The organism is Allobosea sp., assembly GCF_017308015.1.
GTDB lineage: Bacteria > Pseudomonadota > Alphaproteobacteria > Rhizobiales > Beijerinckiaceae > Allobosea.
Genome location: NZ_JAFKFW010000024.1, coordinates 1 through 56,464, shown reverse-complemented (window position 1 = coordinate 56,464; position 56,464 = coordinate 1). Strand labels below are relative to the sequence as shown.

Sequence of the window (56,464 nt, the reverse complement as noted above, 5' to 3'; positions counted from 1 at the left end):
CTTGAGACGCCGGGCGGCCTGCGGATCGAGACCATCCACGCCTTCTGCACCCGCGTTTTGCAGGCGGCGCCCTTCGAGGCGAACGTGCCGCCCCGCTTCGAGGTCGCCGACGATCTCGCGCAAGCCGAGATGCTGCGTGCGGCGCGGCGTGAATTGCTGGCCCTCGTCGCGGCGGAACCGAACGGGCCGGAAGCGCGCGCGCTCGATCTACTTGCCCGGCTTGCGGCGCAGGACTCGTTCGAGACCATGTTCCAGGAGGCATTGCGCCAGCGCGCGCTGTTCAGCGATGAGAACGGCCGCGCCCGTGACGCCAGCGCTGTGAAGGCTGGCATCGCCGCCTTCCTCGGCATCGCGCCCGACCTCTCGGCCGATGCGATCAGGACACGCTTCCGTGCCGATCTGGCAGCGCTGCCGGGCCTTCATGCTCTGATCGAGGCGCTTCAGGCCGGCAGCGCCACCCGGCAGAATTTCGCGACGAACCTGCGCACGCTGCTCGCCGGGCAGGATGATGGCGACCCCGTCGCTTTTTGCCGCCGAGGTTTCATCACTGAAGCCGGCACGATTAACGCCAATATCCGCGGCAAGGGTAAGTCCGAGTTCGATGGCGCCCTGCTAGCGTCGCTGGAGGAGCTCGCCGCCTGCCTGCTCGGTGCGGCCGAGCAACTGAACGCGGTGGCCATCCGCGACCGCAGCGCAGCGCTCGCCTTGCTGGTGACGCGCATGCTCGCTTCCTACCAGCGCCAGAAAAGCCTGCGCTCGCTGCTCGACTATGACGACCTGATCGCGCGCACGCGCTCGCTGCTGGAGCGGGTCGAGGCCGCCTGGGTGCTCTACAAGCTCGATGCCGGCATCGACCACATCCTGCTCGACGAGGCGCAGGACACCGGCGAGGCGCAATGGGCGATCCTGCGCAAGCTGGCGGAAGAGTTCACCAGCGGTGGCGATCTCCGCGCGAAGCCGCGGACCATCTTCGTCGTCGGCGACGAGAAGCAGTCGATCTATGGCTTTCAGGGAGCGGCGCCCTCCGCCTTTGGCGAGGAGCGCCGTGCGCTCGGCAATCGCATCCGGGCGGCGGAACGGGATTTCGAGGCGATCAGCCTCAACACCTCCTTTCGCTCGGCGCCGGACATCATGCAGGCGGTCGATGCCGTCTTCGCCCTGCCGGAGCATGCGCGCGGCCTCGTCTTCGACGGCGCTGCGCGGCCGGAAATCCACGACACCGTCCGCCGCAATGCGCCGGGCACCGTCGATATCTGGCCGCTCGCCGCCAATGACACAGGCGAGCCGCCCGACGCCTGGACGACGCCGGTCGACGCGCCGGAGCGGCGCAGCGGCACGGTGAAGCTCGCCGAGCGCATCGCCCGCACCTTGCAGCGCTGGCACCGCGACCGCCGCGACGATCTCGGCCATCCCTTCGCGGCGGGGGACGTGATGATCCTGCTGCGCCAGCGCGGCGCGCTGTTCGAGGCGATCGTCAAGGCGCTGAAGGATGCCGAGGTTCCCGTCGCCGGCCGGGATCGACTGACGCTCGCCGAGCACCCGGCGGTGGAGGACCTCGTCGTGCTCGGCCGCGCCCTACTATTGCCGGAAGACGACCTGACGCTCGCCACTGCGCTCAAGACGCCGCTGATCGATCTCGACGACAACGATCTCCTGCGCCTCGCGCCGAACCGCACGGGCTCGCTGCGCGCCGCTTTGCAGGAGGCTGCGGCCGACGAGCCGCGCTATGCCGAGGCCGAAGCGAAGCTTGTCCGTTGGACGCAGCAGGCCGGGCGGCAGGGGCCGTTCCGCTTTTTCGCCGATCTGCTCGGCCCGGGTGGCGGACGCAATCTCGCGCTGGCCCGGCTCGGTGCCGAGGCGGGTGATGCGCTCGATGCCTTCCTCAATGCGGCGCTCGATCACGAGCGCCGTTACGGGCCGTCGCTCGTAGCCTTCCTCCAGCATGTCGCCGGCAGTGCCGCCGACGTGAAGCGCGATCTCTCGGCCAGTGCCGGCGAGGTCCGCGTCATGACCGTGCACGGCTCGAAGGGCCTCGAAGCGAAGATCGTCATTCTCGCCGATCTCGGCGTCGAGCCGGGCGCGAGGCGCCTGCCGACGATTCTGGCCGTGCCGGCGCCATCGGGCGATCTCGTGCCGCTCTGGCCGCCGGCTTCCGCCGAGGATGTCCAGGCCACGACGGCCGCCAAGGCCGCGGTGGTCGCGCAGATGATCGAGGAGCATCATCGCCTGCTCTATGTCGCGATGACCCGCGCCGAGGATCGCCTGATCATCTGTGCCGCTCAAGCCAAGGGCGAGGCCCCGCCCGGAAGCTGGTATGCGATGATCGAGCAGGGGTTGATGCAGTCGGAGGCCGGTCTGAACCCGATCGGCGAGGGCGACGAGGCGATCCTGCGCTTCAGGGTCTCGGCGCCGTCGACGGCGGAAGAGGGTAACGATCGCGCGAAGGAAGACGCGGCTTCGGTTTCCGTCCCGCTTTGGCTGAGCCGGCGCGTCACGCGGGAGGCAGAGCCCCTGCCGCCGCTGAAGCCATCGAGCGCGCTGGCAGCCGCCGATGGCGAGGAGCGGCCGGGCGACGGGCCTTTCCTGGCCGAGGCGGCTGCAGCCGGTCGGTTGGCGCATCTTCTCCTTCAAGTTCTGCCCGGTGTGCCGGAAGCGCGCCGCCCTGCCACGGCAGAGACGCTGGCCGAAGCACGTGGCGGAGCCCTGAGGCCCGAAAGGCGCGCCAGCATCGTGGCTGACGCCCTGCAATTGCTGGCAGCCCCCGCCCTGGCCGGGCTCTTTGCCGCGGATGCCCTAGCGGAGGTGCCTGTGGCGGGTTCGATCCGCCTGTCGGATGGCGAATCGCGCGCCGTCTCCGGGCGGATCGACCGGCTGGCGGTGACGGCGGACAGCGTCGTCGTCGCTGATTTCAAGACCGCGGCCCGGCCACCACGGACGGTCGATGCCATTCCCGTCATGACCGTCGCGCAGCTCGCCGCCTATGTCGCTCTGATGCGGGATATCTACCCGGGCCGACAGGTGCGAGCCCTGGCGATCTATACTGCGAGCCTGACCTGTTTCGAACTGGATGCCGGCCGGCTCGATGCCGCACTTGCCGCTCTAGCCAATAGTGACAGCACCGGCTCTGGCGAGGGAGCGCTCGGACCATGAGATTCGTACCGCACTCCCTGTCCCTGCGTCCGCGCCTGCTGATCGCGCTGGCAGCGGGGGGCCTTCTGGCCCTCCTTCTGCCGGACGACTGGCGCTGGGCGACGCGGTTGCTGGTCGCCTGGGATGCCGGCGCGGCCCTCTATCTCGGCCTGCTGGCGACGACGATGTTCACCGAGACGGTCGATGAGATTCGGGCGCGGGCGGAGCAGCAGGACGAGGGTGCCGTCGCCATCCTGGTCATTTCCTGCCTCGCCGCCAGCGCGAGCCTCGCCGCCATCGCTGTCCAGCTCGCCGGTATCGGAACCATTCCCGCGGGCCAGCGCGGCATCCATCTCGCGCTCGGCGGCGTCACGATCCTGTGTTCCTGGACGCTGCTGCACGCCTTCTTCACGCTGCACTATGCCGGCATCTACTATCGCGGCGGCAAAGCCGAGCCCTGTCTCGTTTTTCCCGGCAAGGGTAAGCCCGATTATATCGATTTCCTGTATTTCTCCTACACGATCGGCTGCACCTCGCAGACCTCCGATGTGGGCGTGAGCACGCGGCAGGCGCGCGGGATCGTACTGGTACACTCGGTTCTGACCTTCATCTTCAACACCTCGATCCTGGCGATGGCGATCAATGTCGGTGCCAGCCTGGTCTCGGGCGGGTCGTGACGCGCTCGCTTCACTGCCGCTTTGCGGTGCACGCGCCTTGACCCCGGGGGCCGGCATTCATAGCTTCGCTGGCGAAGGGCATGATGCTGCCCATGGAATCGAAAGGCGGCCAGTCATGGCAACGAGCAAGGTAACCGACGCGAGCTTCGAGGCCGACGTCCTGAAGTCGTCCGAGCCCGTCGTGGTGGATTTCTGGGCTGAATGGTGCGGTCCCTGCCGCATGATCGGCCCGGCGCTCGAGGAGATCGCGACCGAGCTCAACGGCAAGGTCAAGATCGTCAAGATGAACGTCGACGAGAATCAGCAGATTCCGGCCCAGTTCGGCATCCGCTCGATCCCGACGCTGATGCTGTTCAAGGACGGCAAGCTCGCCTCGCAGAAGGTCGGCGCCGCTCCCAAGAGCGATCTTTCGCGCTGGATCTCCGCAGCGGTCTGATTCGCTGAATTCAGGCATGAAAAAGGCCCGCTTCCGGTGAGGAGGCGGGCCTTTCCCGTTTCTGTGCGGCCTGAGCCTCAGCCCTTGCGGGATTCGACGGCGAAGGCGCCGGGGCCGGCGGTGGCGATGTAGAGGAAGATGAAGCAGAACAGCATCGCCGCCTCGCCGCCGTTAAGCAGCGGGTAGAATCCCTTAGAGCCGTGGGCCATCCAGTAGGCGACGGCCATCAGGCCCGACAGGACGAAGGCGGCCGGGCGGGTCAGGAAGCCGACGAGGACCAGGGCGCCGCCGACGACCTCAAGCACGCCGGCGATCCAGGGCAGCGATAATGCGGCCGGCATGCCCCAGGACGGCGGAACCGGAAAGCCGAACAGCTTCTGCGTGCCGTGCGAGATGAACGTCAGCGCGGTGAAGATGCGCAGCAGGCCGAGCGTATACGGCGCGTAACGGGACAGAGACTGCATGCAGGGGTCCTTGCTTCGGATATCGTGAGGATTGATGGTGTCGTCGCGGGTTCTAGGCGAGCCGTCCGAGTTTGCGCAATATCCCGGTCGATGACGATTTCGTTTGCGTGTTTGCAAATCGCATCACGTTTGCGCGACGGGTCGAAGTCCCCCGCCGCATTGCACGCTTTACGAACCCTTAAAAGCGCCATGTTTGAATCCTGTGTGACCTGACCGCATTGCGAGGCGGCTTGGCGGCCGAAAACGGGGCAGGATGAACGACCGGATTGCACGAGGTGAGCGGCGCGAGCCCTCCTTTGGTTATGAGCGTGGCGAAAGCCATGTGGACGGTGACATGCGCCTTTCTCCCGACGATCGCCCGACCCGCTTCCGCAACGCCCCGGCGCCGCCCGAGCCCAGCCGGCAGCTCCGCAATCCGCCGAAGCGCGACAAGCGCGGCGGTGGTGGGGGAGGCGGCGGCAAGCGCCGCGGCCGTCGCAGCCGGCGCACGTTCCTGGGCGGCCTGTTCTACTGGACTATGGTGCTCGGCCTCTGGTGCGCTATCGGCGTGGGCGGGCTCGTCGCCTATCACGCCTCGCAATTGCCGCCGATCGACCAGCTCACGGTGCCGAAGCGGCCGCCGAATATCGCGATTCTCGCCGCCGACGGCTCGCTGCTCGCCAATCGGGGCGAGACCGGCGGGCGCACCATCACGATCGGCGAGGTGCCGCCCTATCTGCCGCGCGCCTTCGTGGCGATCGAGGACAGGCGGTTCTACGAGCATTTCGGCATCGACCCGATCGGCATCACCCGTGCGCTCGTCACCAACCTGCGCGGGCGCGGCGTGGCGCAGGGCGGCTCGACGCTGACCCAGCAGCTCGCCAAGAACCTGTTCCTGACGCAGGAGCGCACGGCGGCTCGTAAGATCCAGGAGGCGATCCTGGCGCTCTGGCTGGAGCGCACATACACCAAGGACCAGATCCTCGAACTCTATCTCAACCGTGTCTATTTCGGCTCCGGCGCCTATGGCGTCGAGGCGGCCGCGCAGCGCTATTTCAACAAATCGGCGCGTTCGGTCACGATCGCCGAGGCGGCGATGCTGGCAGGCCTCGTCCAGGCCCCGTCGCGGCTCGCGCCGAACCGCAATCCCGACGCGGCCGAGAAGCGTGCCCAGCTCGTCATTGCCGCGATGGCCGATCAGGGCTTCATCACGCAGGCCGCGGCCAAGAGCGCGCTCACGGCACCCGCCGAGGTGCCTGAGCGCGTCGGCGCGGGCTCCGTGAACTACGCCGCCGACTACGTCATGGACGTGCTCGACGACTTTATCGGCGCGGTCGAGGGCGACGTCACGGTTCTCACCACGATCGACACCAAGCTCCAGGGCTCCGCAGAGACGACCCTGGTCGAGGCTCTCTCGACGCAAGGCGCCAAGCTCAACGCCTCGCAGGGTGCCGTGGTTTCGCTCGCGCCGGACGGGGCGATCCGCGCCCTGATCGGCGGACGCGATTACACGAAGAGCCAGTTCAACCGCGCGACCGCCGCGCATCGCCAGCCAGGCTCGTCCTTCAAGCCCTTCGTCTATCTCACCGCGATCGAGAAGGGCATGACGCCGGACACGATCCGCGACGACTCGCCTGTTTCGATCAAGGGTTGGGAGCCGGAGAACTATTCACGCAATTTCCGCGGCCCGGTGACGCTCCAGACCGCCTTTGCCCATTCGCTGAACACGGTCGTCGCCCGGCTGATCCAGGAGGTGACGCCGCGCGAGGTGGTGCGTACGGCACAGCGCCTCGGCATTACCTCGTCTCTGCAGGCCAATCCGTCGCTGTCGCTCGGCACCTCCGAGGTGACGCCGCTCGAGATGACCGCTGCCTATGCCAGCTTCGCCAATGGTGGCCAGTCGGTGCTGCCCTATGTCATCCGTGAGGTCCGCTCGACCAATGGCAAGGTCGTCTACGCCCGCAAGGCCAATAATTTCGGCCCGGTGATCCAGCCGCAGACGCTGGCGATGATGAATACCATGTTCCATGCGGTGATGACCGGCGGCACCGGCTCCAAGGTTAATCTTCCTGGCTGGGAGGTCGGCGGCAAGTCGGGCACGACCCAGGACTACCGCGATGCCTGGTTCGTCGGTTTCACCGCGCGCCTCGTGACGGCGGTTTGGGTCGGCAATGACGACAACACGACGATGAAGCGCGTCACCGGGGCCGGCCTGCCGGCCGAGATCTGGGGCAAGTACATGAAGGCGGCCCATGCCGGCGCCCAGCCCATCCCGTTGCCGGGCGGATTCTGGCAGGGCGCGCCGAAGACGATCGGCGATGGTGCGCCGGTGGCAGACGCTCGGGTTCCTGCGCCGGTCCAGCCTCAGGGCGACAGCGGCTGGGTCCGTCCGGCGCCGCAGGAGCGCAATTTCTTCGAGCGGCTCTTCGGAGGCTGAGCCTACGCCTTCGCCGCCCGGATACCGCGCGTTGCGCGGAACAGGACGAGCGCGGTCACGCCCAGCGCCGACATCACCAGCGGCAAGGGCAGCGCTGCGTTCTGGAGCAGGTGGCCGACCAGCAGCCCGACGCAGGCCGAGAGCAGCATCTGGCAGAGCCCGTTGAAGGACGATGCGGCGCCCGCCCGATCTGGGAAGGGCATCATCGCCGAAGCCTGAGCCTGCGGCATGGTCAGCCCGACGCCGCAGGCATAGAGCGCCATCGGCACAACGACGCCCGCCGCCCCGCCGAAGCCGGTCAGCACCCCCACCAGCATCGCGAGGCCGCCGCCGGCGAGGCAGGCGACGCCGATGGCGATGACCCCGTCCATGCCGCGTCGCCCGACCAGGCGCTGTGCGATGATCGTGCCGGTGATATAGCCGAGCACGCCGAAACCGAAGGAGAAGCCGTATTCGATCGGGGTCAGACCGTAGACGCCGATCAGCACGAAGGACGAGCCTGAGATGAAGGCGAAGAGCCCGGCATAGGCCAGCGCCGTCAGCGCGACATAAACGCGGAAGGCGCGGTTGTGCAGCAGCGTGCCGAAACCCCTGAAGATGCCGATGAGGGAGAGCGGCTGCGGCGAGCGCGCCCGCAGCGTCTCCGGCATCACGGTGACGATCACGACGGCCAGTACCAGCCCGAAGGCGAGCGAGGCGAGGAAGGTCGAGCGCCAGCCGAAGGCGACCTGCAGCACGCCGCCGATCACCGGCGCCACTGCCGGCACCAGCCCCATGATCATGCCCATGCGGGCGAGTTCGCGCCCGGCACGCGGCCCGTCATAGAGATCGCGCACCATGGCGCGGCCGAGCACGATCGGCCCGGATGCTCCGAGGGCCTGGAAGGCCCGCGCCGCCGTCAGCGCGCCGATCGAGGGCGCAAGCGCACAGGCCAGCGTCGCCAGTCCGAACAGGCCGAGGCCGGCGAGAAGGACGGGCCGGCGCCCCAGCCGGTCCGAGAGCGGGCCCCAGAGGATCTGCCCGGCAGCGAAACCGAACAGGAAGGAGGAGAGCGTCGCTTGTGCACCGGCAACGTCCGTTTCCATCACCCGCGCGATCTCCGGAAGGGAGGGCAGGTAGAAATCGGTCGAGAGCGGGCCGAGCGCCGTCAGCATGGCGAGGACGGCGGTCATCGCCAGCGTATCGGGACGAAGCTTCATGCACGGCCTCCGGAGCGGCCCGGAAGGACCGTGATGCCCTGCTACGACGTCAGCCGGTCATCCGGCAATGGCTTGAGCGCGCAGCACCACCCGCGAGATCACGCGACCTCTTCCGGCTTGAGACCGACGAGCTCGGTATACCGTGCCGGGTCCGTCGCTCCCTCGGTGTTGACGAGAAAGACGCGGGAATGGCCGTCGAGCTTCAGCGCCGCGCGCGCCTGTGGATCGCGCAAGGCCGCCAGCAGGCCGGCGAGCCCGGCCGAACCGCTTTCCCCGGCGACGATGGCGGGGTCGCCGGCGGTCGGCCGGGCGAGGCGGTTCATCGCCTCGACGGCGTCGGAATCCTCCGCCGTCATGAACGCGTCCGCCGCGCGGTAGAGCACGCGTAGCGCGAGCGGCGAGGGATCATAGCATTCGAGCATCGCCATCACGGTCGGCGCGCCATGCGCGATCTTTCCCGGCTGGCCGCACTTCGCCGCCTCGAAGAGGCAGGCGGCGCGCGACGGCTCGACCACCGTGAAGAACGGCCGCCCTGCGCCGAAGCTGGTTTGCATCTGCGCTGCGAGCGCAGCCGCGATGCCGCCGACGCCGGCCTGCACGAAGACATGGCTCGGCCGCTGCGGCATCTGCGCCAGTACCTCGCGGGCGATGGCTGTATAACCTTGCATGACCAGCCCGGGGATGCGCTCGTAACCTTCCCATGAGGTGTCGGAGACGATGGTCCAGCCGCGCTCTGTCGCGACGCGAGCGGCTTCGACCACGGAATCGTCATAGGTGCCATCGACCCGCACCATCTCAGCACCGAAGCGGGCGATGGCCGCGACGCGCTCGTCGCTGACGCCGCCGTGGACGAAGATCACAGCCTTTGCGCCAAGCAATTGCGCGCCTTGCGCCACCGAGCGGCCATGGTTGCCGTCGGTGGCGCAGGCGAAGGTCATGCCGGCGGCAGCCTCGCGGACGGCGGGATCGTTCATGTCGGCATCGCTCAAGCGGCGCCCGAGCTTCTCGGAAGCCGCCTCCAGTGCGAGCCGGATGACTGCATAGGCGCCGCCGAGCGCCTTGAAACTGCCGAGCCCGAGGCGCTGACCCTCGTCCTTGATGAAGAGCGCGCCGATACCGAGCGCTGTGGCGAGGCCCGGCAGGCTGTGCAGCGGCGTCGGCACATGGTTCGGCCGCTCGGCCAGATGCGCTGTGATCGCGTCCGCTCCGGCCGGCCCCAGCGTCTCGACATCCTCGGGATGCAGGGCGGAGCGATAGTCCGGGTGATGATTGAGCAGGAACATGGCGGCCTCGTCTGGCTGGATTTCCTGAATGGATATTGCATCCCAGGTGAAAAAGGCGCTGGATTTACCCGCTACCCTTGCAAGTTTCTTTCTCAGGATGAGGCATGGCCGAGCCGACCGCTCATGATCTCGACGCTTTCGACCGGGCGATCCTCGCGATCCTCCAGCAGGACAATGCCACGCCGCAGCGGGTGATCGGCGAGCGCGTCAACCTGTCGGCTCCGGCTGTGCAGCGCCGCATCCGTCGCATGGAGGCAACCGGTGTCATCCGCGCCAATGTCGCGGTTGTCGATCCCGCCGCGCTCGGCCATCCGATCACGCTCTTCGTCGAGATCGAACTGGTCAGCGAGACCGCGCCCGATATCGACGCGGCCAAGAGCGCCTTCCTCGCCGCGCCGGAGGTGCAGCAATGCTACTACGTCACCGGCGAGGTCGATTTCATGCTGGTGGTGCTGGTGCCGAGCATGGCGGCCTACGAGGCGCTGACGCGACGCCTCTTCTTCGCCAATCCGAACATCCGCAAGTTCCGTTCCTTCGTCGCCATGGATCGGGTCAAGACGGGCCTTGCGGTTCCGATCGGGTAGCCGTCCCGCGACAGGGGCGGGGCCACGATTGCAACCCTGTCTTGTTCCCGCCGCTTCGATATGCGACCGCGGGCTGACGTGACGAATAAGCCTGACGGGCCTTGCCGTGATCACCGTGAAAGCCACCGAAACGCCGGCCGCGACAGGTAATGCACCGCAGGGCTGGCGCACGCTCGTCCGCTCCAGCGAGATCGGCATCGTCATGCTGGCCAGCGTGGTGGGCGTCCTTGCGGGGCTCGTCGTGCTGGCGATGTCCTTCACCACCCAACTCCTGCATGAGATGATCTTCGAGCTGGGGCAGGGCCAGAGGCTCTCGATCACGACCACGATCCCACCTTGGCGAGCGATGGCCGGGCCGGTCTTCGGCGGTCTCGCCATCGGCTGTGCTTCCTGGCTGTTCTTCCGTCGGCGCAAGCAGCCGATCGACCCGATCGAGGCGAATGCGCTGCATGGCGGGCGCATGTCCTTGCGCGACAGCGTCTTCGTCGCGCTCCAGACCATGGGCTCCAGCGGCGCCGGTGCCTCGGTCGGGCTCGAAGCCGGCTATACGCAGGCGGCGAGCGGGCTGGCCTCGCATATCGGCCGCCGTCTGCGCCTGCGCCGGGCGGATATGCGCCTGATGGTCGGTTGCGCGGCCGGCGGCGCCATCGGAGCCGCCTTCGATGCGCCCCTGACCGGCGCCTTCTATGCCTTCGAGCTGATCCTCGGCAGCTATTCGATCGCAGCCTTCGTGCCGGTGATGGCCGCGACCTTCATGGCGACCGTGACCCATAGCCTGCTCGCGCCGGCACTGCTCGCCGTCGAGGTGCCGCCGATCGGGGCGATCACCATGGCGAACCTGCCTCTGGTCGTTCTGCTCGGCGCGGCCTGCGGGCTCGTCGGCATCGTCGTGATGCGCGCCGCCGCCTTCGTCGAGGCAGGTTTCAGGCGCTCGCGGATACCGACCTGGCTCCGGCCTGCCTTCGGAGGCCTCGTCGTCGGCGCGCTGGCGGTCTGGAACCCTTCCGTTTTTTCGGCGGGCCATGGCGCGATCAATCTTTATCTCGGCATCGAATCCAGCTTGCTGCTCTTCGCGCTGGTGCTCGTTGCGAAGGCGCTGGCTTCCTCGGTCTCGATCGGCTCCGGCTTCCGCGGCGGTCTGTTCTTTGCTTCGCTGCTGCTTGGTGTTCTCACGGGGCGCCTCTTCATCGGTCTCCTGACGCTGGCCTTCCCGAACCTCGCAGGCCACGAGACGCTGTTCGCGCTGGTCGGGATGAGCTCGCTCGCGGTTTCGATCGTCGGTGGGCCGATGACGATGACGCTGTTGGCGCTGGAAATGACTGGCGATCTCAAGCTGACCCTGGCCGTGGTCGGCGCGGCCGGCGCGGCCTCGCTGGTGACGCGCCGTCTCTTCGGGTTCTCTTTCGCGACCTGGCGCTTCCACCTGCGCGGCGAGAGCATCCGCGGCGCGCACGATGTCGGCTGGATGCGCGATCTCACTGCCGGCAGCATGATGCGTCTCGAGGTGCCGAAGATCGCGGTCGACGCCACCATTGCCGAGGCCAGGCTGAAATACCCGCCGGGTTCGACCAGTTATCTCGTCGCGGTCGGGCCCGGCGACGCCTATGCGGGCATGGTGCCGCCGGGCGCACTTTACGAGCCGGATCCGGCGCTGGACGAGGAGGCGGCGGCCGAGCCCGCGCCGCGCACCGTGCGCCATCTCTTGCGCAACCCGGACCGGATGCTGCTCGCCGAGATGTCGGTGCGCGACACGCTGAAGCTGTTCGAGGCGGCCGAGAGCGAAGCGCTGCCTGTGGTGGCGGATCGCGACAGCCGCCGCCTCGTCGGCATCCTCAGCGAGGCGCATGCGATCAAGCGCTACAGCGACGAGGTCAGTCGCCGCAATCGCGAGCTGACCGGGGAATAGCCCGAAGGCTCAGGCCGAGCGCAGCGCGACGCTCGTGACGACCTGCCATTTGGCGATCGGCACGTCCTGACCGGAGGTCACGATGCCGATCCGGTCGAAGCGGATCGCGCGGCCGGCGAGACGGGTATTGATCTCGGCGATGGCCGCAGCCTTCGCTTCCGCCTCGACCGGTCCGTAGAGCAGCGAGACATGCGGCATGAAGCTCGCGAAGCCCTCCGGATCGAGCGCCTGTTTCAGCTTGGCCAAGGCCGGCGAGACGGCGAAGCGGGCATAGAACGAACGGAAATAGGCATCGCTCCCTTCGACGAGCGAGACCGGCTCCGCGAAGGTCTCGACCGCAGCGGCAACGGCGGTGGTCACCTGTTCCAGCAGATCGGGCGTCGTCTCGGTGTCGCCCTGCAATGTCAGATGTGGGGCGAAGAGCGGGGTGCCGAAACGGCGCGACAGGTCGCCGACGATACCGGCCAGTAGTGCTTCGTCGGAAGCTGCCGGCATCAGCCAGAGAGAATGAATCCGCACTGTCATCCGAGTTTCACAAAGCTCTTGCATAGACTGCGCCCCGTGCGTAACGTTTATTTCAACTGAGCCAATGATGGAAGAAATATTCCACCATCAGGCGATAAGAGCAGAACCGGGGGAGTAGGCGCCTTGCAGCCGGAAACGCAAGCGGGAGCGGGTAGTGGCGCAGCCATCGGCGTGCGTGGCCTCAAGGTCGCCTATGGCGGTACGCGCGTGCTGCATGGCATCGATCTCGACTTCACGCCCGGCAGCTTCACGGCCCTCCTTGGCTCTTCTGGCTGCGGCAAGACCACGCTGCTGCGTTCGCTCTCCGGCTTCGTCCCGGTCGAGGACGGCTCGATCGTCGTCGGCGGGCGCGATGTCGCCGGCCTGCCGCCGGAAAAGCGCGGCATGGCCATGGTCTTCCAGTCCTATGCGCTCTGGCCGCATATGACCGTGCTCCAGAACATCGGCTACGGCCTGAAGCTGCGCGGCAAGTCCAAGTCCGAGATCGCCGCCAAGGTCGGCGAGATGCTGAATTTCCTCGGACTCGCCGGCTATGAGGACCGCAAGGTCACGGCGCTTTCCGGCGGTCAGCGCCAGCGCGTCGCGCTCGGCCGGGCGCTCGCCATCGACCCCGGCATTCTCCTGCTCGACGAGCCGCTCTCCAATCTCGACGCCAAGATCCGCATGGTGATGCGCCACGAGATCCGCGCCATCCAGCAGCGCCTCGGCCTGACCGCCGTCCATGTCACCCATGATCGCGAGGAGGCCATGACCATGGCGGACCGGCTGGTCATCATGCAGGCCGGCCGGATCGCGCAGGTCGGTACGCCAGAGGAGGTCTATGACCGTCCTGCCAGTGCCTTCGTCGCCAATTTCATGGGCGCCGAAAACGTCCTGCCGCTCAGCGTCCAGCATGGTGAAGGCCAGGCTTCCGTCATCTCCGGTGTCGCCCGCGCGACGCTAGCAGGCAACGCCGCGGCTGCCCTGCCGAACGGCGAGGCGCTCGCCTATTTCCGCGACGATGTCGCGAGCCTCGACGCCTCTGACGCGACTGCTGCTGGCGGCGACCTCGTCGTCCCCGGCACCATCGCCGCGCGCGCCTATCCCGGTGGCATCTACCGCTACAAGGTCGAAGCCGCCGGCCGCCAGATCACGGTCGACGATGTCGCCCGTCACGAACTCGGAACGAAGGTCGGGCTGCGCATTCCGCTGCAGCGCCTTCACATCTTCCCGGCGACCGAGGCCGGGATTGCCGCCTGACAGGGAGTCAGACACATGCGCATCCTCACGCTTGCCTGCTCGCTCGCCGCGCTGATCGTGGCCTCGCCGCTATCCGCGCAGACCCTCAACGTCGCCTCCGCCGGCGACCAGAACATGGTCGACTACGTCAAGGACTATCTCGGTCCGATGTTCGAGAAGGCCAATCCCGGCGTGAAGGTCGTCTCGGTCGGCACCGGTCCGGGCGATTCCGGCTCGCAGAAGATCTACGAGAAGCTCGACGCCCAGAAGGGCGCGGCCACGACCGATTTCGACGTCGTCGTCATCCACCAGAAGGCTGCCGGCCAGATGGTCAAGGAAGGCCTGCTGAACAAGTACACGGCCAATGTCGAGACGGCGAAGCTCGCCACCGGCGACAATGCGAAGAACTCGCTGGGCACGGACGTGAGCGGCTTCGTCATCCCGATGTTCCAGTCGCAGACCGCGCTCGCCTACAATGCCGACATGGTCAAGACGCCGCCGGCGACCTTCGCCGAACTCGCCGACTGGGCCAGGAAGAACCCCAAGCAGTTCGGCTATAACGGCATCAAGGGCGGCATGTCCGGCGTCTCCTTCGTCGCCGGCTGGGTCTATGCCTTCGGCGGCGACGCCGACAAGCTGATGAAGGGCCCCTATGACGCGGCCACCAAGACGAGCTGGGACAAGGCCTTTGCCGACCTGAAGGAGTTCAACAAGAACGCCGTGATCACCCCTGGCAATGCCGGCACGCTCGACATGCTCAACCGCGGCGAGATCGCGATCGGCCCGGTCTGGGTCGACATGTTCTATTCCTGGCAGGCGGACGGCAAGCTGCCGCCGAACATGAAGTTGAAGCTCGTTTCGCCCGGCATGCCCGGCCAGCCGATGTACTACGCCGTGCCGGAGAAATCGGCCCAGAAGAAGCTGGCCGAGGCCTTCATCGCGCTCGCGACCTCGCCGCAGGTGCAGGCTGACGGCATCGTCAAGAAGTTCAACTGGTATCCGGGCATCGATGCCAAGAACCTCGAAGGCAAGCTCGACAAGGCCGCCTGGGACAAGCTCTTCACCGACGTGACGCCGGCCGAGCTTGCCGCCAACGGCAAGCCCTTCCCGATCGCCCCCTATTTCAACGACATCCTCGAGGGCTACGAGAAGAAGGTCGCGAACTGATCCATTCGCGCCCGGGATGATGCGAAGAAACACCGCGTCATCCCGGGCGTAGCGAAGCGCAGACCCGGGATCCATTCCGGAACGGTTCAGGCATGGATCCCGGATCGGCGCGGCTTCGCCGCTTGTCCGGATGACCTCGCGGTTCCGGATGCCCGCCACCCATTCGCCGCGGAGAGCGCCGCTCGCCATGAGCCTTTCCCAACGCAATCTCGCTCTGCTGCTGATCGCGCCCGGCCTCGCGCTCGTCGCGGCGCTGTTTCTCTATCCGCTCTGCTTCTCGCTGATCTCGGCCTTCACCGGGCCTGAAGGCGGCTTCTCGCTGCAGGCCTTCGGCAAGGCCTGGGAGCTTTATTCCGGCGACGTCGTCTTCACCGTCGTCATCGTGCTTGCCTCCTGCTTCTTCACCGGGCTCGCCGCCATCATCATCGCCGGCACGCTGACGCTGGGCGAGAACCGCTACATCGTCGGCACGCTGAAGGCGCTCTATCGCTGGCCGCTCTTCATCCCCTTCATCGTCGCGGCGCAATGCATGCGCACCTTCCTCGCCAAGAACGGCTTGATGAACAACATCTTCGTCTCGATGGGTTTGATGGAGCCGTTGCAGGCGGTGAGCTTCCTCGACTGGCGCGGCATCATCGCGACCTTCGTCTGGAAGCAGACGCCCTTCGTCGCGCTGCTTTTGGCCGGCGCGCTCGCCGCACTCGATCGTGCGACGCTTGAGGCCGGCCGCAATCTCGGCGCCTCGCGGATGCGCGTCCTCGTCGAGCTCGCCTTGCCGCAGGTGATGCCGCAGCTCCTCGTGGCGCTCGTCCTCTCCTTCGTGACGATGCTCTCGGTGCTCTCGGTGCCGATGATGGTCGCTGGGTCCCAGCCGACCATGCTGACCGTCGACATGGCCTTCCGCATCAACGCCTATGGCGACTACGCCACCGCCAATGCACTCGGCGTCATCACTTATCTGATCTCGGCTGGCGCTGCGATCATCTACCTCAAGCGCGGCATGGCGAAGGAGGGCACGCCATGATCCGTGCCGTCTCCGGCCTGCGCATGGTGCTTGCGGCCTTCGCGCTCGCGGCCTTCGCCTTCTTCCTGATCGGGCCCCTGGTCAATCTGGCGCTCTGGTCCGTCGCCGAGCGCTGGTACACGCCCTACAAGCTGCCGGTCGTCTACGGCACGCGCTACTGGGAACAGGTCTTCCGCCCGACCGGCGACGCCATGGCCTCGCTCGCGACCTCGGTCTGGATCGCGGTCCTGACGGTGCTCGTCGCGCTCGCGCTGTCGATCCCGGCCGGCTATGCGCTGGCGCGACTGAAACTGCCGGCGCGCGCTTCCTTCATGGTGCTCTTCCTGCTGCCGCAGGCTTTCCCTTCGGTCGCGATCTACATCAACGTTGCTCGTGTGTTCTATTCGCTGGGGATCAACGGCACGGTCTTCGCCGTGGTGCTCGTCCATGCCGCGCACGGCCTGGTCTATTCCGTCTGGATCGCGGCGGCAGCCTTCGCAGCGGTCGACAAGGATCTCGAGCTCGCCGCGCGCAATATCGGCGCCTCGCCGCTGAAGGCCTTCTTCTCGGTGACGCTGCCTCTGGCGGCGCCTGGCATCATCGCCAGCGGCATCTTCGTTTTCCTGGAATCGCTCGACGAGTTCACCGGCACCTTCTTCGTCGGCGTGCCGCAGGTCACGACCTTGCCGCTCCTGCTCTACAACGCGGCGATGGGCGGCAATTATCAGGTCGCCTCGATCACGGCACTGATCCTGCTCGTGCCCTCGGTGCTGTTCATGCTGTTCATCGAGCGCTTCCTGCGCGCCGACGTTCTCGCCAAGGTCGGCGCCTGAGCTCAACCGCCTGACATCACGCGACATCTCGCCGATCGCCAATAAGGGCCGCTGCCTCCGCAGCGGCCCTGATGCGTTTCGCGATCTCGAAAATCGGCTTGATCGCAATTAATATACTAGTATATGAATCGCGAAACAAAGCCTCGGGAGGGCGCGCATTGACGGCTGGCGGCATCATGGCTGCAGGTTCGGGCTCATCGGGACGGCGTACGGCCGCGGCGGTGATCCGTGACGCGTTGCGGGCCGAGATCGTCTCGCTCGCCATTCCGCCCGGCACCCCGATCGTCGAGAAGGATATCGCCGAGGCCCATGCGGTCAGCCGCACGCCGGTGCGCGAGGCCCTGCTCAAGCTTGCTGATGAGGGGTTGGTCTCGATCTTCCCGCAATCGGGCACCTTCGCCTCGCTGATCCCGTTCCGGGCGCTGCCCGAGGCGCTGGTGATCCGCCGCTCGCTGGAGGAGACCTGCGCGAGGCTTGCGGCCCAGCACGGCGCCGGCCGGGCCGACAGGCTCGTCCGCATCATGGATGAGTTGGCTGCGCGCGCAGATCGCGGTGAGCGCGAACTCTTCCACCAGTCCGACGATGCCTTCCACGCCGGCGTTGCCGAACTCGCCGGCTATCCCGGCATCTGGCGCTTCACCCAGCAGGTGAAGCTGCAGATGGATCGCTTCCGTCGGCTCACCCTGCCGCAGCAGGGCCGCATGGAGCGCGTGCTGCGCGAGCACGGCGCGGTGGTCGAGGCGATCCGCCGCGGCGACGCGGAAGCCGCGGCCCATGCCATGGGCGAGCATCTCGGCAAGCTCTTCGACGACCTCGACGCGGTCGCCGCCCTCAACAGCCCCTATTTCGACATGGGCGACGGTTCGGAGCGGCCACGACGCGCTGCCTCGCCGGTCGCGCGACTGGAGACGACATGACCATCGACATCCGCCAGGTTTCGCATCCGGAGGCCGTGAAGGGCTTCGACACCGCGGAGCTGCGCCGCCACTTCCTGATCGAGACGCTGTTCGTCGCCGGCGAGGTCAGGCTGACTTACAGCCATCTCGATCGCGTCGTCGTCGGTGGCGCCATGCCTGGGGCCAACCCCGTCGTGCTGCCGACGCCGAAGGCCGTCGGCACCGATGCCATCCTGAAGCGCCGCGAACTCGGCATCGTCAATGTCGGTGACCCCGGCAAGGTCTCGGTCGGCGGCAAGGATTACGCGCTCGCCAAGCGCGATGCGCTCTATGTCGGCAAGGAAGCCGGCGAGGTTTCCTTCGCCAGCGACGATGTTGCGAATCCGGCTAAGTTCTACCTGCTCTCCACCCCGGCCCATGCCGTGCACCCGACCAAGGTGATCCGCGAGGCCGACGCCAAGACGCTGCATCTCGGCGAACAGGCGACTGCCAACAAGCGCACGATCCGCCAGTACATCATCCCCGGTGTCTGCGAGACCTGCCAGCTCGTCATGGGCGTGACCACCCTCGACGAGGGCAGCATCTGGAACACCATGCCCTCGCACACGCATGACCGGCGCTGCGAGATCTATCTCTATTTCGACGTGCCCGCTGACGCCCGCGTCTTCCACCTGATGGGCGAGCCGCAGGAGACCCGCCACCTCGTCGTCGCCAACGAGCAGGCCATCCTCTCGCCGGGCTGGTCGATCCATTCCGGCGTGGCGACGCGGGCCTATTCCTTCATCTGGGGCATGGGCGGCGACAATGTCGACTATACCGACATGGACATGGTCGCGACCGGGGACCTGCGCTGATGGCCGCGCCCTTCGACCTGACCGGCCGGACCGCGATCGTCACCGGCGCCAATACCGGGCTCGGCCAGGCGATCGCAGTTGCGCTCGCGCAGGCCGGCGCAGGCATCGTCGCGGTCGGCCGTTCCAGCATGGCCGAGACGAAGGCGCTGGTCGCGGAAACTGGCCGGCCCTTCCATGAGATCACAGCCGATCTCGCGACGCTGGAGCCGATCGCCCGCGTCGTGGAGGAGGCGGACGCCGCCGCGAAGGCCGACGGTTCGCGGCTCGACATCCTCGTCAACAATGCCGGCATCATCCGCCGTGCCGACGCCATCGACTTCACCGAGGCCGACTGGGACGCGGTGATGGACGTCAACCTGAAGTCGACCTTCTTTCTGACGCAAGGGGTCGCGAAGCGCATGCTCGCCGACGGTAAGGGCGGCAAGGTGATCAACATCGCCTCGCTGCTCTCCTTCCAGGGCGGTATCCGGATTCCCTCCTACACCGCCTCGAAGAGCGGCCTTGCCGGGCTGACGCGTCTGCTCGCCTGCGAATGGGCGGGGAAGGGCATCAATGTCAACGCCATCGCGCCGGGCTATTTCGTCACCAACAACACGGAAGCCCTGCGTGCCGATCCCGCCCGCAACGAGGCAATCCTCGCGCGCATCCCGGCAGGCCACTGGGGCAAGCCGCAGGAGCTCGGCGGTGCCGCCGTGTTCCTCGCCTCGGACGCCGCTGCCTACATCCACGGCGTCGTCCTGCCAGTCGATGGCGGCTGGCTCGCGCGCTGACGGGAAGGGGGCCGGACGATGCGCTACAAGTTCGATTTCGGCGCCCTCGTCGAGCACTGGCCGGAATTCCTCAGCGGCGCGCTGACCACCTTGCAGATGACAGCCTTCGCGGTCGTCTTCGGGCTGGTGATCGGCATCCTCTGCGCCATCGGCCGGCGTAGCGCCTCACCGTTCCTGCAATGGCTCTGCGGCTTCTATGTCGAGACGATCCGCAACACGCCCTATCTGATCCAGATATTCTTCATCTTCTTCGGGCTCTCCAGCATCGGCATCAAACTCCCGATCTTCGTCGCCGCGGTGCTGACGCTGGTCATCAATGTCGGTGCCTATACCGCCGAGATCGTCCGCGCCGGCATGGACACGATCCATCCCGGCCAGATCGAGGCGGCGCAGGCGCTCGGCCTCTCGCAGCCGCAGATCTATTGGGACGTGATCCTGCGCCCGGCGCTGGAGCGGGTCTATCCGGCGCTGACCAGCCAGTTCGTCCTGATGATGCTGGCCTCCTCGATCACCTCGCAGATCTCGGCCGAGGAGCTCACGGCGGTCGCCAACAACATCCAGTCCTTCACCTTCCGCGCCTTCGAGACCTACATCGTCGTGGCGTTCCTCTATCTCCTGCTCGCCGTCATCCTGAAGCTCGCCTTCTACGGCTTCGGCCAGATCATCTTCCCGCGCCGCCGGCGCCTCGGCACGGCGCTGTGAGGGCGTGATGGGCGGCTTCACCCTCATTCACTTCCTCTATCTGCTGCAGGCGACGCTCTGGACGGTCGTGCTGACCGTGCTCGCCTTTGGGCTCGGCAGCCTCGCCGGCTTCGTCGTGATGCTGGCGCGCACGGCGCGCACCCGCTGGATCCGGGCGGTGTCGATGATCTATGTCGACATCATCCAGGGCACGCCGCTGCTGATCGTGCTGTTCCTGATCTATTTCGGCCTCGCCGTGGTCGGGATCGAACTGCCGGCGCTGCTCGCCGCCGCGATCTCGCTGATGATCTATTGCAGCGCCTTCCTCGGCGAGATCTGGCGCGGCTGCGTCCAGTCCGTGCCGCGCACCCAGAGCGAGGCGGCCGAATGCCTCGGCCTGACGCGCTGGCAGACGCTCACCGACGTCATCCTGCCGCAGGCGATGCGGATCGCGACGCCGCCGACGGTCGGCTTCCTCGTGCAGGTGCTCAAGAACACCTCGCTCGCCTCGGTCGTCGGCTTCGTCGAGCTGACCCGCGCCAGCCAGGTCATCAACAACTCGCTGTTCCAGCCCTTCCTCGTCTTCGGCATCGCGGGCGCCCTCTATTTCGCGCTCTGCTACCCGCTGTCGCGGCTCAGCCGGGCGCTCGAAAGGAAACTCAATGTCGGCCGCCGTCAGCCTGCGTGACGTCCACAAGCGCTTCGGCGAGGTGGAGGTCCTGAAGGGCGTCTCCTTCGACGTGGCGCCGGGCGAGGTCGTGGCCGTCATCGGCCGCTCCGGCTCGGGCAAGTCGACGGCTCTGCGCTGCGTCAACCGGCTGGAGACCATCCAGTCCGGCGAGATCGAGGTTCATGGCCGCCGCGTTGACGATCCCGCGCTCGATCTCAGGGCGCTGCGCCGCGATGTCGGCATGGTCTTCCAGAGCTACAACCTCTTCCCGCATCTGACCGTGGCGGAGAACATCACGCTCGCCCCGAGGCGCGTGCGCAAGACGCCGCAATCCGAAGCGCGCCATATCGCCGTTGAGGCGCTCGCCCGCGTCGGGCTCTCCGACAAGATCGACGCCTATCCCGAGCAGCTCTCCGGCGGCCAGCAGCAGCGCGTCGCCATCGCCCGCTCGCTGGCGATGCAGCCCAAGGTCATGCTCTTCGACGAGGTGACTTCGGCGCTCGATCCGCATCTCACCGGCGAGGTGCTCAAGGTCATGGAGGCGCTGGCGAGGGGCGGCATGACCATGCTCGTCGTCACCCACGAAATGGCCTTCGCCCGGCGCGTCGCCGACCGCGTCATCTTCATGCACACCGGCAAGGTCTGGGAGACCGGCGCCGGCGAGATGCTTGCTCATCCTCAGACCCCCGAGCTCAGGGAATTCCTCGCCAACGGGCTCTGACGATCCCGCGGCCATTCGGCTGCTCGACGATCATAACGACAACGAAAAGGGAAACGACCATGACCACGATCACCCGCCGCACCGCCTTTGGCCTCGCCGCGACCGCCGGCGCCTTCCTCGCGCTGGGCAGTGCAGCCCATGCCGACCAGCTCGCCGACATCAAGAAGGCCGGCAAGATCCGCGTCGCGGTTGCCATGGGCGTGCCGCTCTTCGCCTTCGTCGACGGCCAGCTCAAGCCGACCGGCTCCGATGTCGAGACCGCCAAGCTTATCGCCAAGGATCTCGGCGTCCAGCTCGAGCTGGTCGAGATCACCAATGCCGCGCGCGTGCCGACGATCCAGACCCGGAAGGCCGACATTCTCGTCGCCAATCTCGGCATCACGCCCGAGCGCAAGAAGGCCGTCGATTTCTCCGTTCCCTATGCGACGCTGAACATCATCGTCGCCGGTCCCGACAACGTCGCGATCAAGGACTACAACGACCTGACCGGCAAGCGCATCGCGGTGACCCGCGCCACCGTCAACGACCAGATGGTGACGCAGAACGCCAAGGGCGCCGAGATCGTCCGCTTCGAGGATGATGCGACCCTGATAACCGCCGTCGTCTCCGGCCAGGTCGATATCGTCTCGACCCAGACCGCCGTCCTCGCCGCGATGAACGAGAAGCGCAGCGGCGCCAAGCTTGCGACCAAGTTCGTCCAGCAGGAGCTCAATCTCGGCATCGCCCTGCCGCAGGGCGAGACGGAATTGAAGTCCTGGCTCGACGGCTGGATCAAGAAGAAGGTCGCCGATGGCGAGCTCAACGCCGTTTTCAAGAAGTTCCACAACCGCGACCTGCCGGCGGACCTGACCCAGCGCGGCTGATTGGGTCTGAGTTCGCGGAGGAATCACGTCGTCATCCCGGACTTGATCCGGGATCCATGCCAGAGCGCTTCCGGCAAAGCTTCAGGAATGGATCCCGGCTCTTCGCTTCGCTCCGGCCGGGATGACCCGCGCTTCCGTCAAATCGCTTCCGGTCATCGCAGAGGTGGATGGCGGCGGACTTGCGTGCCTGCTGCCGATCCGCAACTCTGCCGGCCCTTGTCAGAACCGGGTCTTCCATGGCGAACGCGGCCGCTCCGTCCTCTCCCGTTCCGCCGGGCCGTCCCTTCGCGGGCCTCACCCCCAGCCTGATCGGCTTCGGCGGCGCGCCGCTCGGCGATCTCTACGGGCATCTCGACGAGGCGACGGCGCAGGATACCGTACGCGCCGCGCTGACGGCCGGCATCAATCTCGTCGACACCTCGCCGCTCTACGGCCACGGCCTCTCCGAGCATCGCATCGGCGCCGCCTTGCGCAGCGTGCCGCGCGAGAGCGTCATCGTCTCGACCAAGGTCGGCCGCTGGATGCAGGCCGGTCAGCCGAAGCGCGATGGCTCGGGCTATGCCGGCGGCCTGCCGCATCCGGCGGTGATCGACTATTCCTATGATGGCGCGATGCGCTCCTTCGAGCAGTCGCTGCTCCGGCTCGGCACCGACCATATCGACATCCTGCTGATCCATGATGTCGATGTCTGGACCCATGGCGACGCGATGGAACAGCGCTTCGCCGAGGCGATGGACGGCGCCTATCGCGCTCTTGAGAAGCTGCGTGCATCCGGCGCGGTCAAGGCGATCGGCGTTGGCGTCAACGAGGCCGAGATGTGCGTGCGCTTCGCCCGTTCCGGCGATTTCGACGTGATGATGCTGGCCGGCCGCTATTCGCTGCTGGAGCAGGGCGCCTTGCCGGAATTCCTGCCGCTGGCGCTGGAGAAGAAGATCGCGGTGATGCTGGCCGGTGTCTTCAATTCCGGCATCCTCGCGACCGGCGCCAAGCCCGGCGCCTTCTACAACTACAAGCCGGCGCCGCCGGAGGTGCTGGCCCGCGTCGCCCGCATCGAGGCGGTTTGCGCCAGCCATGGCGTCGCCCTGCCGCAGGCGGCGCTCGCGTTTTGCGCCGCCCATCCCGCTGTGGCGACGATCGTGCTTGGCGCGGTGACGCCGCAAGAGGTCACGCGCAATCTCGACCTCGTTGCGCGGCCGGTGCCGGCCGCGCTCTGGTCCGATCTCAAGGCGCAGGGGCTGCTCGCCGAAGAGGCGCCGGTTCCAGAGCACTGAACGCCGCCGGAATGGCTGATCGATCAACCTGCGCCGTCATCCCGGGCGGAGCGAAGCGGAGATCCGGGATCCATTCCTGAGCGCTGCCGATAGGGGGGCAGGCATGGATCCCGGATCGGCGCCGCTACGCGGCTTGTCCGGGATGACGGCAGGTTAGTTGGACGCCTCCGTCGAGCCGAGATAGTCGACTGCGCAGGCGACGTGCAGCTTCATCACCGCGATGGCCTCGTCGATGGTGACGTGCTCCTCGTCGGTGCCCATGCTGATCGGCGATGGCCCGCAGATCAGGGCGGGCACGCCGCGCCAGCGCCAATAGCGCGTATCGGTGCCGCCCAGGCTCGACACCGGCGGTGCGTCATGCCCGAGCAGGTCGCGGATATTGCCGCGCAGGATATTGGCCATCTCGCTGAACGGATCGGTCAGGCTCGCGGGATAGCTGTGGTCCTCGTTGACGACCATCTCGCAATCGGCTTCGCGCGCGAGGGCTTCGAGATCGGCGCGGATCGCGTCGCGGTCGGAGCCGATCGGGATGCGCATGTCGAGATGGGCGATGCAATGCGTCGGGATCTGCGTCGCCTTTTGTCCGCCCTGCAGGATGCCGACATTGACGGTGATGCGCCTTGCGATGTCACCCGCGCCCTTGCCGAGATTGAGGTCGGCCGCCGCGATCGTCTCGGGCGAGGTCAGGACGGTATCGATTTCCGGCGGCAACTCCGCGAGCTTGAGATGGTAGCGGTCATAGATCGCGGTCACGAGCCGGCTCACATCCGCGATCGGGTTGCGTGCGCGATGGGCATAGCCGCCATGGCCGCCGATACTTTTCGCCGAGAGCGAGAAGCGCAGCGTACCCTTCTCGGTGAAGCGCAGATTGGCGAGGCCGCTGGGCTCGCCGTTGAGGCAGCAATCGGCCTCCATCTCGTCGCCGAACTCGTCGAACAGATATTTGGTGCCGTAGCGACCGCCCGACTGCTCGTCCGAGACCACGGTCAGCGACAGCGCGCCGTTGAGCTTCTCGCGGTGGGGATAGAGCTGGCAGAAGGCGAGGATCGAGGCGAGCGTTCCGGTCTTCATGTCGGAAGCGCCGCGGCCCATGATCTTGCCGTCGACGATCTCGGCATCCCAGAGCTTCTCGTTGGTGACCGGGAAGATGTCCATATGGCCGTTGAGCATGAGATGGCGGCCGGGCTTTCCAGCCTGCCAGCGGCTGATGATGTTCGGCATCTCCGGCACGAAGGCCTCGGTGCGATGCGGCACGCCAGCTGCGTCGAGCAGTTCGCGCACGAAGGCCGCGGCCTCGCGCGTGTCACCCGGCGGGTTGACGCTCTTGATGCGCAGGAAGCGTTGCAGCAGCGCGATGATCTCGTCGCGGCGCGTGTCGATCGCCTGAAGCAGTTCGGCCTTCAGGGCGGCGGTATTCTCGGACATGATCGGTCTTCTTGGTCGGCGTTTCGAAGGGGGGTTAGCCGCGCGAGCGGAAGGACATGGCGCGCGTCAGCTCCGTCTTCTCGAGCCGGGCGGCGACGCAATAGGCGGGGTTGAAGACATTGGCGATGTCGTAGCGCACGGCCTGCCCGAGCAGGTGGCTCGCCTCGACCGGGTCGACCCCGAGGGCATCGCCGACCCAGCGCAGCAATTCGGTGGTGGCGAATTGCAGGGGCTGATCGAGCGGGCGTCCGCTGGCGATGACCAGCAGATCGGTCTCGGTCTCGCAGCGCGGCCAGCGCAGGTTCTGCTTCTTGACGAGTTTCACCGAGAATTCGACCTCGAACGAGGTCTCGACGCCGGTGCCGGCGATCTCGCCATCGCCCTGGCAGGCATGGCCGTCGCCGAGGAAGAACAGCGCGCCGTCGACGAAGACCGGGAAGGCGATGGTCGCGCCCGGCCCGAACAGCCGGTAATCCATGTTGCCACCATTGGCGCCGCTGGTCGCGGTCGAGATCGCCTGGGCGCGTTCCGGCGCGACGCCGAAGCAGCCGAGCATTGGCTCGAGCGGGAAACTCCAGTCCCTGATCCCGGCTGAAGGCTCCAGCAGCTTCACTGTGCCGGCCTGCGCGTCGATCGCCCATTCATGGCGCTCGCGCTTCGGCAGCTCGTGCAGCATCGCAGGATCGAGCACGCCGGGAGCCAGCGGCGAATAGGTCCAGCCGGTCTTCCGGTTCGGCGTCATCCGCTCGATGGTGACGAGCAGGGCGTCGCCGGGTTCGGCACCGGTGACGAAGAACGGGCCGGTCATCGGGTTGCCGCGCGGGGCGTGCTGCTCGCCGTCGCCGCCGAAGCCGGCAGCGTCGAGCGTGGTGGTGACGACGCTGTCGCCGCTGGCGATTTCCAGCACTGGCGGCAAGGTGGCGAGCACGTTCGAATAACGGGTCGGGACGAAGTGATGGCGCGCCATGGAAGCCTTCCTGAGCCGGGTTCGCGTCGATATCCTGCGGCGGCCGCCGATCGTCGTGCCAATCCGCTTGGTGACCCTAGGAGCAAGCTCCCGGCTTGAGAAGCGCTCGCGGGCGAACAGGTGCCTTGCATCGCAGGCGCCCGCCGAACCGCGCGTCACCCCGGGTCGAACGAGGCCGATTTCAATCTGGAACGCAACTGCCGGCTGCACTGATCGATCACGGTCGGTCGCTTTGGCCAGCCTCGACTTGCGCTGGATGGGATGAAAACCAGGGTCATGGACGGCATGCGCAGGGATGGCGCGCAAGCGACGACCGTTCTGCTCGGAAGGTCGATACGGTTGCGAGGGAGGTATCATGACGATGGCAGGGGAGCCGATCTTCATGTGGACGCCTGCGGTGCGCGGCTCCGGCTCGTGCTGTCCCGGTGGGGCGGCAGGCAGAAGGCAGTGGGACTGGGCAAGGCCTCGCGAATAGGCCTCGCCTGCACCCGGTCATGAGCTGCAGAGGCGAGAACCGGACCCGCCGCAGGCCGGATCCGGTTCTCGCACAGGCTATTGCTGCCGGGCGTCGCAGTGCGGTGCCGGCAAACCAGGGGCGGTTCTACCCTAACTCCAGGCGAGAACGTCGATCTCGCTCAGGACAGTCCCTTCGCCGCAGCGTCGGCATAGGCATTGGTGAAGGTCTGCATCGGATCGAGCGCGAGCTTTTTGCCTTCCATCTCGGCGATGAAATCGAGGTTCGCCTTGATGGCGTCCGCGGCGATCTGCGGTGCACCCGGGAAGGCCGGCAAATTCTCGTCCCAGGCCGCGTCGAAGATGGCCGGCTCGGTTCCCTTGAAGAAGCCTCGGACTGCTTCCTTCGCCGCAGCCGGATTTTCACGCAGCAGCTTCTGCCCGCGCCACAGCGCCCTGACGATCCGCGCCGATCGATCCGGGTTGGCGGCCAGCCAGGGATCCTTCGCGATCAGGCTGATGTACAGGAAGCCCTTGAGCGGCGCGTACTCGCCGGCCGACAGGTTGAGCAACTGGTAGCCGTCGTACTTGACGACGCCGGTCGTGCTCGTCGGCGAGGACAGGCAATAGCCGTCGATACGCTTCTGCGAGAAGGCGGCCAGCATGTTCGGGCCGCTGCCGAGCGGCGTCATCTCGAAGTCGCGATCCGGATTCCACTTCATCGTCTTGGCGATGTGGCGCAGCAGAAGGTCCGGCGCGGCGCCAGGGCCGGTGATACCGATCGTCAGCCCCTTGAGCGCAGCGAGCCGCTGCTCGACCGGGCTTTTATCGGTGAGGCCGAGCTTCTTGGCGACGTCGCCGCGGATGACGATATTGCTCGCATACTCCGTCATCACCGATGCGAACATCTTGACGGGCTGCCCTTGGGCAATGGCGTTCATGCCGATGGCCGGTACCCCGATATAGACATCGGAGCCGTTCGAGATCACGGCCGAAAGCGCGGCTGCGCCGCCCTTGAAAACCACGACGTCGGCGTTGATGCCTTCCTGCTCGAAGAACCCTTTGGCCCGGGCGATGTAGATCGGCAGGTAGAGGAAGCCGTCACTCGGCTGCGCGAAGCGGACGACATCTGCCGCTGCCGCGCCCGTCGCGCCGAACAACGAGGGCAAGGAGAGCGCCGAGGCGCCCGCCATCGTTGTCAGGAAGCTGCGCTTCGTGATCTGTGAACCCATTGGAAGTCCCCTCCTTGTTTGTGATGTCTCAGACGCTGAATTCGCGGCGGTTCCCTGCATGCTGCCAGGGCATGAGCATCTTTTCGGCCAGTCGGACGGCCATGTTGAGCAGGATGGCGAGGACGGTGATCACCAGCAGCGCGGCGAAGACGTTGGCGGTACTGAACTGGCCGGCGGCATCGGACAGGACGAAGCCCAGCCCGCGGTTGGATGCGATCATTTCGCCCACGATGGCCCCGATCAGGGCGTAAGGGACAGACAGCCTGAGGCCGGTGAAGACCCAGCTCACGGCGGACGGGACCACCACCATCCGCATCGTCTGCCATTCCGAGGCGCCCATCAGCCGCAGGATGGTGAGCTGCTCGCGGCTGACTTGGCGCACGCCGGAATATGTGTTCAGGAAGACGAGGAAGAAAACGATCGTCGCCGCGAGGACGATCTTCATTTCGATGCCGATACCGAACCAGAGCACGTAGAGCGGCGCCAGCGCGACCTTGGGCAGGCTGTAGAACGCTGTCAGGAAGGGGTCCAGCACATCGGCGAGGACAGGCTGCCGGCCGAGGAGCAGGCCGGCCGCGAAGCCCGCGCCTCCGCCCAGCAGGAATCCGGCGATGGCCTCCGTCGCCGTCACGCCCATATGGAAGAAAATCATCCCGTCCTGGATGTAGTTGGCCAGGGCGACCGCGATGGCGCTCGGCCGTGAGACGAAGAACTCCGGCACCAGCCTCCCGGAGGCGAGTTCCCAGGCGAGGAGAAGCGCGGCGACAAGGCCGAGGCGAAGAGCGATGATCATTGCGATGCCGCCAGTCCGGACGCGAGCTCCGGTGCGATGATGCTCCAGAGCCTGGCGCAGAGTTCGTTGTAGGCCGGATCGAAGCGGAGCTTGAAAAGGTCCCGGTCGACCGGCAGCGTAATAGGCAGCACCTCGGCGATGCGACCCGGCCTTCCGGCGAAGATCACGCAGCGATCGGCGATGGCGACCGCCTCGTCGAGATCATGCGTGACGAACAGCACCGTCTTTCCGAAGCGCTTGGCGACGCGGCGCAACTCGGCCTGCAGCAGCAGGCGCAATTGCGCGTCGAGCGCGCCGAAGGGTTCGTCCATCAGCAGGGTTTCTGGATCCTGCGCCAGCAGCCGCGCCAGCGCCGCGCGCTTGCGCATGCCGCCCGAGAGTTGCGCGGGATAGGCCTTTTCGAAGCCCGACAGCCCGACGAGGGACAGCAGTTCTTCCGCACGCTCGCGCTTGCGCGCCTGTGACAGGCCGGCGATCTCCATCGGCACCGAGATGTTGCCCAGCACGTCCCGCCAGGGCAGCAGGTGATCGTTCTGGGTCATGTAGCCGACGCGCGTATTGATGCCCCTGATCGGCGCGCCGTTGTAGAGCGCCCGCCCGCGGCTTGGTGCGAAGAGGCCCGCCGTGATGTTGAGCAAGGTCGACTTGCCGCAGCCGGACGGCCCTACGAGCGTGACGATCTCGCCCGCCTCCACGGCGAGATCGACGCCGCGAACGGCAGGTACCGCCCTGCCGTTCGCGCTGAAATCCATATCGACCTGCTCGAAGAGAAGCATCGTCACCGGCCAGTCCATTCCCGCCTTTTTAGCTTGCCGGGAGTATTGAATTACCCTATTGCTATGTCAATAGAACATTTGTGGCGAGCGGCGATGCCGCCCCTGGCAGGCGATAACTCCATGGCAAACGGGGTCGACGACGGCGACGGGATGCGCGTCCCGCTCTATCACCGGATCTATCTGCAGATGCGGGAGAAGATCCTCGCGGGCGATGTTCCCGAGGACGGGCGTGTGGCTACGGAGAGCGAGATCGCCGAGAGCTATGGCGTGTCGCGCATCACCGCCAGTCGTGCGCTGAACGAGCTCGCCGCGGCCGGTCTGGTGGTCCGTGCGCGCGGCAAGGGCACCAGGGTGAATCCTGTCGGTGTCGCCCGTGCCGAGCCGATCGTTTCGTCAGTCGAGCAACTGGTCGAGCGCATCCGGCGCATGGGAGCCGAGACTTCGGTCCGGCTGGTGAGATGCGACTTCGTCCAGGCCCCTCCGCGCGTCGCGGCCGACCTCAGGATTCCTTCGGGCTCGCCTGTGCAAAGGGCAGTCCGCCTGCGGGAGATCTCGGGGGAGGTTTTCTCGCACCTGACCACGCATGTGCCGGCCGATCTCGGCGAGCGCATCTCGGCGGAGGAGATGGCGAGCGGGCCGCTGATCGGGCTTCTCGAGGGGCTCGGCATCGAGATTGACCGTGCCGAGCAGACCATTTCGGCGACGCTGGCGGACGTTACCGTCGCGCCGCTGCTGGGGGTCGAGCCGGGCAATCCCCTGATGCGAATCGTGAGGGTCGTCTACGATTCGACCGGGCGTCCGGTCGAGCATCTGGTCGCTCTCTATCGTCCCGACCGGTTCCAGTATCACTTCAGCCTTTCCCGTGTTCATTCGCCCCGCACGGGCGGCCACTGGCATGTCGACGATGCTCCGTCCGACATGACGGGGAGCTGAGCGATGCCCGGTTTCACCCTGGCCGAGAAGATCGTCGCACGCGCCTCCGGCAGAGAGGGCGTCCGGGCCGGTGACGTCGTCACCTGCCGTCTCGATCTGGCGATGATTCATGACTCGGGCGGGCCGCGCCGCGTCGCGCCGATACTCGAGAGGCTCGGAGCCGGTGTCTGGGATCCTGCCCGCGTGGTCCTGGTCAACGACCATTTCGCGCCGGGTTTCGACGCTGAGAGCGCAGCGATCCTGCATGGCAGCCGTCGCTGGGCCAAGGCCAACGGCATCGCCGCCTTCTACGACATGCGCGGCATCTGCCATGTCGTGGTGCCCGAGCACGGCCATCTGCGCCCCGGCATGTTCGCCATCGGCGGGGATAGCCATTCGCCTACCGGCGGCGCCTTCGGCTGCCTGATGTTCGGCGTCGGCGCCACCGACATGGCCTGCGCGCTGGCGACCGGCGACACCTGGTTGCGAACGCCGGAAACGATGGTCGTCGAGATCGACGGAGCGTTGCCGCTCGGGGTCTGCGCCAAAGACGTCATGCTGACTCTCTGCCGGCGTCTGGGCATGGATGGCGCCGGCTATCGCGTCGTCGAGTATCGCGGCTCGGCGATCGAAGCCATGGACATGCAGGAGCGGATGACGCTGTGCAACATGGCGGCGGAACTCGGCGGTTTGTCCGGCATCGTTCCGGCCGACGAGACGACCTGGCGCTATCTCGATCGCTTCGGCCATCCGCGTCCGGACGACCTGGCCCGCCTCCGCTCCGATGCCGATGCCGAGATTGCCGAGATCGTCAGGCTCGGCCCGAGCGAAATAGGACCTCAGGTCGCCGCGCCGCACAGCCCCGAGAACACCTCGGCTGTCGACACCTTCGCCGGCGTGGCCTTTGACGTCGCCTATATCGGCGCCTGCACGGGCGCCAAGCTGGTCGACCTGCAGATGGCCGCCAGCGTCCTGAAAGGCCGCTCGGTCGCCTCGTCCGTGAGGCTCCTGGTGGCGCCGGCCAGCCAGCGCACCATCGAAATGGCCGCCGCCGACGGCACATTGGCGATCCTGACGGCAGCCGGCGCCACGTTGCTTCCCTCCGGCTGCGGAGCGTGCGCGGGCTATGGCGCGGGCGTGCTGGCAGAGGGCGAGGTCTGCCTGTCGAGCACGGCTCGGAATTTCCGCGGCCGGATGGGCGACAAGACCTCGGCCGTCTATCTCGGCTCGCCCTACACCGTGGCCGCAAGCGCGATCGTCGGGACGATCGCCGACCCGCGCGAATTCCTGAAGGGCTGACGATGGATACGATCGAGGGAACGGCCAGGTGCTTCGGCGACTCCGTCGATACCGACATGCTGGCCCCGGGCCTCTACATGAAGGCGCCGATGGCGGAGCTCGCCAAACATTGCCTCGAGGCTCTCGACGAAGAGTTCGCGGCGAGCGTGAAACCGGGGGATGTCGTGATCGCCGGCCGCGGTTTCGGGATCGGTTCATCGCGGGAGCAGGCGGCGCAGGCGCTGCTGCATCTCGGCATCCGCGCTGTCGTCGCGCGCAGCTTCGGCGGCATCTTCTACCGCAACGCCTTCAACAACGGGCTGATGGCGCTGCAATCGGCGGAAGCGGTCGAGCTGTTCGAGACCGGCGACCGCGTCAGCCTGGATCCGCGAACGGGGTGTCTGACCAATCTGTCGCGGAGCCGCGGCTGTGTCTGCGCGCCGGTGCCGCCGAACCTGCTCGAAATCGCCCGCGCAGGCGGGCTGGTTCCCTATGTCAAGGCGCGGCTCGGCGAGCCCCGCCAGGAGTCCCAGAATGCTTGACGAAGGCGGCGCGGGGCGTCGGCAGATCGAACTCGGACGTCGTCTGGAGGAAGGGAGGATCCTGCTGGCTCCCGGGATATCGGATGCGTTGACTGCGCTCGTCGCGGCGCGTGCCGGCGCCGAGGCCCTCTATCTTTCGGGAGCGAACATCGCTTACGGACGGCTCGGGCGGCCGGATGTCGGGCTCGTCACGATGAGCGAAGTCGAGGCGACGCTCTCGCAGATCGCCGAGCGGGTCGATCTGCCGATCATCGTTGACGCTGACACGGGCTTCGGCAACGCGCTCAATGCGGCACGCACGGTGCGGGCCTTCGAGAAGGCCGGTGCTGCCGCGATCCAGCTCGAAGACCAGGAGATGCCGAAGCGCTGCGGCCACCTCCGCGGCAAGAGCCTCGTCGCCGTGGATGAGATGGTCGGCAAGGTGCGGGCGGCCGTCGATGCACGCCTGAACGCTTCGACCCTCGTCATCGCACGCACCGATGCCATCGCGGTGGAGGGCTTTGCCGCCGCGCTCGATCGCGGTCGCCGCTATGTCGCGGCGGGCTGTGATATCCTCTTCATCGAGGCTCCGCAGTCGATCGTGCAGATGCGCGAGATCGCGCGTGCCTTCGAGGGATCGGTGCCGCTGCTCGCCAACATGGTCGAGGGCGGCTCGACGCCGATGATGACCGCGGCCGACCTCGAGGGCATCGGCTTCAGGCTGGTGATCTTTCCCGGTGGAATTATCCGCGCGCTCTGCCACACGGCCGAGCGCTATTACGGCAGCTTGCTCGCACATGGGACAAACGGGCCCTTCCGCGAGCAGATGCTCGATTTCGTCGAGCTCAACGAGCGCCTCGGGACCGCAAGGCTTCTCGATGCGGCAGCCGGATACGACCCGGCGGGTCGCGGCTGAGCCGCGACAGACATGTTTTCGACTTTACCATCAGGAGTCTAACCATGGAATTCGACCCCAAGACCACTGCGCTTGTCCTTGTGGACATGCAGAACGACTTTTACGACAAGGATGGAGCCTATCCGCGCAACGGCTTGGGGTCTCCAGAAATCGCCGCCCTTCCGGCGAAGCTGGTTCCGGTCTGCGACGCCATGCGCGCGGCTGGCGGCTGGATCGTCTCGACGCATTTCACGGTCGTGCCGGGCAAGAATGGTCAGCCGCTGATGCTGGATCATATCCGCAAGCTGCGCCCGTTCATCTCGCAGGGCGACTTCGCGCCGGGCAGCCGCGGGCATGCGATGATCGACGAGCTCCAGCCGGCCGACCTCTCGGTCGACAAGGTCACCTACTCGGCCTTCTACATGAGCCGCCTCGAGTTCGTGCTCCAGCGCGCCGGCATCAAGACCTGCATCTTCGGCGGCATCGTCACCAATGGCGGCGTGTCCTTCACTGCCTCCGACTCGCATATGCGCGGCTTCAAGACCATCGTCCTCTCTGACGGCTGCGCGGGCTTCGACGTCGGCGCGCATGAGTCCACGATCGCCTCGCTGGGTTCGATGGTGACGATCTCGAACTGCGCCGAGATCATCGCCAGCCTGAAGCAGTAAGCCAGATCACAGCATGAACGGAGAGGGCCGCGCCAGAAGCGGCCCTCTCCGCCTGAATAGCGTCCTGAGCGGTGCTCCCGAGGATCGCTCTTCAGCGGTAAGGCGATGTCTCGTCATCCAGGGTGAGCCGTCGGGGCCGAGGCCGCCTCCGCGTGCGATGATGTGGAGATGGGGATGGCGGATCATCGCCGATCCTCGGGCTTCGCCCGATCGTGGGGCAAGCGGGGAACAGCGTGAACTCGCGGACCTGACGCTCATACCCACGCCGCATGGATGCGTCGAACTGGTGGATGGTCATGTCCTCCAGCATCCGCCTGCACGGCGAAGCGATGTCAGGGCTCCCGACTGAGGTCAAACTCTCGCTCTCGGATGGCGCGGTCGCCTCTGCATCACGATTCGTGAGGCTGCCGCACCGCCGCAGCTCCTGCCACGAGAGCCGCCTGGCCCCTCGACGCGGGCCGGAAGGGCCTCGTCATCCGCAATGTTGGGGAACCGACCACGAATATTGGCGTGTGCGCTGCGGCGCGGTCGAATATCCTGCTTTGTCGATCAAGATACGCGTGCAGGATCGGTGCGGCGGCGGCGCGAAGCGCAAAAATGGCGGACAGGGCGGGATTCGAACCCGCGATACGGTTCCCCGTATACACACTTTCCAGGCGTGCGCCTTCAACCACTCGGCCACCTGTCCGGCGCGCTGCTTATGACTGCCGGTTCGCCATCTTTCAAGGGCCGAGATGCAGGGTTTTGCACAATCTCGATAAATCGCGCGCGATCGGTTGCGATCCGCAGCCGGCAGGGTCACATCTTGAGGTCCTGGCCGCCTGGTCGGCCGGGCGCGGCGTGCCCGCCGCTATGGAGCGCGACAGGGAGCAGGGTGGTGCGGTTTCTTCTGCGGTTTGTCGGTTATCTGTCCGTTGCGGCCGGCTTCGTCGCGCTGGTGATCGACGGTGCCAGGTCGATCGCGAATGCCGGCTTGCGGTTTACGCCGGTCGGCGAGGTGCTGATCGCCGTCGTCCAGGGGCGCTATCAGCTCATCCAGCCGGCGATAGAACGCAATATCCATCCCTGGCTCTGGGATCCGGTCCTGCTGACCGTGCTGCGTGCCCCGGCGGCCGGGGCTGCGCTTGTGCTCGGCTTCATGTTGCTCTGGCTGGGGCGGCGCCCGGACGAGGCCATCGGCATCGTCACGCGTCGGTGATGGCACGCCCGCGTTCGAGCCACTGTCCGAACGGCCCGCCGACGCCTACATTGGCTTTGAGCCCGAACGAAACGGAGCGACCGATGTTCTCCCTGCGCAAGAAGACCGAGATTCCGACTGCCGCCGAGGCGCTTCCCGGCCGTGCCGCGGCGATTCCCACTGCCGAAACACATTTCGTCAACGGCCGCTCCCTGGCCGGCCCCTATCCGGAGGGGCTTCGCAAAGCCGTCTTCGGCCTCGGCTGCTTCTGGGGTGCGGAGCGCAAATTCTGGCAGAGCGGCGAGGGCATCTGGGTGACGGCCGTCGGCTATGCCGGCGGCGCGACGCCCAACCCGACCTATGAGGAGGTTTGCAGCGGCCTGACCGGGCATACCGAAGTCGTCCTCGTGGTCTTCGACCCTGCCAGGATCACCTATGAGGACCTGCTCAAGATCTTCTGGGAGAACCACGACCCGACTCAGGGCATGAGGCAGGGCGGCGATGTCGGCACGCAATACCGCTCGGCGATCTACACCTTTGACGCCGGGCAGCAGGAAGCCGCCGAGCGCTCGCGCGCCGAGTACGGCAAGGCGCTGGCCGCCGGCGGCTACGGCCCGATCACGACCGAGATCCGCGAGGCGCCCACGCTCTATTTCGCCGAGGATTACCATCAGCAGTACCTGGCGAAGAACCCGGCTGGCTATTGCGGCCTGGGCGGCACCGGAGTCGCCTGCCAGATCGGCCTCGGCGTCGAGGCCTGATGCAAAGGGGAGGCATAGCCTCCCCTTCTTTTGCCCTGCTGGGTTCCCTATATGTTCTTGCGTTGCTACCAAAGCTTCGCTAGCCTTCCCATGGGGTAGGGGAGCGGGGCCGAGATGGTGGCGCGGGTCGCGACGGTGGCGTTCGAGGGCATCGAGGCGCGCGCCGTCGACGTTCAGGTCCAGGTCGCGCCGGGCGGCGTCGCCTTCGTGCTGGTCGGCCTCCCCGACAAGGCCGTGGCCGAAAGCCGCGAGCGTGTTCGCGCCGCGCTTCTCGCTTCGGGGCTCGCGCTGCCCGCCAAGCGCGTCACAGTCAATCTCGCCCCGGCCGATCTGCCCAAGGAGGGCAGCCATTACGACCTGCCGATCGCGCTCGCGGTGATGGCCGCGATCGGGGCGATCCCTGCCGATGCTCTTTCCGGCTATGCGGTCCTCGGCGAATTGGCGCTCGACGGCTCGATCGCACCGGTGGCGGGCGTCCTGCCGGCGGCGATCGCGGCCTATGCGAAAGGGCAGGGGCTGATCTGCCCGGCGGCGTCCGGGCCGGAAGCGGCCTGGGCCGCGGCGGATATCGACATCCTGGCGCCGCGCTCGCTAATCCAGCTCGCCAACCATTTCAAGGGCACGCAGGTGATGGCCCGGCCCGAGCCGGCCGTAGCGCGCCAGGCTGGCCCATTGCCCGACCTGGCCGACGTCAAGGGTCAGGAAAGCGCGCGGCGCGTTCTGGAGATCGCGGCGGCCGGTGGCCACAATCTCCTGATGAACGGCCCGCCCGGGGCAGGCAAGTCGATGCTGGCGAGCCGCCTGCCTTCGATCCTGCCGCCGCTTTCGCCCCGCGAGCTCCTCGAAGTCTCGATGGTCTTGTCCGTCGCCGGCAAGCTCGCTGAGGGCGCCCTGACCGACCGGCGGCCGTTCCGGGCGCCGCATCATTCGGCCTCGATGGCAGCGCTCGTCGGCGGTGGCCTGCAGGCGCGGCCGGGCGAGGTCTCGCTCGCGCATCATGGCGTGCTCTTCCTCGACGAACTGCCGGAATTCCAGCCGCAGGCGCTCGATGCCTTGCGACAGCCGATGGAGACCGGCGACGTCCTGATCTCCCGCGCCAATCACCGCGTCGTCTATCCCGCACGCTTCCAGCTCGTCGCGGCGATGAACCCCTGCCGTTGCGGCCGTGCGACCGAACCTGGCTACGCCTGCCGCCGCCAGCCGAATGACCGCTGCATGGCGCAATATCAGGCGCGCGTCTCCGGCCCGCTGCTCGACCGGATCGATATCGCGATCGACGTGCCGGCGGTGACGGCTGCGGACCTCATCCGCCCCGCCATTGGCGAGAGCTCGGCGACGGTCGCTGTCCGCGTCGCTTCGGCCCGCCGGATTCAGGCGGCGCGTTTCGAGAATCGCGGCCTCGGACATGTCATGACCAATGCCGCCTGCCCCGTCACCGTGATCGAGGAGGTCGCGCGGCCGGACAACGCTGGTCTCGCGCTGCTGCGCGATGCGACCGAAGCGCTGCGGCTGACGGCGCGCGCTTATCATCGCGTGTTGAAGGTCGCCCGCACCCTTGCCGATCTCGATGGCGAAGCGAAGGTCGGCCGGCGCCATCTCGCCGAAGCCCTGTCCTATCGGGCGCGTGGCGAGGACCTCGTCCAGGCGGCGTGAGGGTTCTGGGTTAACCGACCCTGCCATCGAAACGGTCGAATTCGCGGCTTTTGCAGGCGGCTTTTTCAAGGCGGTCTGCGTAGATCGAAGGGCATGGCTTCTTCGATCTGGTCATGGCTCGCTCTCGCCTTCGCGGCGCTGCTTCTCCCGGCAGGGGGGGCCGTTCTGTGGCTATTGCGTCAGCGCAGCGGCCTGCGCGATCAGGTTGGCGCGCTTGCCCATGATGTCGAGGCGCTCAACGACCGGCTTTGGAATCTCGCCGACAGCGAGGAGCGCTATCGCAGCCTGATCGAGGCCCAGGGCGACCTCATCGTCCGGCGCGACGGCACGCGGATCGTCTACGCCAACCGGGCCTATGCAGCCCTGTTCGGGGCCGGGGAGCAGGATCTCGTCGGTAGCGAAATGCTGCTCCCGCAACTCGCCAGCCGGCCCATCGTGCTGCTGGAGGGCGGCGCGCGCAGCTTCGACGAATGTCTCGCGACCTATGAGGGCGAACGCTGGATTTCCTGGATCGAAACCGCCGTGCCCGGCCCCGGCGGCCGCAGCTTGATCCAGCGCGTCGGCCGCGACATCTCCGCGCGCATCGCGAGCGAGGATGCGCTGGTCGAGGCGCGGGCACGGGCGGAAGCCGCGAACGAGGCGAAGTCGCGTTTCCTGGCGACCGTCAGCCACGAATTCCGCACGCCGCTCAACGGCATCCTCGGCATGGCCGATCTCCTCACCGATACCGGTCCCGATGCGGAGCAGGCGACCTATGTCGCGGCCCTGCGCACCTCCGGCGAGGCGTTGTTGGCGCTGGTCGATGACATCCTCGACTTCGCCAAGGTCGAGGCCGGCAAGCTGGAACTGGTCGAAGAGCCCTTCGATCCGGCCCAACTCGTCGAAACAGTCGCGGAACTGATGGCGCCGCGCGCGCAAGCCAAGGGCATCGAACTCGCGGCCCATATCGTACCCGACCTGCCGGCAAGGCTCGTCGGCGATCGCGACCGTCTGCGCCAGATCCTGCTGAACCTTGTCGGCAACGCCGTGAAGTTCACCGAGGCAGGTGGCGTGGGCCTGAGTCTCGCCCGGGCCGGCGATCGGCTCGAGATTACCGTCGCCGATACCGGACCGGGCATTCCCGCCGACCGGCTCGACACGATTTTCGGCGAGTTCGAACAGCTTGATCCCGGCGTTGCCTCCGGGCAGGCGGGCACCGGGCTCGGCCTCGCGATCGTGCGCCGCCTCGCGCGTCTGATGGGAGGCGAGGTGGAGGCTGAAAGCCGGCTCGGCGAAGGGGCGACCTTTCGCGTCACGCTGCCGCTTGCGGCGGCCGCTGGCGCGCCGGACGCTCGAATTCCGGATTGGCTGGGGCAACACGTCCTGCTCGCCTCGCCGGCGCCCTTCGCCGTTCGCTTTCTCGCCGAAACGATCCGTACGGCCGGCGCATCGGTCTCGATTGCCGGCACGGTCGAGGCCGCGCGGGCGAAACTTGTCGGGGAGAACCCGGTCACGGCGGTGTTGATCGACCACGCGCTCGGGGATGCGCCGGCAAAGGAACTGGCCGCCGCTGTTGCGGCGGTCGGCATTCGCGATTGCCTCATCATGCTGTCGCCTCATGCCCGTCGGCAGTTCGGGTCGCCGCAGGCGGCCGGCTTCTCCGGCTTCCTGATCAAGCCGGTGCGAACCCGCTCGCTCTATGAGCGATTGGGCAACGGCTTCCGGCATGGACCGTCGGCTGCGGGTGAGCCGGCGGCGTCGGCCGCGGCGCCGCTGCGTCAGCCCGGGGCTGGCCTGACCGTTCTGGTCGCGGAGGACAACGAGATCAACGCCTTGCTCGCCACGCGCACGCTGGAGCGCTTCGGCTGCACGGCGATCTGGGTCCGCGACGGGCGTGAGGCCCTGAAGCGGGTCGAGGCCAGCTTTGCCGGTGCGGCGCCCCCGCTGGCGCTGGCCTTGCTCGACGTGCGCATGCCGGTGATGACCGGGCTCGATTGCGCCCGCGCCGTTCGTGCGTTGGAAAGACGATTCGGCCGTGCCGCCGCGCTGCCTCTGGTGGCGGTTACGGCCAATGTGTCGGCCGCCGACCGTGCCGCTGCTTTTGCCGCTGGGATGGATGATTGCCTGGCGAAACCTCTGGAACGCGAGGCGCTACTGCGATGGCTGGAGCGTCTGTCGCGGGGCGCGGCCGGCACCCTGTCGGCTTGACGACCGTCATCGCTCCGACGCAGTTTCGTCGCGAAGTTGTAAGATCAGCGGAGCAAGCCTACCTCATGCCGGTAGCGGCAGGAGATGAGAGAAGCGATGGCATTGCACGTTTCTGGAACCAAGAACGCGCTGCCCAGCCGGTTTTCAGCCGGAAATCCGTTCTCGCGCTTCGCCCCATTGATACTGATGAAGGGTGGAGCCATGCGCCGGCCGGGCGCCGAGATCGATGAATCGCCGCCGCTGTCGGGCACGCTCGGCCGGATCGGCTCGCTTGAGGTAAGGCTGGCGCGGGGGCCGCGCGAGATCTGGCGGGCGCAGCGCCTGCGCTATCGCGTCTTCTATCAGGAAATGTCGGCCAAGCCCGATGTGATCTCGCGGATGTTCCGCCGCGATGCCGATCGTTTCGACAAGGCTTGCGATCACCTCCTCGTCATCGACCATGCCGCGCGCGGACGCTTCGGCGGAATCAAGCCCAAGGTCGTCGGCACCTACCGCCTGATGCGCCGGAGCGCCGCGGAGCGGCTCGGCGGTTTCTATACCCAGAGCGAATTCGATCTCGGCCCGATGCTGGCCCGCCATCCCGGCAATCGCTTTCTCGAACTCGGCCGATCCTGCGTGCTGAAGCCGTACCGTACGAAGCGGACGGTCGAATTGCTCTGGTCCGGCATCTGGGCCTATCTCCAGCATCACCGCATCGATGCGATGTTCGGCTGCGCCTCCTTCGACGGCACCGATCCCGATGCCCTGGCGCTGCCGCTGAGTTTTCTGCATCACCATGCCCGCTCGGAGGGCGACTGGGCCGCGGCAGCGCATGCCGGGCACTTCGTCGACATGAATCGGCTGCCGCCGGCGATGGTCGACGCCAAGCTTGCGCTCAGGCAGATGCCGCCGCTGATCAAGGGCTATCTGCGGCTCGGGGCCCGTTTCGGCACAGGCGCCGTCATCGACCGGCAGTTCGGCACGACCGACGTGCTGGTCGTGCTGCCGGTTTCGGCGATCGACAAGCGCTATGCCGATTATTATGGCGGCGAAGGGCCGCGTCACGCCGCCTGACAAAAAGCATTTTCGAGCGAAGTGGCCACCGGTTCGCGGGAAGAAAATGCGGTCGAATGAAAACGCATAGCAATTCCGCGAACCAGTGAAGCGCCGAGTTGCTACGCCTTATTCGCCGGCTTCGACCAGGGTGCGCAGGGCTTCGCGATAGGTCGGATAGCGGAAGGCATAGCCGAATTCCCGCTTCACCAGCGCATTCGAGACACGCTTGCTCTCACCATAGAAGCTTGCCGCCATCGGCGAGAGCCTGGCCTGCTCGAACGGGATTTCCGGCGGCGGCTCAAGACCGGTCAATTCCGCCGCGAAGGTGATCACGTCCTGCGGCGGGCCGGGCTCGTCATCGGTGACGTTGTAGACGGCGCCCTGCCGCGGTTGCGCCAGCGACGCCATCAGCACGCCCGCGATATCGTCGACATGAATGCGGTTGAACACCTGTCCTGGCTTGACCAGCCGGTTCGCCGTGCCGGCACGCAGCTTGGTGATGGCGTTGCGGCCGGGCCCGTAGATGCCTGACAGGCGGAAGATCTGCACGGGCTTGCCGCTGTCGCGGCCGAGTTGCAGCCAGGCTTCCTCGATCTCGACGCGCTGGCGCGTGCGGGCATTGGTCGGGGCCGGCGGGGTCGCCTCGTCGATCCAGACGCCGCCCTGATCGCCATAGACGCCGATCGTCGAGAGATAGCCGATCCAGCGCAGGTTTGGCGCCATCATGAGCGCTGCGCGCAAGGGGCCGAGCGCCGGGTCGCCATCCTCGGCCGGCTGCACCGAGACCAGAACTGCGTCGGCCTCCGACACCGCCTTGGCGAGCGTCGACGAGACCGCGAAGCCGCCGAAGACCAGCGTTCGGATGCCCTCGCTGCTGAGTTCTGCCGCCTTCTCGGTCGAACGGACGGTGCCGGTCACCTCCCAGCCTTGCGCCAGCGCGGCGCGCGCGAAGAACCCGGCGGAATAGCCGAGACCGAGGATCAGGATGTTCATGCGGCGTCTTCCGTCTGGGGCGTGAGCGCATGCCATTCGGCGCGCACCTGCGGGTCGGTTTCGTCCTGAAGCCCTGTGATGGCGAGCCCTCGCGCCCGTTCTGCATCGAGCCGCCCCAATGCCCAGACCGCCACGGCGCGGACCAGCGGCGAGGGATCGGCAAGATGAGGCAGCGCGCTGTCGACAAACGCGGCCCGGCCGCTATTGCCGATCGCGATCAGCACATTGCGCAGGAAGCGGTCGCGCCCGGTCCGCTTCACGGGCGTGCCCGCGAAGAGCGTACGGAACGTGGGATCGTCGAGGCGGGCGAGCGCGGCGAGGTCGAGCCCGTCGAGTTCGTCCTTGAGCGCGAGCCGCGTTTCCTGCGCGGCCGCGGCGAACTTGTTCCACGGGCAGACGGCGAGGCAGTCGTCACAGCCGAAGACGCGGTTGCCGATGCCGGAGCGCAGTTCGGCGTCGATATGGCCCGCATGCTCGATGGTGAGATAGGCGATGCAGCGGCGTGCGTCGAGATGGTAGGGCGCCGGGAAGGCATCGGTCGGGCAGATCTCGAGGCAGCGCCGGCAGGAGCCGCAATGGTCGCGCTCCGGAGCATCGACGGGCAATTCGGCGGTGGTGTAGATCGCGCCGAGCAACAGCCAGGAGCCGTGCTCGCGCGAGACCAGCACGGTGTGCTTGCCCTGCCAGCCGAGCCCGGCCGCCTGCGCCAGCGGCTTTTCCATGACGGGCGCGGTATCGACGAAGACCTTCACGTCGGCGCCGCCGCGTGCGGCGAGCAGTCCTGCGACGCTCTTCAGCTTGCCCTTGATGACGTCGTGATAATCGCGCCGTCTCGCATAGAGCGAGATCGCGGCCTTGTCTGGGTGAGCGAGCATGGCGAGCGGGTCGCCTTCGCCGGCATAGTTCATGCCGAGCATGACGACGGAACGGACCTCGCTCCAGAGCTGGCGCGGGTCGGCGCGCTGCGCCTGCCGCTCCTGCATCCAGCCCATCTCGCCGTGATAGCCATTGGCGATCCAGGCTTCGAGGCGCTCCGGCGCCTGCGGGATCGCATCGGCGCCGGCGACGCGCATCACCGCGAAGCCTTCGGCGCGCGCGCGCTCGGCGATGGCGCGCTTGAGTTTCTCGGCGTTCAAAAATCCAGATTGTCGTAATGGGCGCTCGGAGCCATGCCCGGCACGCGGTCGCTCAGGAGCGGCCGGAAGCTCGGTCTCGACTTGATCCTCGCATACCATGCGCGAGCCGCCTCATCCTCTTCCCAGGGCACGTCGCCGAGATAGTCGACGCAGGACAGATGCGCCGCCGCCGCGAGATCGGCATAGCTCATCTGCGCGCCCGCGAGCCAGTTCCGCTTGGCCAGCAGCCAGGAGATATAGCGCAGATGATAGCGCACATTGGCGCGTGCCGCGCGGATGGCGCTCATCTCCGGTGGGCCGCCGCCCTCGTCGCGGCTCATGAAGCGCTTCATCACCTTCTCCAGCACGAGCGGGCCGGTGATCTCCTCATGGAACTTGATATGGAACCAGTCGAGCAGCCGGCGCACCTCGACGCGCTCGCCCGGCCCATCCGGCAGCAGGCGGCGATCGCCGAGCGCAAGCCCACGGGTCTCATCGAGATATTCCGCGATCGGCCCCGCGCCGGGGACGGCCAAGCCGTTCTGCTCCTGGAAGACGGGCGTGGTGCCCGCGGTGTTGAGCTCGATGAACTCCCGCCGACGCTCCCAGACGCGTTCCTCGACCAGTTCGGCCTCCATGCCGAACTCGCTGATGGCGAGGCGGATGAAACGCGAATGCGGGCACAGCGGATGATGATACAGGGTCGCCATGGCACTCATGAAGACTGTGAAGCAGGCAAAATGCGACGGAAGCAGGGCCGTCGGGGCTGCGGTGACCCGATAGGCGACGGCGGCTTGCTATAGTCACGCCGGAAAACCGCCACAACCCGCCGCGATGCCGAAGCCTGCAATTTGCCTGTGCTGCTTCGCGAAGTGGTAACCAATTTGCAAAGAGCTGGGCGTAAGCCGGCAGCAGGCTGACGCGGGCGGACATCCGGGCCGGCTGATTCGCGCGAGGAAAGCCTTCCATGCACAACCTGATCGAAGCCTTCGTCCTCGGCATCGTCGAGGGGCTCACTGAATTCCTGCCGGTCTCCTCGACCGGGCATCTGCTCCTGATCGGCCATTTCCTCGGCTTCGAATCGAACGGCAAGACCTTCGAGGTGCTGGTCCAGCTTGGCGCGATCCTGGCGATTCTGCTGGTCTATTTCCGTCGCCTGCTCGATATCGCGCTTCGCATCCCCAGCGATCCGGCGGCGCGTCGCTTCGTGATCGGCGTGCTCATCGCCTTCCTGCCGGCGGCGGTCATCGGCGCGTTGCTGCACGGGTTCATCAAGGGGGTGCTGTTCAACCCCTTCATCGTCTGCTGCACGTTGATCGCCGGCGGCCTGATCCTGCTCGTCGTCGACGAGCTGGAATTGCAGGAGAAGCACACCGATGCCACGGCCTTCCCGCTGCCGATGTATTTCAAGATCGGGTTGATCCAGTGCCTGGCCATGGTTCCCGGCGTCTCGCGCTCGGGCTCGACCATCGTCGGCGCCATGCTGCTCGGCGCCAGCAAGCGCGCGGCGGCTGAGTTCTCCTTCTTCCTGGCGATGCCGACCATGGCCGGCGCCTTCGCCTATGATCTCCTGAAGAGCTACAAGTTCCTGACCTTCGACGATGGCGTCATGATCGGCGTCGGCTTCGTCGCGGCTTTCATCTCGGCGCTGATCGTGGTGCGCAGCTTCCTCGATTTCGTCTCCAAGCGCGGCTTCGCGCCCTTCGCCTGGTGGCGGATCATCGTGGGCATGGTCGGCCTTGCCGGCGTCTGGATCGTCGGCTGAATCGGGCCGGGCAGGCGGGAAATCCGCACCGCTGCTTCAGATCCGGTCATGCTTGCCGTTGCGGAGAGCATCCGCGACTTTGAACACTGCGCTTCATCGATGAAGGCGTGGATGGTCGGGACTGGCCCGACCATGACGAGCTGCCTCAGGCCGGCCGTGCCGGGTCGTTGAGCGAGTCGGCCAGCGTCGGTGTCCGGCTCGACGCGTATTGCGGCAGCGAAGCGGTCTGCCGCTCGATCATGCGATGGACCACAGGCGGGTTCGGGCCGCTATGCAGGGCGCGGACCTGCTCGCCGATCTCGGCATCGGCCTGGGTGACGCGCTGGTTCTGCCGGACGTATTCGACCCAGGTCGGACTGTCATAGCGCTCGACCCAGAGCGTCGGGTCGGTCAGGTCGCGCAGCAGGGTCCAGTGCCGCGCGCCGTCGCGCCGTCGAATACGCCGGCGCTCCGCCATCACGGTCAGGAAGGCGACGACGTCTTCGGGCTTGATGATGTATTCGATGGTGACGATGACCGGGCCGGAGCGCGGCTCGATATCGACGGCGACCTTGGGCTCGCGCCAGCGGCTGAGCGGATCGAGATTGAGCTCTTCGAGCGGTGGGAGCCGGTAGCGCAATCCCAGCGCCGCACCCGCGAGCAGCGTCACGGCAGACATCAGCAGGGCTTTCTCGATGCCGAAATGCAGCGCCGAGCGGCCCCAGGCCCAGCTCCCCATCGCCATGCCGCCGAAGGTCGCCATCTGGTACATCGCCAGGGCCCGGCCGACGACCCAGCGCGGCGCCGAGAGTTGCACCGTTGCGTTGAAGGTCGAGAGCGCCAGCACCCAGCAGGCGCCGCAGATGCACAGGCCCGCCATCGCCAGCCAGATCGTCTTGCTGATGGCGATGAGCGTGACGCCGCAGGCATAGGCGATGAAAGTGGAACGGACAAGCGCCTCGGTGCTCATCGCCCGGCGCAACCGTGCGCTCATGAAGGCGCCGGCCACGGCGCCGGCCCCGAAGGCGCCGAGCAGCACGCCGTATGTGAGCGGGCCGCCGCGGACGAGATCGCGTGCGATCAGCGGCAGCAGCGCGAGTCCGACGATCGCGCCGAAGCCGTAGACGAAGGCACGCAGGGTCACGGTGCGGATATTCGGGGACATCGCCACATAGCGGATGCCTGCGCCCATGGCGATGAACAGCGTCTCGCGCGGCAGGAGCCGCTCGACCTTCGGTGGCTCCCAGCGCGCCAGCACGACGAGCAGGGGGATATAGCTGACGGCGTTGATCGCAAAGGCGGCGACGGCCCCGGCCGCCGCGACGATAGCGCCGCCGATCGCCGGCCCGACGCTGCGAGCGATGTTGAAGGCGACGCTGTTGAGCGTCACGGCCGCCGGCACGTCACGGCGCGGGACCATGTCGCCGACCGAGGATTGCCAGGCCGGGTTGTTGAGCGCGGTGCCGCAGCCGATCAGGAAGGTGAAGGTCAGGAGCAGCCAGGGCGTGATCAGGCCGAACCAGGCGAAGACCGCCAGCAGGATCGAAACCAGCAGCATGAAGGCCTGGGCGGCCAGCAAGATGCGGCGCCGGTCGTAATTGTCGGCGATGGCGCCGGCGGCCAGCGAGAACAGCATCACCGGCAGCGTCGTCGAAGCCTGGACCAGCGCCACCATCTCGGCCGAGGGTGAGATCGAGGCCATCATCCAGGAGGCGCCGACCGCCTGGACGAGGCCGCCGAAATTCGAGACGAGGCTGGCGAACCAGACAGCGCGAAAGATCGGCTGCTGCAGAGGAACGAAGGGCGAGACCCGGGCCTGCGTAGGCTTGATGCCCTCTGAGGCGAGCTCGGCTTCTACGACATCGGCCGTGGGCTGGGCGTGCGGGTCGTCAGGCATGTCATAGGGTTAGAGCATGAGTGCTGCAGGGGGGAAACCCTTTCCATCTGGAAGATGTCGAAACTTCGAAAGTTTTTCCCTCACGCCGCCCGGGCGGCTGCTGGCTGGCCCGCCTGCCGTGGCGGGCGAGCCTTGCGGGCGCGCAGGCTGTGGCCGAGCGCGACCAGCAGCCCGGCAAGCGCGACTCCATGCGCCGGTCGGACCGAGGCATAGTCCTGATAGGTCAGGATGTCGGCATTGGCTTGGAAGACCAGCCAGGCGGAGACGCCTGACGTCGCCGCATACCAGCCGGCTTCCAGGCCGGCGGTGAGCAGCCCCGCGAGGAGCGCCATCCCGGCGAGCATCGGCACGGTGACCGGCAGTTTCCAGCGATACAGGCCGCGATAGAGCATCAGCAGCAGGAAGAGACCGCTCATCAGCACGGGTTCGGTGACGTCGATCTTCGATTGCAGCGCGAAATGCAGCAGCGCCAGCATCGTGATCGGATAGACGAGATTGTGCAGGCGCTGCCAGTTCTTGCCGAGCCGGCGGATCATGCCGTCGGTCGAGGTCGCGCCCTGCGCCACGAGGCCGACGAGCGCGACGAAGCCGATGGTCAGGTAGAAGCGCTTGACGATCTCGGAGACGATCAGCCCCCAGTCGAAGGCCATGTCGATGCAGTAGAGCCCGAGGTGGCCGAGTGCATAAGCCATGACGCCGAGGCCCAGCATGCGGCGGATGCCGATCAGCTTGCCCCAGTCGAACAGGCGCCGGAACGGCGAGACCGCGAGCGTGGCGATGAGGATACGCACCGTCCAGGTCCCGGTCTGGTGGATCGCCTGCGTCCAAGGCTTCGAGCCGAGCTGGTGCATCCAGGCGGCATGGAGCAGGAGCAGCGCCGGCACGAGGAGCAGGGCGAAGGTAGCGCCCCGCAAGGCGGAGAACCGGCCCTGCCGGTCGGTCCAGGGCAGCCAGGTTCGGAGGCCGGTATTTGCGGGGCGGGCATTCATGGCCCCGGCATAAACGATGGGGTCGGCTCCTGTCCTGCACGTCTGGACACAAGCGCGTGAATGGGCTGTCCTGCCGGCCCCTCCATCAGGGTTCGGTCATGGCTTCCAGCACCCCCATCGTCGTCTTCGATGTCGGCAACGTCCTGCTGCGCTGGGATGCGCGATTGATCTATCGCTCGCTTATCCCCGAGCCCGAGCGGCTCGACTGGTTCATGCAGAATATCTGCACGGGGGATTGGAATCTGGAGCAGGACCGCGGCCGGAGCTGGGAGGAGGGCGTCGCGCTGCTGGTAGAGCGGCATCCGGAATGGGAGCGCGAGATCCGCGCCTTCGACGAAAGCTGGCACGACAGCGTGCCGCATACCATCGCCGACAGCGTCGCGGTGCTGGAAGAGCTGAAGGAGCAGGGCGAAAAAGTCTATGCCATCACCAATTTCTCGCGCGAGAAATGGGCGGAATGCCTGATCCGCTTCCCGTTCCTGCAGAGCTTCGACGGCGTCGTCGTCTCCGCCCATGAGCGGCTGCTGAAGCCGGACCCCGCGATCTACGAGGTGCTGCTCGCCCGCTATGGCCTGAACGCCGGGGACTGCGTCTTCGTGGACGACAGCGAGAGGAACGTGGTGGGGGCCCGCACGATCGGCATGCGGGCCGTCCATTTCGTCGAGCCCATCGACCTGCGCGCCGAATTGCGCGGCCTGGGCGTCAGGCTCTGACGGGCAGAGCCTGACTGAGCAGGGCGCAGGCGTTCAGGCCGCGCTCTTGATTGCGACGGTCGGGGCGAGGCCGGCGGCATCGACGCCGCGCGCTTCGCCGACGAGCCGGGTGCCGGCCTTGGTCGCGAGGAAATCGGCCAGGACGGCGTCTTCCTGGCGCACGAAGCCCTTGGCGGGCAGCTTGCCGGCGAGGAAGAGCTCGACCATCGCGACGCAGCCTGCGGCGGTGGTGAGCTGGATGGCGCCGAGCTCGTCATTGCCGTCATAGCGCAGCACGACGCTCTCTTCCTCGAGGCGGCCACGGCGCTCGCCGACGCCGGTCACGAAGATCACGACCACGTCCTTGCGGGTGAAGGGTGCGGAATGCGTCAGGATGCGGCGCAGGGTCTCGCGGTCGTCGGCGAGGTCGAGGTCACGCAGCAGGAGCTTCATGATCTCGGCATGGCCGGGATAGCGCAGCGTCTTGTAGCTCATGTTGCGGACCTTGCCGGCGAGCGTCTCGGTCAGGGTGCCGAGCCCGCCCGAGGTGTTGAAGGCTTCGTAGGCGACGCCGTCGATCATCACGCCCTCGATGCCTTCCAGCGCCGGAACCAGCGTCGGCTGGCCGTCGAAGACGATCTCGCAGGGGTTGCAGTACTCGTTGATCAGCCCGTCGACCGACCAGGTCACGTTGTAGCGCAGCGCATTGGTCGGGTAGAGCGGCAGCGCGCCGACGCGCATCTTGATGGTGCGGATATTCTCGAAGCGTGCCGCCATGTCGGCGCCGAGGATGCAGATGAAACCCGGGGCCAGCCCGCATTGCGGGACGAGCGCGACATCGGCGGTCTTGCCGAGTTCCTTGATGTAGGAGGTGGTGGCAACGTCCTCGGTCAGGTCGAAATAATGGGTCCTCGTCTCGGCCGCGACCTTGGCGATGCCCTTGTTGAGGAAATAGGGGCAGGCGCTGACGACGATGTCGCGGTCCTTGAGGAACACGCGCAGCGCATCGAGATTCGACGCGTCGACGGTCTCGGTGGCGAAACGGCCCCCGGTGGCGTGCTTGAGCTGGGTGGCGGAGGCGTCGGCCAGCGTCACCTGATGGCCCTGTTCGGACAGCATGCCGGCGATGATGACGCCGATCTGGCCGGCGCCGAGCACGGCAATGCGCTTCTGGATGGTCATATCGCTATCTCCTGGTGGGTGTCGGGTCGGCCAGGAGCCTCCCCCTCGATGCGAAGCATCGCCGCAAGCCGTGCGGGCTTTAACGGGCGGATCGCCGGAGGGGAGCGCTATGATACATCAATACGATGTGATACGATTAAAAAAGGTGGGAAATGGCGAGTTTCGTCGGAGCAAGCCCGTCAGCGCTCGAACTTGCGGGCCAGAATTACGGACGACGTTGTCCGGCGTACGCCTTCCATCTCGGCGATCCAGTCGATCATCGTGTCGAGATCGCTGGAGGTCTCGCACTCGATCTTGACGCAAAGGTCGAAATGTCCGCTCAGCGTGTGGCATTGCACGATTTCCGGCCGCTTTTTCAGCGCGGCGACGACACCGCCCTGCTGCTTCATTTCCAGCTCGATCATGATCAGTGCGGCGATGGTGGTCGCCGGCCGGCTCGCCTTGCCGAGGATCGTGGTGTAGCCGGCGATCACGCCGTCGCGTTCGAGCCGGCTCAGCCGTCCCTGCGCCGTTGCTCGCGAAACGCCGAGCTGTTTGGCGATCTCGGACAGCGGCAGGCGGGCATTCTCGGTGAGGATGCGGATGAGCTCGCGGTCCTTCGCGGCATCTGACGGCCGTGCCATGTCGTCTCCAGCGGTTCGGCGGGCCGTCATATAGCAGGGAAATGGTGCTATCTCGCAAGGGCTTGGAGTTGGCCTTGCTCGCATGCGTTTCAACCCGATCGCGACGAAAACCCGCCCGAAAAGGAACATCTTCCGGTCCGAAGCATTGTCGGCACGCCGGAGGGGACTTGCTTCGGGGCGCAAATCGGAGTGGCATGCCGACCGGCGGCAGCACGCTTTGCCATGGAGAACGCCATGTTCAGGACTCTTATTCTCGCATCCGCATCGGCCTTCGCGCTCGCCTCCTTCTCCGTGGCGCCCGCCTCGGCGCTGACGATGAAGGAATGCAGCGTCAAGTATCAGGACGCCAAGAAGGCCAATACGCTCAAGGGCCAGAAGTGGAACGATTTCCGCAAGGCCCAGTGCGGCGACGAAGACGCCAATGACGACGAGGCCGCGGCCGCGATGCCGGCTGAGCCGGCGAAGCCTGCCGCTTCCGCCATGCCCGCCGGTTCCGCCACGGCGGCCGCTCCTGCGGCCAAGCCCGCCGCGATGCCGACCGGAAAGGCCAAGGCTGCCGTCTTCCCGAAGGCCGTTTCGCAGAAATATTCGAGCGAGACCGCCGGCAAGGCCCGCCTCAAGACCTGCGTCGATCAGTACAACGCCAACAAGGCGGCCAACGCCAATGGCGATCTCAAGTGGATCGAAAAGGGCGGCGGCTACTGGAGCCAGTGCAACACCAAGCTGAAGAGCTGATCTTCGGCCTGAGGGCTGTTCTCGGGACGCCGCGCTGCAAGGCGCGGCGTTTCGCGTTTCAGAGCGATTGCGAGGGGCGTGATCCTGAATCGGTCGGCCGGCTCGGCGCCGGGTTGCCCGGCCTCTGGCCCTTGCCGATCATCTCGCCGCGGGTGCGGATCACATGGGCGGTGACCACCTCCTGGACGCGCTTCTCGGCGGCATCGCGCACGGCGTTGCGATTGGTCGGCCGGCCGTCCTCGGTTTCGATCAGTTCGATCATGGCATTGGTCAAGGCGTCGACATCGCCCTTGCAGAAGATCATCGCGGCCTTGGCGACAACCTCGGCCTTCTCGTCGGTGAGCAGCATCGGTGCGCCCTCGCGGCCGATACAGGCCAGCATCTTGCTGCGGATGAGGTCGCGCGTCTTCTCCAGCAGGGCCTTTTTCTCGGCGCGTGCCGCGCGCTCCTGCTCCGTCGGCTGCGGTGTCTGCGCCTGGGCAGGAGCACCGGGCGCGACCGGGCCACGCACATTGGCGCTCTGCTTCACGCATTCGACCAGCGCCGGCAGCATCTCTCCGGTCGAGGTCAGCGCGAAAGTATAGCGCGCGTCATTGGCGACCAGTTCGAGATAGCGCCCCTGCCGGAAAGCGTTGATCAGCGCGGACTGCGCTGGCATGGCGATGGTGACGAGCGTCGGCGACTTGATATTGGCGGTCACGTCGATGGTCGATTTGCGGTCGAAGACGAGTCGGAGTTTCAGCGTTTCGCCGGTCCTGAGTCTCCATTCCGGCTTGGTGAAGCCGAGCAGCCAGGAGAACTGGGAGGTAACCGAGGTCAGCATCGTGACGCCGCTCTTGTAACGGGCGCTGACGGCGCAATGCGAGAAGGCGCCCGTCTGGTCGTTGGTGAAGGTCCCGCCCGACCAGTTGCCGACGACGATCTTGCCGAACGGGCCGGCGGCAGCAGCCGGCAGCGACAGAAGGCAGCTCAGGGCGACGATCACGGCCCGCATCAAGTTTCCTCCGAAGGCATCTGCCTGCGAAGTTAATGCAGGAGGGCTTCCGGGGGAAACCGCTTTCGTCAGGTCGCCTCGCGCCGCAGCGGTCGCAGCAGCATGGCGAGAAGGTCGCTCTGGCTGACCAGCCCGACCAGCCGCTCCCCGTCGTCGATCACGATGACGGCGTGATGGCGGCCATTGGTGAGGGCGGCGATCAGATCGACGGCAGGCTCCTCCGGGCGCGCGATCACGGCCGGGGACATCACGTCGCGGACGCGCAGGCCCGGATGGGTGAGTTCGCGAAGACCCACCGTGCCGAGCACGTGGTTGTCGCGGTCGACCACCGGCAGCGTCCGAACCCCACGGTCGAGCAGCAGGCGCCGGGCGGTCTCGATGTCGTCATGCTGGTCGACCCGGACGAGATCGCGGGACATGATGTCGGCGCAGCGCGGCAGGTCGCGATTGCGCGCGAGCGCATGCAGTTCGACACGCCGCAGCAGCCGGTCGAGATCGTCCCGGTCGATGTCGAAGGCCTCGCCGACATCGCTCAGCGCGGCGTCGATATCGACTTCGTTGAAGCCGACGCGCTGCGTGGAGGGCAGGTCCTTGGTGCCATGGCTGTTGCCCGGGGCTTGCGCGCGATGCGGATAGCTGTGGCTGGAGACGCGATGGAACGCGACGCCGAGCAGGGTCAGCACCAGCGCGTTGAGGCCCACAGGAACGAAGGCGAAACCGAGTCCGTAGGTTGCGACGGCAGGCCCGCCGAGCGCGGCGGTCAGTGCGGCTGCTCCACCTGGCGGGTGCAGGCAGCGCAGCAACGACATCGTCGCGATCGCGAGCGCCACCGCGCACCCGGCAGCGACCGCCGGTTCCGGCACATGGCGGCTGACGATGAGACCGATCAGGGCGGAGACGGTGTTGCCGCCGACGATCGGCCAGGGCTGCGCGAGCGGGCTCGACGGGATCGCGAAGAGCAGCAGCGCCGAAGCGCCCATCGGCGCGACGAGCAATGGCAGGTGCGGATCGTTGCCGAGCAGCAAGCCGCAGATCAGTCCGGTCGCGCCGACGCAGACGAGGGCACCGAGGCAGGCGACCAGCCGGTCACGCCATGTCGCGCCGGCCAGGATCGGCACGAAGAACCGAAAGCGCGAGCGCGCGGGTGAAGGGGAAGAAACGGGGCGCATCAGGCCAATCGGCTGCTTGGATAAGGCAGTCTCACTAGGCGGATCGCGCTCGGCCGAGCAACGTTATTCTGCCGTCAAACCGGCCATTTTCCCGCAAAAAGGCTGAAACGTCTTTCGAGCGACGTAATCGTGGAATTTCGATCTATCGGGTCGCCCGGCCGAGAGGCCGGGCGACCCGCAATCATCAATCGACGATGCGCACCGCGCCCTTGGCGGCGCTCGTCGTCGTCGCGGCATAGGCTTTCAGCGCGGTCGTGACCTTGCGCTTGCGGGGCGCGGCCGGTTTCCAGGCATCCTTGCCCTTGGCTTCCATTGCGGCGCGGCGGCGCGCCAGCTCCTCGTCGGACACCTGAAGCGAGATGCTGCGGTTCGGGATGTCGATCGCGATGATGTCGCCGCTTTCGACCAGACCGATGGCGCCGCCTTCGGCCGCTTCCGGCGAGACATGGCCGATCGAGAGGCCGGATGAGCCGCCCGAGAACCGTCCGTCGGTGATGAGCGCACAGGCCTTTCCGAGACCCTTCGACTTCAGATAGCTCGTCGGATAAAGCATCTCCTGCATACCGGGCCCGCCGCGCGGTCCCTCATAGCGGATCAGCACGATATCGCCTTCCTTGACCTTGCGGTTGAGGATGCCGTCGACCGCAGCGTCCTGGCTCTCGAAGATCACGGCCGGGCCGGAGAAGGTGAGGATCGAGGCGTCGACGCCCGCCGTCTTCACGATGCAGCCGTCGAGCGCGATATTGCCGAACAGCACGGCCAATCCGCCATCCTTGGAATATGCATGCTCCGCGCTGCGGATCACACCCTTCTCGCGGTCGCTGTCGAGCTCCGCGAAGCGGCGATCCTGGCTGAAGGCTGTCTGGGTGGGAACGCCGCCGGGCGCCGCGCTATAGAAGGAGCGCACCGCCTCGCTATGCGTCTGTGTGATGTCCCAGCGCGCCAGGGCCTCGGCCATGGTCGGGCTGTGGACGGTCGGCAGCGAGGTGTCGATCAGCCCGGCGCGGTCGAGCTCGCCGAGGATCGCCATGATGCCGCCGGCGCGGTGAACATCTTCCATATGCACGTCGGCGACGGCCGGGGCGACCTTGCACAACACCGGAACGCGCCGCGACAGCCGGTCGATATCGGCCATGGTGAAGTCGATCTCGGCCTCGTGCGCCGCCGCCAGCAGGTGCAGCACCGTGTTGGTCGAGCCGCCCATGGCGATGTCGAGCGTCATCGCGTTCTCGAACGCCTTGAACGATCCGACATTGCGCGGCAGCACGCTCTCGTCATCCTGCTCGTAATAGCGGCGGGCGAGGTCGACGATCAGGTGGCCGGCCTCGACGAAGAGGCGCTTGCGGTCGGCATGGGTGGCGAGCGTGGAGCCATTGCCAGGCAATGCGAGGCCGAGCGCCTCGGTCAGGCAGTTCATCGAATTGGCCGTGAACATGCCCGAGCAGGAGCCGCAGGTCGGGCAGGCCGAGCGCTCGATCACGTCGACCTCGGCGTCGGTGTACTTGTCGTCGGCTGCCGCGATCATCGCGTCGACGAGGTCGACCTTCTTCAGCACGCCCTCGGCGATGAACTTGCCCGCCTCCATCGGCCCGCCCGAAACGAAGACGGTCGGGATGTTCAGGCGCATCGAAGCCATCAGCATGCCGGGCGTGATCTTGTCGCAATTGGAGATGCAGACCATCGCGTCCGCGCAATGCGCGTTGACCATATACTCGACGCTGTCGGCGATCAGCTCGCGCGAGGGCAGGCTGTAGAGCATGCCGTCATGGCCCATGGCGATGCCGTCATCGACCGCGATCGTGTTGAACTCCTTGGCGACGCCGCCAGCCTTCTCGATCTCGCGCGCCACGAGCTGTCCGAGATCCTGGAGATGGACATGGCCCGGCACGAACTGGGTGAAGGAGTTCACCACCGCGACGATCGGCTTGCCGAAATCGCTGTCCTTCATGCCGGTGGCGCGCCACAGGCCGCGGGCGCCGGCCATGTTGCGGCCATGGGTGGAGGTGGCTGATCTCAGGCGAGGCATTGCGAAGCGTCTCCGGTCTCGGGCTCGGCGGTTCGGGCTTGGATTTGCCCGTTGGCGACACGCTATCGCCCGCGCGCCCGGTGGCAAAATTGAATTCTTCGATTTCCATGATCGGCGCCGCGCATGGCGGCTCCCGGCCTTGTCTAGAGGACAGATGGTTTCCGAATTGCCATAACGGCTCATGCCGGATCGCCCGGGAGTGAGGACGCCGCACGATGCTGCGCAATATCGACGTCGACCTGCTGCGCAGCTTCGTCACCGTCGCGGAGCTCAGGAGCTTCACGCGCGCCGCTGCCGCGTTGTTCCGCAGCCAGTCAACCGTCAGCACCCAGATTCGTCGGCTGGAGGAACTGGCTGGCCAGACCCTGCTGCAGCGCTCGCCACAAGAAGTCGTTCTCACGCGCGCGGGCGAGCAATTCCTCGGCTATGCCCGCCGCATCGTCGCGCTGCATGACGAGGCGCTCGACGTGATCAATGCACAAAGCGTCAGCGGCCGGGTCCGCCTCGCTGTGATGGACGATTACGCCACCATCGTCCTGCCGGAGACGCTGGCGCGCTTCGCCCGTTCCTATCCCGATGTCGAGCTTGAGGTCACCACGGGCTTCACCCGCGATCTCCTGAACAGCCTCGGCGAGGAGTTCGATCTCGTGCTTGCCACCCAGAAGGCCGGGGATGGGCGTGGTGAGGTTTTGCGCAAGGAGAAGACGGTCTGGGCTTGTTCGGACCGCGCCGCCTTCGCTCTGGAGGAGCCTTTGCAGCTCGCCTTGCTGAAGGCGCCCAACATGTTTCGCGAATGGGCGCTCGATGCCTTGAACGAGGCCGGTCTGCGCTGGCGCATTCTGTTCTCGTCATCGAGCATCGGCGCTGTCGAGGCGATGGCCGCCTCCGGTGTGGCGCTCACCCTAGTGAAGGCGGGTACGGCGCGACCCGGCCTTCAATTGCTAGGTGCCGGGCACGGCCTCCCTGCTCTGCCGGCCTCCGAGATCGCGCTGCATCTGGCGCCGGGTCGGGCTTCGGCTGCTGTGGCGGCGCTGAGCGACTTCCTGGCAGAAGCCTTGAGCGAGGCGGCTCCTCTTCCCTGAACGCGCACTTCTCGAGGCATTATCCGCGGCCGTGAGCGGGGGGCAGGGCTGGTCGGACAGCTAAAGGGCCTCCGAAACAGGCTCGGCAGTAGCGCATCCGAGGGTCCGAAATCATTTCGTTGCCTTAAGTCTCTGAATTCATTGGAGAACTAAACTTTGTCGAAAAACTTTCAAAAAGCGCGTTGACAGGAGGAAGGGGGCCCGCCTATAAACCGGCCATCGAGACGGCGCCGCCGCTGAGCGGCGCCTCTTCTGCGCTTCCTAAGGACGCTGGGGCTGAGGCCGGTTCGCCGGACGGTTTCCTGTCTGAATTTGGTGAAGCGACGCTGTTTGAAAATTGAAGACAGAAAGAGAAACGTGGACGGCGGGGTTCTTGCGGACTTGCCTTCGGGTAGGTCAAACGAGACTTCGGTGTGCTGCGTTTTAACAAGAACCATTTGCCTGGTTGCTTAAGCGAAAGCTTGGGTGATCAAGTAATGGCTCCGTCAATACGCAGTGCGATGCCGGAACAAAATCTCATTCAATCTGAGAGTTTGATCCTGGCTCAGAGCGAACGCTGGCGGCAGGCTTAACACATGCAAGTCGAACGGGCACTTCGGTGCTAGTGGCAGACGGGTGAGTAACACGTGGGAACGTGCCTTTCGGTTCGGAATAATCCAGGGAAACTTGGACTAATACCGGATACGCCCTTCGGGGGAAAGATTTATCGCCGAAAGATCGGCCCGCGTCTGATTAGCTAGTTGGTGAGGTAAAGGCTCACCAAGGCGACGATCAGTAGCTGGTCTGAGAGGATGATCAGCCACACTGGGACTGAGACACGGCCCAGACTCCTACGGGAGGCAGCAGTGGGGAATATTGGACAATGGGCGCAAGCCTGATCCAGCCATGCCGCGTGAGTGATGAAGGCCTTAGGGTTGTAAAGCT

The 56,464-nt window shown here is 66.6% G+C and carries 51 protein-coding genes, 1 tRNA gene and 1 rRNA gene (1 of these 53 cut by a window edge); 33 read left to right on the top strand and 20 right to left on the bottom strand.

All coding sequences use genetic code 11. From position 1 onward, the window contains the following. From addA to trxA, 3 genes are all read left to right on the top strand, one after another. Nucleotides 1-3,150, top strand: the 3' portion of a protein-coding gene (gene addA, locus J0I42_RS18630) for a double-strand break repair helicase AddA (RefSeq protein WP_291656961.1). Its footprint begins 345 nt before the window's first position; the window shows 3,150 of its 3,495 coding nt (coding positions 346-3,495); its start codon lies off the left edge, out of view; the stop codon is at nt 3,148-3,150. After that, nucleotides 3,147-3,806 (top strand): DUF1345 domain-containing protein, encoded by a 660-nt coding sequence (locus tag J0I42_RS18625; RefSeq protein ID WP_291656959.1) that lies wholly within the window; start codon nt 3,147-3,149, stop codon nt 3,804-3,806. The genes addA and J0I42_RS18625 overlap by 4 nt, the downstream gene beginning before the upstream one ends. Nucleotides 3,807-3,921: 115 nt before the next feature. Beyond that, nucleotides 3,922-4,242: a thioredoxin gene (trxA, locus tag J0I42_RS18620; RefSeq protein WP_291656956.1), complete on the top strand. Its 321-nt coding sequence runs from the start codon at nt 3,922-3,924 to the stop codon at nt 4,240-4,242. A 77-nt stretch (nt 4,243-4,319) separates the two neighbouring features. Here trxA and J0I42_RS18615 read toward each other — a convergent pair whose 3' ends face one another. Then, the gene (locus tag J0I42_RS18615) at nt 4,320-4,706 is read right to left on the bottom strand and encodes a DoxX family protein (protein WP_291656954.1); all 387 of its coding nucleotides are present in this window, start codon (nt 4,704-4,706) and stop codon (nt 4,320-4,322) included. Nucleotides 4,707-4,959: 253 nt separating this feature from the next. Here J0I42_RS18615 and J0I42_RS18610 point away from each other — a divergent pair, with 253 nt between their 5' ends. Next, nucleotides 4,960-7,122, top strand: a complete 2,163-nt coding sequence (locus J0I42_RS18610) for a transglycosylase domain-containing protein (RefSeq protein ID WP_465247696.1) — start codon at nt 4,960-4,962, stop codon at nt 7,120-7,122. 2 nt (nt 7,123-7,124) lie between these two features. On the opposite strand, the gene J0I42_RS18605 is transcribed toward J0I42_RS18610, so the two are convergent. Further along, a complete protein-coding gene (locus J0I42_RS18605; RefSeq protein WP_291656950.1) occupies nt 7,125-8,321 on the bottom strand; it encodes a multidrug effflux MFS transporter in 1,197 nt (398 codons plus the stop codon). 98 nt (nt 8,322-8,419) lie between these two features. Then, nucleotides 8,420-9,604: a diaminopropionate ammonia-lyase gene (locus J0I42_RS18600; RefSeq protein ID WP_291656948.1), complete on the bottom strand. Its 1,185-nt coding sequence runs from the start codon at nt 9,602-9,604 to the stop codon at nt 8,420-8,422. Nucleotides 9,605-9,708: 104 nt separating this feature from the next. Between J0I42_RS18600 and J0I42_RS18595 the strand changes: the two genes are divergently transcribed. Then, on the top strand, nt 9,709-10,188 hold the full coding sequence (locus J0I42_RS18595) for an Lrp/AsnC family transcriptional regulator (protein WP_291656946.1): 480 nt from the start codon (nt 9,709-9,711) through the stop codon (nt 10,186-10,188). Between the two features lie 106 nt (nt 10,189-10,294). Then, nucleotides 10,295-12,094: a chloride channel protein gene (locus tag J0I42_RS18590; RefSeq protein WP_291656944.1), complete on the top strand. Its 1,800-nt coding sequence runs from the start codon at nt 10,295-10,297 to the stop codon at nt 12,092-12,094. A 9-nt stretch (nt 12,095-12,103) separates the two neighbouring features. Here the strand turns inward: J0I42_RS18590 and J0I42_RS18585 are convergent, their stop codons facing one another. After that, a complete protein-coding gene (locus J0I42_RS18585) occupies nt 12,104-12,619 on the bottom strand; it encodes a haloacid dehalogenase (protein ID WP_291656942.1) in 516 nt (171 codons plus the stop codon). A gap of 123 nt (nt 12,620-12,742) precedes the next feature. Between J0I42_RS18585 and J0I42_RS18580 the strand changes: the two genes are divergently transcribed. From J0I42_RS18580 to J0I42_RS18525, 12 genes are all read left to right on the top strand, one after another. Next, nucleotides 12,743-13,858 (top strand): ABC transporter ATP-binding protein, encoded by a 1,116-nt coding sequence (locus J0I42_RS18580; protein ID WP_291656940.1) that lies wholly within the window; start codon nt 12,743-12,745, stop codon nt 13,856-13,858. 15 nt (nt 13,859-13,873) lie between these two features. After that, nucleotides 13,874-15,004: an ABC transporter substrate-binding protein gene (locus tag J0I42_RS18575; RefSeq protein ID WP_291656938.1), complete on the top strand. Its 1,131-nt coding sequence runs from the start codon at nt 13,874-13,876 to the stop codon at nt 15,002-15,004. 187 nt (nt 15,005-15,191) lie between these two features. Further along, nucleotides 15,192-16,028, top strand: coding sequence for an ABC transporter permease (locus tag J0I42_RS18570; protein ID WP_291656936.1), 837 nt, complete (start codon nt 15,192-15,194; stop codon nt 16,026-16,028). After that, the gene (locus tag J0I42_RS18565) at nt 16,025-16,840 is read left to right on the top strand and encodes an ABC transporter permease (RefSeq protein ID WP_291656935.1); all 816 of its coding nucleotides are present in this window, start codon (nt 16,025-16,027) and stop codon (nt 16,838-16,840) included. The genes J0I42_RS18570 and J0I42_RS18565 overlap by 4 nt, the downstream gene beginning before the upstream one ends. A 176-nt stretch (nt 16,841-17,016) precedes the next feature. Beyond that, nucleotides 17,017-17,757 carry a GntR family transcriptional regulator gene (locus J0I42_RS18560; protein ID WP_291656933.1) on the top strand — a complete coding sequence of 247 codons (741 nt, stop codon included), beginning with the start codon at nt 17,017-17,019 and terminating at the stop codon, nt 17,755-17,757. Beyond that, nucleotides 17,754-18,590 (top strand): 5-dehydro-4-deoxy-D-glucuronate isomerase, encoded by an 837-nt coding sequence (gene kduI, locus J0I42_RS18555; protein WP_291656930.1) that lies wholly within the window; start codon nt 17,754-17,756, stop codon nt 18,588-18,590. The genes J0I42_RS18560 and kduI overlap by 4 nt, the downstream gene beginning before the upstream one ends. Then, nucleotides 18,590-19,360, top strand: a complete 771-nt coding sequence (kduD, locus tag J0I42_RS18550; protein ID WP_291656929.1) for a 2-dehydro-3-deoxy-D-gluconate 5-dehydrogenase KduD — start codon at nt 18,590-18,592, stop codon at nt 19,358-19,360. Before kduI ends, kduD begins: the two co-directional genes overlap by 1 nt. An 18-nt stretch (nt 19,361-19,378) precedes the next feature. Continuing rightward, nucleotides 19,379-20,062, top strand: coding sequence for an amino acid ABC transporter permease (locus tag J0I42_RS18545; protein WP_291656927.1), 684 nt, complete (start codon nt 19,379-19,381; stop codon nt 20,060-20,062). Between the two features lie 7 nt (nt 20,063-20,069). Next, on the top strand, nt 20,070-20,729 hold the full coding sequence (locus J0I42_RS18540) for an amino acid ABC transporter permease (RefSeq protein WP_291656926.1): 660 nt from the start codon (nt 20,070-20,072) through the stop codon (nt 20,727-20,729). Next, entirely contained in the window at nt 20,704-21,432 is a 729-nt protein-coding gene (locus J0I42_RS18535) for an amino acid ABC transporter ATP-binding protein (protein ID WP_291656923.1), read from the top strand. Before J0I42_RS18540 ends, J0I42_RS18535 begins: the two co-directional genes overlap by 26 nt. Nucleotides 21,433-21,491: 59 nt before the next feature. Next, complete coding sequence (locus tag J0I42_RS18530) at nt 21,492-22,295, top strand: transporter substrate-binding domain-containing protein (RefSeq protein ID WP_291656922.1); 804 nt, start codon at nt 21,492-21,494, stop codon at nt 22,293-22,295. Nucleotides 22,296-22,531: 236 nt separating this feature from the next. Beyond that, a complete protein-coding gene (locus J0I42_RS18525; RefSeq protein ID WP_291656921.1) occupies nt 22,532-23,566 on the top strand; it encodes an aldo/keto reductase in 1,035 nt (344 codons plus the stop codon). 153 nt (nt 23,567-23,719) lie between these two features. Here the strand turns inward: J0I42_RS18525 and J0I42_RS18520 are convergent, their stop codons facing one another. From J0I42_RS18520 to J0I42_RS18500, 5 genes are all read right to left on the bottom strand, one after another. Continuing rightward, nucleotides 23,720-24,991, bottom strand: coding sequence for a M20/M25/M40 family metallo-hydrolase (locus J0I42_RS18520; RefSeq protein ID WP_291656920.1), 1,272 nt, complete (start codon nt 24,989-24,991; stop codon nt 23,720-23,722). A 34-nt stretch (nt 24,992-25,025) separates the two neighbouring features. Beyond that, nucleotides 25,026-25,958 carry an acetamidase/formamidase family protein gene (locus tag J0I42_RS18515; RefSeq protein WP_291656918.1) on the bottom strand — a complete coding sequence of 311 codons (933 nt, stop codon included), beginning with the start codon at nt 25,956-25,958 and terminating at the stop codon, nt 25,026-25,028. Between the two features lie 635 nt (nt 25,959-26,593). Continuing rightward, the gene (locus J0I42_RS18510) at nt 26,594-27,643 is read right to left on the bottom strand and encodes an ABC transporter substrate-binding protein (protein ID WP_291656916.1); all 1,050 of its coding nucleotides are present in this window, start codon (nt 27,641-27,643) and stop codon (nt 26,594-26,596) included. Between the two features lie 28 nt (nt 27,644-27,671). Then, a complete protein-coding gene (locus J0I42_RS18505; protein ID WP_291656915.1) occupies nt 27,672-28,436 on the bottom strand; it encodes an ABC transporter permease in 765 nt (254 codons plus the stop codon). Next, a complete protein-coding gene (locus tag J0I42_RS18500) occupies nt 28,433-29,212 on the bottom strand; it encodes an ABC transporter ATP-binding protein (protein ID WP_291656990.1) in 780 nt (259 codons plus the stop codon). The genes J0I42_RS18505 and J0I42_RS18500 overlap by 4 nt, the downstream gene beginning before the upstream one ends. Nucleotides 29,213-29,332: 120 nt before the next feature. Here J0I42_RS18500 and J0I42_RS18495 point away from each other — a divergent pair, with 120 nt between their 5' ends. From J0I42_RS18495 to J0I42_RS18475, 5 genes are read left to right on the top strand one after another with little or no spacing between them, the layout of a single operon-like run. Continuing rightward, entirely contained in the window at nt 29,333-30,145 is an 813-nt protein-coding gene (locus J0I42_RS18495) for a GntR family transcriptional regulator (RefSeq protein ID WP_291656914.1), read from the top strand. Between the two features lie 3 nt (nt 30,146-30,148). Beyond that, a complete protein-coding gene (locus J0I42_RS18490; protein WP_291656913.1) occupies nt 30,149-31,423 on the top strand; it encodes a 3-isopropylmalate dehydratase large subunit in 1,275 nt (424 codons plus the stop codon). 2 nt (nt 31,424-31,425) lie between these two features. Beyond that, nucleotides 31,426-31,944, top strand: a complete 519-nt coding sequence (locus tag J0I42_RS18485; RefSeq protein ID WP_291656911.1) for a LeuD/DmdB family oxidoreductase small subunit — start codon at nt 31,426-31,428, stop codon at nt 31,942-31,944. Nucleotides 31,945-31,969: 25 nt separating this feature from the next. Beyond that, entirely contained in the window at nt 31,970-32,839 is an 870-nt protein-coding gene (locus J0I42_RS18480; protein WP_465247699.1) for an isocitrate lyase/PEP mutase family protein, read from the top strand. Between the two features lie 44 nt (nt 32,840-32,883). Then, nucleotides 32,884-33,486 (top strand): cysteine hydrolase family protein, encoded by a 603-nt coding sequence (locus J0I42_RS18475; RefSeq protein WP_291656908.1) that lies wholly within the window; start codon nt 32,884-32,886, stop codon nt 33,484-33,486. Nucleotides 33,487-34,084: 598 nt separating this feature from the next. Here the strand turns inward: J0I42_RS18475 and J0I42_RS18470 are convergent. Continuing rightward, nucleotides 34,085-34,174 (bottom strand) — tRNA-Ser (locus J0I42_RS18470). Nucleotides 34,175-34,363: 189 nt separating this feature from the next. Between J0I42_RS18470 and J0I42_RS18465 the strand changes: the two genes are divergently transcribed. The 5 genes from J0I42_RS18465 to olsB all read left to right on the top strand — a co-directional run bounded on the left by J0I42_RS18465 (nt 34,364) and on the right by olsB (nt 40,317). After that, nucleotides 34,364-34,684 (top strand): hypothetical protein, encoded by a 321-nt coding sequence (locus J0I42_RS18465; protein ID WP_291656907.1) that lies wholly within the window; start codon nt 34,364-34,366, stop codon nt 34,682-34,684. 83 nt (nt 34,685-34,767) lie between these two features. Beyond that, nucleotides 34,768-35,424, top strand: a complete 657-nt coding sequence (gene msrA, locus J0I42_RS18460) for a peptide-methionine (S)-S-oxide reductase MsrA (protein WP_291656905.1) — start codon at nt 34,768-34,770, stop codon at nt 35,422-35,424. Between the two features lie 114 nt (nt 35,425-35,538). Beyond that, the gene (locus J0I42_RS18455) at nt 35,539-37,077 is read left to right on the top strand and encodes a YifB family Mg chelatase-like AAA ATPase (protein WP_291656904.1); all 1,539 of its coding nucleotides are present in this window, start codon (nt 35,539-35,541) and stop codon (nt 37,075-37,077) included. A 93-nt stretch (nt 37,078-37,170) separates the two neighbouring features. Further along, nucleotides 37,171-39,264, top strand: a complete 2,094-nt coding sequence (locus J0I42_RS18450; protein ID WP_291656903.1) for a hybrid sensor histidine kinase/response regulator — start codon at nt 37,171-37,173, stop codon at nt 39,262-39,264. Between the two features lie 96 nt (nt 39,265-39,360). After that, entirely contained in the window at nt 39,361-40,317 is a 957-nt protein-coding gene (gene olsB / locus J0I42_RS18445; protein ID WP_465247695.1) for a l-ornithine N(alpha)-acyltransferase, read from the top strand. A 108-nt stretch (nt 40,318-40,425) separates the two neighbouring features. On the opposite strand, the gene J0I42_RS18440 is transcribed toward olsB, so the two are convergent. Genes J0I42_RS18440 through J0I42_RS18430 form a run of 3 tightly spaced genes read right to left on the bottom strand, consistent with a single transcriptional unit; the run spans nt 40,426 to nt 43,117 of the window. Beyond that, a complete protein-coding gene (locus J0I42_RS18440; RefSeq protein WP_291656902.1) occupies nt 40,426-41,292 on the bottom strand; it encodes an SDR family oxidoreductase in 867 nt (288 codons plus the stop codon). Further along, entirely contained in the window at nt 41,289-42,428 is a 1,140-nt protein-coding gene (gene queG, locus J0I42_RS18435; protein WP_366509846.1) for a tRNA epoxyqueuosine(34) reductase QueG, read from the bottom strand. The genes J0I42_RS18440 and queG overlap by 4 nt, the downstream gene beginning before the upstream one ends. After that, on the bottom strand, nt 42,425-43,117 hold the full coding sequence (locus J0I42_RS18430; RefSeq protein ID WP_291656901.1) for a glutathione S-transferase family protein: 693 nt from the start codon (nt 43,115-43,117) through the stop codon (nt 42,425-42,427). Before J0I42_RS18430 ends, queG begins: the two co-directional genes overlap by 4 nt. 257 nt (nt 43,118-43,374) lie before the next feature. On the opposite strand from J0I42_RS18430, the gene J0I42_RS18425 reads away from it, so the two are divergent. Next, a complete protein-coding gene (locus J0I42_RS18425; protein WP_291656899.1) occupies nt 43,375-44,172 on the top strand; it encodes an undecaprenyl-diphosphate phosphatase in 798 nt (265 codons plus the stop codon). 145 nt (nt 44,173-44,317) lie between these two features. Here the strand turns inward: J0I42_RS18425 and J0I42_RS18420 are convergent, their stop codons facing one another. Together J0I42_RS18420 and J0I42_RS18415 are read right to left on the bottom strand one after the other, a co-directional pair. Beyond that, nucleotides 44,318-46,048 carry an MFS transporter gene (locus J0I42_RS18420; protein ID WP_291656898.1) on the bottom strand — a complete coding sequence of 577 codons (1,731 nt, stop codon included), beginning with the start codon at nt 46,046-46,048 and terminating at the stop codon, nt 44,318-44,320. Between the two features lie 80 nt (nt 46,049-46,128). Further along, nucleotides 46,129-47,037: a protein-methionine-sulfoxide reductase heme-binding subunit MsrQ gene (locus J0I42_RS18415; protein WP_291656897.1), complete on the bottom strand. Its 909-nt coding sequence runs from the start codon at nt 47,035-47,037 to the stop codon at nt 46,129-46,131. A 98-nt stretch (nt 47,038-47,135) separates the two neighbouring features. Here J0I42_RS18415 and J0I42_RS18410 point away from each other — a divergent pair, with 98 nt between their 5' ends. Next, nucleotides 47,136-47,750, top strand: a complete 615-nt coding sequence (locus J0I42_RS18410; protein ID WP_291656896.1) for an HAD family hydrolase — start codon at nt 47,136-47,138, stop codon at nt 47,748-47,750. A 33-nt stretch (nt 47,751-47,783) separates the two neighbouring features. Here the strand turns inward: J0I42_RS18410 and J0I42_RS18405 are convergent, their stop codons facing one another. Both J0I42_RS18405 and J0I42_RS18400 read right to left on the bottom strand, forming a co-directional pair. Further along, nucleotides 47,784-48,911, bottom strand: coding sequence for a saccharopine dehydrogenase family protein (locus tag J0I42_RS18405; RefSeq protein WP_291656894.1), 1,128 nt, complete (start codon nt 48,909-48,911; stop codon nt 47,784-47,786). 179 nt (nt 48,912-49,090) lie between these two features. After that, entirely contained in the window at nt 49,091-49,534 is a 444-nt protein-coding gene (locus J0I42_RS18400; protein ID WP_291656892.1) for an Lrp/AsnC family transcriptional regulator, read from the bottom strand. A gap of 234 nt (nt 49,535-49,768) precedes the next feature. On the opposite strand from J0I42_RS18400, the gene J0I42_RS18395 reads away from it, so the two are divergent. After that, entirely contained in the window at nt 49,769-50,269 is a 501-nt protein-coding gene (locus J0I42_RS18395; protein WP_291656890.1) for a hypothetical protein, read from the top strand. A gap of 58 nt (nt 50,270-50,327) precedes the next feature. Here the strand turns inward: J0I42_RS18395 and J0I42_RS18390 are convergent, their stop codons facing one another. The 3 genes from J0I42_RS18390 to ilvD form a co-directional block, all read right to left on the bottom strand. Further along, nucleotides 50,328-51,263, bottom strand: coding sequence for a hypothetical protein (locus J0I42_RS18390; protein ID WP_291656888.1), 936 nt, complete (start codon nt 51,261-51,263; stop codon nt 50,328-50,330). A 68-nt stretch (nt 51,264-51,331) separates the two neighbouring features. Continuing rightward, complete coding sequence (locus J0I42_RS18385) at nt 51,332-52,432, bottom strand: HPP family protein (protein WP_291656887.1); 1,101 nt, start codon at nt 52,430-52,432, stop codon at nt 51,332-51,334. A 184-nt stretch (nt 52,433-52,616) separates the two neighbouring features. After that, nucleotides 52,617-54,458 (bottom strand): dihydroxy-acid dehydratase, encoded by a 1,842-nt coding sequence (gene ilvD / locus J0I42_RS18380; protein ID WP_291656886.1) that lies wholly within the window; start codon nt 54,456-54,458, stop codon nt 52,617-52,619. A gap of 215 nt (nt 54,459-54,673) precedes the next feature. Here ilvD and J0I42_RS18375 point away from each other — a divergent pair, with 215 nt between their 5' ends. Both J0I42_RS18375 and J0I42_RS18370 read left to right on the top strand, forming a co-directional pair. Next, on the top strand, nt 54,674-55,540 hold the full coding sequence (locus J0I42_RS18375) for a LysR substrate-binding domain-containing protein (RefSeq protein WP_291656885.1): 867 nt from the start codon (nt 54,674-54,676) through the stop codon (nt 55,538-55,540). Nucleotides 55,541-56,061: 521 nt separating this feature from the next. Further along, a 16S ribosomal RNA gene (locus J0I42_RS18370) occupies nt 56,062-56,464 on the top strand; the annotation flags it as partial.

Coding starts and splice junctions, on each gene's coding strand:
- J0I42_RS18430 (WP_291656901.1), bottom strand. CDS start 43,117: ATGGCGACCCTGTATCATCATCCGCTGTGCCCGCATTCGCGTTTCATC.
- ilvD (WP_291656886.1), bottom strand. CDS start 54,458: ATGCCTCGCCTGAGATCAGCCACCTCCACCCATGGCCGCAACATGGCC.
- J0I42_RS18625 (WP_291656959.1), top strand. CDS start 3,147: ATGAGATTCGTACCGCACTCCCTGTCCCTGCGTCCGCGCCTGCTGATC.
- J0I42_RS18495 (WP_291656914.1), top strand. CDS start 29,333: ATGGCAAACGGGGTCGACGACGGCGACGGGATGCGCGTCCCGCTCTAT.
- J0I42_RS18385 (WP_291656887.1), bottom strand. CDS start 52,432: ATGCGCCCCGTTTCTTCCCCTTCACCCGCGCGCTCGCGCTTTCGGTTC.
- J0I42_RS18375 (WP_291656885.1), top strand. CDS start 54,674: ATGCTGCGCAATATCGACGTCGACCTGCTGCGCAGCTTCGTCACCGTC.
- J0I42_RS18395 (WP_291656890.1), top strand. CDS start 49,769: ATGTTCAGGACTCTTATTCTCGCATCCGCATCGGCCTTCGCGCTCGCC.
- J0I42_RS18560 (WP_291656933.1), top strand. CDS start 17,017: ATGGCTGCAGGTTCGGGCTCATCGGGACGGCGTACGGCCGCGGCGGTG.
- J0I42_RS18450 (WP_291656903.1), top strand. CDS start 37,171: ATGGCTTCTTCGATCTGGTCATGGCTCGCTCTCGCCTTCGCGGCGCTG.
- J0I42_RS18390 (WP_291656888.1), bottom strand. CDS start 51,263: ATGCGGGCCGTGATCGTCGCCCTGAGCTGCCTTCTGTCGCTGCCGGCT.
- J0I42_RS18500 (WP_291656990.1), bottom strand. CDS start 29,212: ATGCTTCTCTTCGAGCAGGTCGATATGGATTTCAGCGCGAACGGCAGG.
- J0I42_RS18545 (WP_291656927.1), top strand. CDS start 19,379: ATGCGCTACAAGTTCGATTTCGGCGCCCTCGTCGAGCACTGGCCGGAA.
- J0I42_RS18515 (WP_291656918.1), bottom strand. CDS start 25,958: ATGGCGCGCCATCACTTCGTCCCGACCCGTTATTCGAACGTGCTCGCC.
- J0I42_RS18530 (WP_291656922.1), top strand. CDS start 21,492: ATGACCACGATCACCCGCCGCACCGCCTTTGGCCTCGCCGCGACCGCC.
- J0I42_RS18505 (WP_291656915.1), bottom strand. CDS start 28,436: ATGATCATCGCTCTTCGCCTCGGCCTTGTCGCCGCGCTTCTCCTCGCC.
- J0I42_RS18570 (WP_291656936.1), top strand. CDS start 15,192: ATGAGCCTTTCCCAACGCAATCTCGCTCTGCTGCTGATCGCGCCCGGC.
- kduD (WP_291656929.1), top strand. CDS start 18,590: ATGGCCGCGCCCTTCGACCTGACCGGCCGGACCGCGATCGTCACCGGC.
- J0I42_RS18400 (WP_291656892.1), bottom strand. CDS start 49,534: ATGGCACGGCCGTCAGATGCCGCGAAGGACCGCGAGCTCATCCGCATC.
- J0I42_RS18525 (WP_291656921.1), top strand. CDS start 22,532: ATGGCGAACGCGGCCGCTCCGTCCTCTCCCGTTCCGCCGGGCCGTCCC.
- msrA (WP_291656905.1), top strand. CDS start 34,768: ATGTTCTCCCTGCGCAAGAAGACCGAGATTCCGACTGCCGCCGAGGCG.
- J0I42_RS18540 (WP_291656926.1), top strand. CDS start 20,070: ATGGGCGGCTTCACCCTCATTCACTTCCTCTATCTGCTGCAGGCGACG.
- J0I42_RS18565 (WP_291656935.1), top strand. CDS start 16,025: ATGATCCGTGCCGTCTCCGGCCTGCGCATGGTGCTTGCGGCCTTCGCG.
- J0I42_RS18440 (WP_291656902.1), bottom strand. CDS start 41,292: ATGAACATCCTGATCCTCGGTCTCGGCTATTCCGCCGGGTTCTTCGCG.
- J0I42_RS18610 (WP_465247696.1), top strand. CDS start 4,960: ATGAACGACCGGATTGCACGAGGTGAGCGGCGCGAGCCCTCCTTTGGT.
- J0I42_RS18485 (WP_291656911.1), top strand. CDS start 31,426: ATGGATACGATCGAGGGAACGGCCAGGTGCTTCGGCGACTCCGTCGAT.
- J0I42_RS18520 (WP_291656920.1), bottom strand. CDS start 24,991: ATGTCCGAGAATACCGCCGCCCTGAAGGCCGAACTGCTTCAGGCGATC.
- J0I42_RS18615 (WP_291656954.1), bottom strand. CDS start 4,706: ATGCAGTCTCTGTCCCGTTACGCGCCGTATACGCTCGGCCTGCTGCGC.
- J0I42_RS18455 (WP_291656904.1), top strand. CDS start 35,539: ATGGTGGCGCGGGTCGCGACGGTGGCGTTCGAGGGCATCGAGGCGCGC.
- olsB (WP_465247695.1), top strand. CDS start 39,361: ATGGCATTGCACGTTTCTGGAACCAAGAACGCGCTGCCCAGCCGGTTT.
- J0I42_RS18405 (WP_291656894.1), bottom strand. CDS start 48,911: ATGACCATCCAGAAGCGCATTGCCGTGCTCGGCGCCGGCCAGATCGGC.
- kduI (WP_291656930.1), top strand. CDS start 17,754: ATGACCATCGACATCCGCCAGGTTTCGCATCCGGAGGCCGTGAAGGGC.
- J0I42_RS18425 (WP_291656899.1), top strand. CDS start 43,375: ATGCACAACCTGATCGAAGCCTTCGTCCTCGGCATCGTCGAGGGGCTC.
- J0I42_RS18490 (WP_291656913.1), top strand. CDS start 30,149: ATGCCCGGTTTCACCCTGGCCGAGAAGATCGTCGCACGCGCCTCCGGC.
- J0I42_RS18605 (WP_291656950.1), bottom strand. CDS start 8,321: ATGAAGCTTCGTCCCGATACGCTGGCGATGACCGCCGTCCTCGCCATG.
- J0I42_RS18595 (WP_291656946.1), top strand. CDS start 9,709: ATGGCCGAGCCGACCGCTCATGATCTCGACGCTTTCGACCGGGCGATC.
- J0I42_RS18420 (WP_291656898.1), bottom strand. CDS start 46,048: ATGCCTGACGACCCGCACGCCCAGCCCACGGCCGATGTCGTAGAAGCC.
- J0I42_RS18600 (WP_291656948.1), bottom strand. CDS start 9,604: ATGTTCCTGCTCAATCATCACCCGGACTATCGCTCCGCCCTGCATCCC.
- J0I42_RS18475 (WP_291656908.1), top strand. CDS start 32,884: ATGGAATTCGACCCCAAGACCACTGCGCTTGTCCTTGTGGACATGCAG.
- J0I42_RS18535 (WP_291656923.1), top strand. CDS start 20,704: ATGTCGGCCGCCGTCAGCCTGCGTGACGTCCACAAGCGCTTCGGCGAG.
- J0I42_RS18410 (WP_291656896.1), top strand. CDS start 47,136: ATGGCTTCCAGCACCCCCATCGTCGTCTTCGATGTCGGCAACGTCCTG.
- J0I42_RS18575 (WP_291656938.1), top strand. CDS start 13,874: ATGCGCATCCTCACGCTTGCCTGCTCGCTCGCCGCGCTGATCGTGGCC.
- J0I42_RS18585 (WP_291656942.1), bottom strand. CDS start 12,619: ATGACAGTGCGGATTCATTCTCTCTGGCTGATGCCGGCAGCTTCCGAC.
- trxA (WP_291656956.1), top strand. CDS start 3,922: ATGGCAACGAGCAAGGTAACCGACGCGAGCTTCGAGGCCGACGTCCTG.
- J0I42_RS18415 (WP_291656897.1), bottom strand. CDS start 47,037: ATGAATGCCCGCCCCGCAAATACCGGCCTCCGAACCTGGCTGCCCTGG.
- J0I42_RS18510 (WP_291656916.1), bottom strand. CDS start 27,643: ATGGGTTCACAGATCACGAAGCGCAGCTTCCTGACAACGATGGCGGGC.